This is a genomic window from Planococcus citreus (assembly GCF_003664125.1).
In the GTDB taxonomy this organism is placed as follows: Bacteria; Bacillota; Bacilli; order Bacillales_A; family Planococcaceae; genus Planococcus; species Planococcus citreus.
In genome coordinates this window covers 281,786-338,809 of sequence record NZ_RCCP01000004.1, presented here as the reverse complement: position 1 = coordinate 338,809, position 57,024 = coordinate 281,786, and the positions used below count along the sequence as shown (strand labels likewise).

General features: G+C 50.3%; 57 protein-coding genes and 1 other annotated feature (2 of these 58 only partly in view). Of the genes, 10 read left to right on the top strand and 47 right to left on the bottom strand.

The features are described 5' to 3' along the window. Together DFR62_RS13925 and DFR62_RS13920 are read right to left on the bottom strand one after the other, a co-directional pair. Positions 1–560: the 5' end (the start) of a heavy metal translocating P-type ATPase gene (locus DFR62_RS13925; protein WP_277751614.1), read on the bottom strand. It extends 1,531 nt beyond the left edge of the window; only the first 560 of its 2,091 coding nucleotides appear in the window; the start codon lies at positions 558–560; the stop codon falls past the left edge of the window. Then, on the bottom strand, positions 517–888 hold the full coding sequence (locus DFR62_RS13920) for an ArsR/SmtB family transcription factor (protein ID WP_121300938.1): 372 nt from the start codon (positions 886–888) through the stop codon (positions 517–519). Before DFR62_RS13920 ends, DFR62_RS13925 begins: the two co-directional genes overlap by 44 nt. Before the next feature lie 167 nt (positions 889–1,055). Here DFR62_RS13920 and DFR62_RS13915 point away from each other — a divergent pair, with 167 nt between their 5' ends. Beyond that, positions 1,056–1,475, top strand: coding sequence for a universal stress protein (locus DFR62_RS13915; RefSeq protein WP_121300937.1), 420 nt, complete (start codon positions 1,056–1,058; stop codon positions 1,473–1,475). A gap of 96 nt (positions 1,476–1,571) precedes the next feature. Continuing rightward, entirely contained in the window at positions 1,572–2,558 is a 987-nt protein-coding gene (locus DFR62_RS13910; protein ID WP_121300998.1) for a P1 family peptidase, read from the top strand. A gap of 45 nt (positions 2,559–2,603) precedes the next feature. Here the strand turns inward: DFR62_RS13910 and DFR62_RS13905 are convergent, their stop codons facing one another. From DFR62_RS13905 to murB, 5 genes are all read right to left on the bottom strand, one after another. Beyond that, on the bottom strand, positions 2,604–2,939 hold the full coding sequence (locus DFR62_RS13905) for a fluoride efflux transporter FluC (protein WP_121300936.1): 336 nt from the start codon (positions 2,937–2,939) through the stop codon (positions 2,604–2,606). After that, a complete protein-coding gene (locus DFR62_RS13900) occupies positions 2,936–3,289 on the bottom strand; it encodes a fluoride efflux transporter FluC (protein WP_121300935.1) in 354 nt (117 codons plus the stop codon). Before DFR62_RS13900 ends, DFR62_RS13905 begins: the two co-directional genes overlap by 4 nt. A 32-nt stretch (positions 3,290–3,321) precedes the next feature. Beyond that, positions 3,322–5,676: a penicillin acylase family protein gene (locus tag DFR62_RS13895; RefSeq protein WP_121300934.1), complete on the bottom strand. Its 2,355-nt coding sequence runs from the start codon at positions 5,674–5,676 to the stop codon at positions 3,322–3,324. Positions 5,677–5,762: 86 nt separating this feature from the next. After that, on the bottom strand, positions 5,763–7,238 hold the full coding sequence (locus DFR62_RS13890) for a potassium/proton antiporter (RefSeq protein ID WP_121300997.1): 1,476 nt from the start codon (positions 7,236–7,238) through the stop codon (positions 5,763–5,765). Positions 7,239–7,339: 101 nt separating this feature from the next. Then, positions 7,340–8,257, bottom strand: coding sequence for a UDP-N-acetylmuramate dehydrogenase (gene murB / locus DFR62_RS13885; RefSeq protein WP_121300933.1), 918 nt, complete (start codon positions 8,255–8,257; stop codon positions 7,340–7,342). 202 nt (positions 8,258–8,459) lie between these two features. Between murB and DFR62_RS13880 the strand changes: the two genes are divergently transcribed. Beyond that, positions 8,460–8,984 carry a YceI family protein gene (locus DFR62_RS13880; RefSeq protein WP_121300932.1) on the top strand — a complete coding sequence of 175 codons (525 nt, stop codon included), beginning with the start codon at positions 8,460–8,462 and terminating at the stop codon, positions 8,982–8,984. Between the two features lie 388 nt (positions 8,985–9,372). On the opposite strand, the gene DFR62_RS13875 is transcribed toward DFR62_RS13880, so the two are convergent. The 4 genes from DFR62_RS13875 to DFR62_RS13860 all read right to left on the bottom strand — a co-directional run bounded on the left by DFR62_RS13875 (position 9,373) and on the right by DFR62_RS13860 (position 13,638). Then, positions 9,373–10,926: an FAD-dependent oxidoreductase gene (locus DFR62_RS13875; RefSeq protein WP_121300931.1), complete on the bottom strand. Its 1,554-nt coding sequence runs from the start codon at positions 10,924–10,926 to the stop codon at positions 9,373–9,375. Between the two features lie 243 nt (positions 10,927–11,169). After that, positions 11,170–11,802 (bottom strand): FMN-dependent NADH-azoreductase, encoded by a 633-nt coding sequence (locus DFR62_RS13870; protein ID WP_121300930.1) that lies wholly within the window; start codon positions 11,800–11,802, stop codon positions 11,170–11,172. Positions 11,803–11,897: 95 nt separating this feature from the next. Beyond that, positions 11,898–12,608: a DsbA family oxidoreductase gene (locus DFR62_RS13865; RefSeq protein WP_121300929.1), complete on the bottom strand. Its 711-nt coding sequence runs from the start codon at positions 12,606–12,608 to the stop codon at positions 11,898–11,900. Positions 12,609–12,711: 103 nt separating this feature from the next. Next, complete coding sequence (locus DFR62_RS13860) at positions 12,712–13,638, bottom strand: manganese-dependent inorganic pyrophosphatase (protein ID WP_121300928.1); 927 nt, start codon at positions 13,636–13,638, stop codon at positions 12,712–12,714. A gap of 233 nt (positions 13,639–13,871) precedes the next feature. Here DFR62_RS13860 and DFR62_RS13855 point away from each other — a divergent pair, with 233 nt between their 5' ends. After that, positions 13,872–14,666 carry a GNAT family N-acetyltransferase gene (locus tag DFR62_RS13855; protein WP_241663046.1) on the top strand — a complete coding sequence of 265 codons (795 nt, stop codon included), beginning with the start codon at positions 13,872–13,874 and terminating at the stop codon, positions 14,664–14,666. Positions 14,667–14,727: 61 nt separating this feature from the next. On the opposite strand, the gene DFR62_RS13850 is transcribed toward DFR62_RS13855, so the two are convergent. The 20 genes from DFR62_RS13850 to DFR62_RS13755 all read right to left on the bottom strand — a co-directional run bounded on the left by DFR62_RS13850 (position 14,728) and on the right by DFR62_RS13755 (position 34,224). Further along, on the bottom strand, positions 14,728–16,023 hold the full coding sequence (locus DFR62_RS13850) for an arsenic transporter (RefSeq protein WP_121300926.1): 1,296 nt from the start codon (positions 16,021–16,023) through the stop codon (positions 14,728–14,730). A 15-nt stretch (positions 16,024–16,038) separates the two neighbouring features. Further along, positions 16,039–16,368, bottom strand: coding sequence for an ArsR/SmtB family transcription factor (locus DFR62_RS13845; protein WP_121300925.1), 330 nt, complete (start codon positions 16,366–16,368; stop codon positions 16,039–16,041). A 135-nt stretch (positions 16,369–16,503) separates the two neighbouring features. Further along, entirely contained in the window at positions 16,504–17,022 is a 519-nt protein-coding gene (locus DFR62_RS13840; protein WP_121300924.1) for a type 1 glutamine amidotransferase domain-containing protein, read from the bottom strand. A gap of 70 nt (positions 17,023–17,092) precedes the next feature. Continuing rightward, on the bottom strand, positions 17,093–17,686 hold the full coding sequence (locus DFR62_RS13835; RefSeq protein ID WP_121300923.1) for a DNA-3-methyladenine glycosylase: 594 nt from the start codon (positions 17,684–17,686) through the stop codon (positions 17,093–17,095). 20 nt (positions 17,687–17,706) lie between these two features. Further along, entirely contained in the window at positions 17,707–18,477 is a 771-nt protein-coding gene (gene trpA / locus DFR62_RS13830; protein ID WP_121300922.1) for a tryptophan synthase subunit alpha, read from the bottom strand. Continuing rightward, complete coding sequence (gene trpB, locus DFR62_RS13825; RefSeq protein WP_121300921.1) at positions 18,474–20,282, bottom strand: tryptophan synthase subunit beta; 1,809 nt, start codon at positions 20,280–20,282, stop codon at positions 18,474–18,476. Before trpB ends, trpA begins: the two co-directional genes overlap by 4 nt. Beyond that, positions 20,279–21,052 (bottom strand): indole-3-glycerol phosphate synthase TrpC, encoded by a 774-nt coding sequence (gene trpC / locus DFR62_RS13820; RefSeq protein ID WP_121300920.1) that lies wholly within the window; start codon positions 21,050–21,052, stop codon positions 20,279–20,281. The genes trpB and trpC overlap by 4 nt, the downstream gene beginning before the upstream one ends. Further along, a complete protein-coding gene (trpD, locus tag DFR62_RS13815) occupies positions 21,049–22,041 on the bottom strand; it encodes an anthranilate phosphoribosyltransferase (protein ID WP_121300919.1) in 993 nt (330 codons plus the stop codon). Before trpD ends, trpC begins: the two co-directional genes overlap by 4 nt. Before the next feature lie 62 nt (positions 22,042–22,103). Beyond that, positions 22,104–22,333, bottom strand: a binding site (T-box leader). A 144-nt stretch (positions 22,334–22,477) separates the two neighbouring features. After that, positions 22,478–23,461: a CaiB/BaiF CoA transferase family protein gene (locus DFR62_RS13810; protein WP_121300918.1), complete on the bottom strand. Its 984-nt coding sequence runs from the start codon at positions 23,459–23,461 to the stop codon at positions 22,478–22,480. After that, entirely contained in the window at positions 23,462–24,610 is a 1,149-nt protein-coding gene (locus DFR62_RS13805; RefSeq protein ID WP_121300917.1) for an acyl-CoA dehydrogenase family protein, read from the bottom strand. A 21-nt stretch (positions 24,611–24,631) separates the two neighbouring features. Next, the gene (locus tag DFR62_RS13800; RefSeq protein WP_121300916.1) at positions 24,632–25,402 is read right to left on the bottom strand and encodes an SDR family NAD(P)-dependent oxidoreductase; all 771 of its coding nucleotides are present in this window, start codon (positions 25,400–25,402) and stop codon (positions 24,632–24,634) included. 33 nt (positions 25,403–25,435) lie between these two features. Continuing rightward, positions 25,436–26,587, bottom strand: a complete 1,152-nt coding sequence (locus DFR62_RS13795) for a thiolase family protein (protein ID WP_121300915.1) — start codon at positions 26,585–26,587, stop codon at positions 25,436–25,438. A 175-nt stretch (positions 26,588–26,762) separates the two neighbouring features. After that, positions 26,763–27,656 carry a glycine betaine ABC transporter substrate-binding protein gene (locus DFR62_RS13790; RefSeq protein WP_121300914.1) on the bottom strand — a complete coding sequence of 298 codons (894 nt, stop codon included), beginning with the start codon at positions 27,654–27,656 and terminating at the stop codon, positions 26,763–26,765. 82 nt (positions 27,657–27,738) lie between these two features. After that, positions 27,739–28,377, bottom strand: a complete 639-nt coding sequence (locus DFR62_RS13785; RefSeq protein ID WP_068871960.1) for an ABC transporter permease — start codon at positions 28,375–28,377, stop codon at positions 27,739–27,741. Continuing rightward, on the bottom strand, positions 28,374–29,342 hold the full coding sequence (locus DFR62_RS13780) for an ABC transporter ATP-binding protein (RefSeq protein WP_121300913.1): 969 nt from the start codon (positions 29,340–29,342) through the stop codon (positions 28,374–28,376). The genes DFR62_RS13785 and DFR62_RS13780 overlap by 4 nt, the downstream gene beginning before the upstream one ends. A 53-nt stretch (positions 29,343–29,395) precedes the next feature. After that, complete coding sequence (locus DFR62_RS13775) at positions 29,396–30,238, bottom strand: GNAT family N-acetyltransferase (protein ID WP_121300912.1); 843 nt, start codon at positions 30,236–30,238, stop codon at positions 29,396–29,398. A 119-nt stretch (positions 30,239–30,357) separates the two neighbouring features. After that, entirely contained in the window at positions 30,358–31,575 is a 1,218-nt protein-coding gene (locus DFR62_RS13770; RefSeq protein ID WP_121300911.1) for an MFS transporter, read from the bottom strand. 98 nt (positions 31,576–31,673) lie between these two features. Continuing rightward, a complete protein-coding gene (locus DFR62_RS13765) occupies positions 31,674–32,618 on the bottom strand; it encodes a DUF4003 family protein (RefSeq protein WP_121300910.1) in 945 nt (314 codons plus the stop codon). A gap of 53 nt (positions 32,619–32,671) precedes the next feature. Then, complete coding sequence (zupT, locus tag DFR62_RS13760; protein ID WP_121300909.1) at positions 32,672–33,481, bottom strand: zinc transporter ZupT; 810 nt, start codon at positions 33,479–33,481, stop codon at positions 32,672–32,674. A gap of 92 nt (positions 33,482–33,573) precedes the next feature. Then, complete coding sequence (locus tag DFR62_RS13755) at positions 33,574–34,224, bottom strand: uracil-DNA glycosylase (RefSeq protein ID WP_121300908.1); 651 nt, start codon at positions 34,222–34,224, stop codon at positions 33,574–33,576. Positions 34,225–34,418: 194 nt separating this feature from the next. Between DFR62_RS13755 and DFR62_RS13750 the strand changes: the two genes are divergently transcribed. Both DFR62_RS13750 and DFR62_RS13745 read left to right on the top strand, forming a co-directional pair. Then, positions 34,419–34,760: a P-II family nitrogen regulator gene (locus tag DFR62_RS13750; protein WP_101189453.1), complete on the top strand. Its 342-nt coding sequence runs from the start codon at positions 34,419–34,421 to the stop codon at positions 34,758–34,760. A 12-nt stretch (positions 34,761–34,772) separates the two neighbouring features. Next, the gene (locus tag DFR62_RS13745; RefSeq protein ID WP_121300907.1) at positions 34,773–36,056 is read left to right on the top strand and encodes an ammonium transporter; all 1,284 of its coding nucleotides are present in this window, start codon (positions 34,773–34,775) and stop codon (positions 36,054–36,056) included. Positions 36,057–36,147: 91 nt separating this feature from the next. Here the strand turns inward: DFR62_RS13745 and DFR62_RS13740 are convergent, their stop codons facing one another. From DFR62_RS13740 to DFR62_RS13705, 7 genes are all read right to left on the bottom strand, one after another. After that, a complete protein-coding gene (locus DFR62_RS13740; protein WP_158290778.1) occupies positions 36,148–36,795 on the bottom strand; it encodes a phosphatase PAP2 family protein in 648 nt (215 codons plus the stop codon). Positions 36,796–36,928: 133 nt separating this feature from the next. Beyond that, positions 36,929–37,690, bottom strand: a complete 762-nt coding sequence (locus tag DFR62_RS13735; protein WP_058381852.1) for an iron ABC transporter ATP-binding protein — start codon at positions 37,688–37,690, stop codon at positions 36,929–36,931. Next, positions 37,687–38,637: an iron chelate uptake ABC transporter family permease subunit gene (locus DFR62_RS13730; protein ID WP_121300905.1), complete on the bottom strand. Its 951-nt coding sequence runs from the start codon at positions 38,635–38,637 to the stop codon at positions 37,687–37,689. The genes DFR62_RS13735 and DFR62_RS13730 overlap by 4 nt, the downstream gene beginning before the upstream one ends. Continuing rightward, complete coding sequence (locus DFR62_RS13725) at positions 38,630–39,580, bottom strand: ABC transporter permease (protein ID WP_058381854.1); 951 nt, start codon at positions 39,578–39,580, stop codon at positions 38,630–38,632. Before DFR62_RS13725 ends, DFR62_RS13730 begins: the two co-directional genes overlap by 8 nt. Before the next feature lie 701 nt (positions 39,581–40,281). After that, positions 40,282–41,157: a DUF6612 family protein gene (locus DFR62_RS13715; RefSeq protein WP_121300903.1), complete on the bottom strand. Its 876-nt coding sequence runs from the start codon at positions 41,155–41,157 to the stop codon at positions 40,282–40,284. A gap of 180 nt (positions 41,158–41,337) precedes the next feature. Further along, positions 41,338–42,609, bottom strand: a complete 1,272-nt coding sequence (hflX, locus tag DFR62_RS13710) for a GTPase HflX (RefSeq protein WP_121300902.1) — start codon at positions 42,607–42,609, stop codon at positions 41,338–41,340. Positions 42,610–42,708: 99 nt separating this feature from the next. Then, positions 42,709–43,422 carry a VOC family protein gene (locus tag DFR62_RS13705; RefSeq protein ID WP_121300901.1) on the bottom strand — a complete coding sequence of 238 codons (714 nt, stop codon included), beginning with the start codon at positions 43,420–43,422 and terminating at the stop codon, positions 42,709–42,711. Between the two features lie 203 nt (positions 43,423–43,625). Between DFR62_RS13705 and DFR62_RS13700 the strand changes: the two genes are divergently transcribed. After that, positions 43,626–45,176, top strand: coding sequence for a BCCT family transporter (locus DFR62_RS13700; RefSeq protein ID WP_121300900.1), 1,551 nt, complete (start codon positions 43,626–43,628; stop codon positions 45,174–45,176). A gap of 213 nt (positions 45,177–45,389) precedes the next feature. Continuing rightward, positions 45,390–45,812: a VOC family protein gene (locus tag DFR62_RS13695; protein WP_121300899.1), complete on the top strand. Its 423-nt coding sequence runs from the start codon at positions 45,390–45,392 to the stop codon at positions 45,810–45,812. 86 nt (positions 45,813–45,898) lie between these two features. Here the strand turns inward: DFR62_RS13695 and putP are convergent, their stop codons facing one another. Beyond that, positions 45,899–47,422, bottom strand: a complete 1,524-nt coding sequence (putP, locus tag DFR62_RS13690) for a sodium/proline symporter PutP (protein ID WP_121300898.1) — start codon at positions 47,420–47,422, stop codon at positions 45,899–45,901. A gap of 109 nt (positions 47,423–47,531) precedes the next feature. Between putP and DFR62_RS13685 the strand changes: the two genes are divergently transcribed. Next, the gene (locus DFR62_RS13685; protein ID WP_121300897.1) at positions 47,532–47,894 is read left to right on the top strand and encodes a DUF2188 domain-containing protein; all 363 of its coding nucleotides are present in this window, start codon (positions 47,532–47,534) and stop codon (positions 47,892–47,894) included. Positions 47,895–47,950: 56 nt separating this feature from the next. On the opposite strand, the gene DFR62_RS13680 is transcribed toward DFR62_RS13685, so the two are convergent. The 3 genes from DFR62_RS13680 to desA form a co-directional block, all read right to left on the bottom strand. Further along, on the bottom strand, positions 47,951–48,541 hold the full coding sequence (locus tag DFR62_RS13680) for a response regulator transcription factor (RefSeq protein WP_058381863.1): 591 nt from the start codon (positions 48,539–48,541) through the stop codon (positions 47,951–47,953). Continuing rightward, positions 48,538–49,677, bottom strand: a complete 1,140-nt coding sequence (locus tag DFR62_RS13675) for a sensor histidine kinase (protein ID WP_121300896.1) — start codon at positions 49,675–49,677, stop codon at positions 48,538–48,540. Before DFR62_RS13675 ends, DFR62_RS13680 begins: the two co-directional genes overlap by 4 nt. A 143-nt stretch (positions 49,678–49,820) precedes the next feature. Next, positions 49,821–50,840 carry a Delta(5) desaturase DesA gene (gene desA / locus DFR62_RS13670; protein ID WP_121300895.1) on the bottom strand — a complete coding sequence of 340 codons (1,020 nt, stop codon included), beginning with the start codon at positions 50,838–50,840 and terminating at the stop codon, positions 49,821–49,823. A 209-nt stretch (positions 50,841–51,049) separates the two neighbouring features. Here desA and DFR62_RS13665 point away from each other — a divergent pair, with 209 nt between their 5' ends. Further along, positions 51,050–51,301 (top strand): hypothetical protein, encoded by a 252-nt coding sequence (locus tag DFR62_RS13665; RefSeq protein WP_101189439.1) that lies wholly within the window; start codon positions 51,050–51,052, stop codon positions 51,299–51,301. 34 nt (positions 51,302–51,335) lie between these two features. On the opposite strand, the gene cydC is transcribed toward DFR62_RS13665, so the two are convergent. The 5 genes from cydC to DFR62_RS13640 form a co-directional block, all read right to left on the bottom strand. Then, positions 51,336–53,039: a thiol reductant ABC exporter subunit CydC gene (gene cydC, locus DFR62_RS13660; protein ID WP_121300894.1), complete on the bottom strand. Its 1,704-nt coding sequence runs from the start codon at positions 53,037–53,039 to the stop codon at positions 51,336–51,338. After that, positions 53,027–54,757 carry a thiol reductant ABC exporter subunit CydD gene (gene cydD / locus DFR62_RS13655; RefSeq protein WP_121300893.1) on the bottom strand — a complete coding sequence of 577 codons (1,731 nt, stop codon included), beginning with the start codon at positions 54,755–54,757 and terminating at the stop codon, positions 53,027–53,029. Before cydD ends, cydC begins: the two co-directional genes overlap by 13 nt. 453 nt (positions 54,758–55,210) lie before the next feature. After that, positions 55,211–55,933 carry a ZIP family transporter gene (locus DFR62_RS13650; protein ID WP_121300892.1) on the bottom strand — a complete coding sequence of 241 codons (723 nt, stop codon included), beginning with the start codon at positions 55,931–55,933 and terminating at the stop codon, positions 55,211–55,213. Between the two features lie 81 nt (positions 55,934–56,014). Further along, positions 56,015–56,629 (bottom strand): NAD(P)H:quinone oxidoreductase, encoded by a 615-nt coding sequence (gene wrbA / locus DFR62_RS13645; protein ID WP_121300891.1) that lies wholly within the window; start codon positions 56,627–56,629, stop codon positions 56,015–56,017. 203 nt (positions 56,630–56,832) lie between these two features. After that, positions 56,833–57,024, bottom strand: partial view of an AMP-binding protein gene (locus tag DFR62_RS13640; RefSeq protein WP_121300890.1) — the 3' portion only. The gene runs 1,449 nt beyond the window's last position; the window shows 192 of its 1,641 coding nt (coding positions 1,450–1,641); its start codon lies off the right edge, out of view; it ends in the stop codon at positions 56,833–56,835.

Sequence of the window (57,024 nt, the reverse complement as noted above, 5' to 3'; positions counted from 1 at the left end):
CGCGCTTTGTTCATCGAGAACGATTCCAGCGCTTCGCTGATGGCGAACAGGAACACGACAACTGCGCCTTCCCGCCACTCGCCGATGATAACCGCGCCGATGATCGCGATGGTCATCAATGTTTTCATATCGAACTCCAGGCGGCTGAGGTTTTTCACTCCCGTGGAAAACATTCGATAGCCGCCGATCAACATCGATGCGCCGAACAAGCCGATCGACCATGGATGTGTCTCCCCAAGCTGGAATGAAGCGATGATGCCGGCGATGAGAAAGACGAACGAAATGGCCGTTTCGACCGTCTGGCGCCGTTTATAAAACGGTATATGCGGAACGCGTTGTTTTTCCGGATAGACGCGGATATGGTCGAATGCCCCCGCTTTTTCCAATTCTTCGATCGACACATTGCCATCGACACGTAGTTTGGAAGCCCCGAAGTTCAGCTCTACATGTTTCGCTTCCGGCAGATTACGGATGTTCTGTTCAAATTTCGCCGCACAACTTGTACACGATAGGTTTTCAAGACGATAAGTTTTGCTCAACTGAAACACCTTCTTTCGCATGCTCATTCGCGATGGTCACAAGCTGGCGCACATGGTCATCCGATAAGGAATAATAAATCTGCTTGCCTTTGCGTTCAGATTTCGCCAAATCCCGCTCGCGCAAATACCGCAGATGATGAGAGGCTGTCGCTGTCGATGAACCGATCACTGCAGCAATGTCGCAGACGCACATTTCAGGCTCGATCGTCAGCGCATAAGCGATCTTCAAGCGCGTTTCATCCGCCAGCGCTTTGAATAAAGCCGAAACGCCATCGAGCTCAACCATATGTTGCTGCACCCGATCGACCGCTTCGGGATGGACTTTTGTAATATCGCAAACTTCTTTCATCCTGTTCACACCCTTCATTCAAACCTTCATTTGATTGATTTCAGTATACGTCTATCCGTCGTAACAGTCAAATGCCCATTTGAATGAAAAACGCTACTACCCGCTCGCAATTCGGTAAATGCTATACTATTGAAAACACCGACACCACAGAACAGGAGAGACGAATTATGTACCAACACGTATTGGTCGCCATCGATGGATCTGATCACTCAAAACGCGCCGCACAACATGCAATTCAACTCGTTGAAGACACGCCTGAAGCACAAGTGACCATTATTTGTGCCGTCGATTACGGAAAATCCGAAAAGGAAAGCAATCGTGGGCTCACAAGTGAGCAAATAGCCGAAGCCGCTCGCGATTATCTTGAGCCCTTCGAAGATATCTTCCACCAGGCAGGCGTCCGTGTGAAAAGCGTTATTGTCCACGGTGCACCTGGGCCAGCTATCGTCTCCCATGCGAACGAACATCCATACGATATCGTCATCATCGGCAGCCGTGGCTTGAATCCTGTTCAGGAATTTGTGCTCGGCAGCGTCAGCCATAAAGTGGCCAAGCGTGTCAAAGTGCCGGTCCTGGTCATCAAGTAAAGAAAACTACATTCTGTGGAGCTGTTCGATTCCACATTGTTGAACAACATCGGAATCCGTAGCCTATCATGTAGGAAAACAGAAATGGGGATCATGATGCATAAAGGAAAACGCAATTCCATTACCGATGTGCCGGGCGTCACCGTCGGCCATGTCACACTCGACGAAAAAATTAATGAAGAAGAATCGGTCTGCACCGGCGTCACCGCGATCTTGCCTCACGGCGGCAATTGGTTCGAACAAAAAACGCCTGCTGCATCGTTCGTGTTAAATGGCTTCGGCAAAACCGCGGGGCTCATCCAGGTCGATGAACTTGGCGTGCTCGAATCCCCGATCATGCTGACCAATACTTTCAGCGTGGCAGCGGTGCTGCAAGGGACGATGGACTATATGCTTGCTGAAAATCCAGCGATCGGCGATTCGACCAGCTCATTGAATTTGCTTGTCGGCGAATGCAATGACAGCTATTTAAATTCGATGCGGCGGATGGCGGTCGAACCTCTTCATGCCGCCGAGGCGATTCGCACAGCTTCCGCTGACTTTGCACAAGGGGCTGTCGGAGCTGGCAAAGGGATGATTTGCTATGGCGTCAAAGGGGGCATCGGCTCTTCTTCACGCACTGTGGATTACGGGGATGAACAGTTCACGGCCGGCGCATTCGTTTTGACCAATTTCGGGCGCAAAGAAGAAATTGCCATCGCCAATTGGCTGCCGGAAAATACTCCGGAACAGCGGCCAGACGGATCCGTCATCATCGTCATCGCCACCGATGCACCGCTTGATAGCCGCCAGCTGAAGCGGCTCGCCAAACGTGCGGCGATCGGGCTTGGCCGCACCGGCACGCATGTACATAACGGCTCAGGGGACATCATCATCGCCTTCTCCACCGCCTATACAATTCCCCACCAGCAGCAATCGCCTTTTACCGATTTACGGCTATTGCGCGACGACCACGAAGTGATGGCGTCGCTGTTCCAAGGCGTGATCGAATCAACGGAAGAAGCAGTCTATCAATCACTATTCCATGCCGAAACCACCGTTGGGCGCATGGGACGCGTCGTTGAAAAAGGCCTGTTCGAATAAAACGCAATACAAAAAACCGTTCCGCTAATTCAGCGGAACGGTTTTTTACATGGAAGCAACGGAATAGCCGACCGCAAACAGCACTAAACCAGAAACAAGCGTCGCGGAAATATAAAAGATGCCTTGCTTCCAACGACCGTCTTCAAAATCCTTGACGCTATCGAGCGCCATTGTCGAAAAGGTCGTGAAGGCTCCGAGAAACGCGAAGATTCCGGAAGCTGCCGGCACACCTGCCCCGAGACATGCGCCGATGATGAGCGACCCGAGACTGTTGACGAACCAAGTCGCAAGTTTCGGCTGGCGCGCACGATTCTCCACCGCCATATAGCAGAGATAACGGGCCACGGCACCAAGAAAGCCGAATATCGCGATGCTGATCATTCGACCGCCCCCTTGCGCCCCGCCAACAGCCCCAAAGCCGCTGCAACAATTGATGCAGCCGTCATGCCAAGCGCATACATGATGCCTGTTAATAAGGACGATTCAAGCAAGCGGAACCAATCCGCCGAAAAAGCTGAAAAACTCGTGAACGAACCAATCAGCCCGGTCGAGACGAACAGCCGCGTCCCCGCCGAACGATTCACCAATCGGGCAGCCGCGATGCCGATGATGAAGCTTCCGAGAATGTTCACAAGCCACAAACCCAGACCCGCTCCGGCGAATTGAAACACAGCCGTGCGGAGAAGCGATCCGGCCATGCCGCCAAACCCTACAGCCAATATGTTTTTCATAAAATCCCCCGAACGTTTTTCTCCAGTATACCTTATTCAGGAATGAGCGTTAATTCAGCTCCTTCCACATCGCCTTCGATGCGGGTTTCATGAAACTCGCCTTGCGCCCATTTGTCGACTTGGTTATGGAAAAAGTCGGATTTTACATGGCCGCTCAGCCCTGGCCCGACAATGTGATAGGCTTTCGACAAATCGGCAAGGTCGGCCACAAAACGCCAAGAGGCCCCGTGGTCGACATCGCCATCATCATTGAAGGCCGCTGCCTGCACGGTAATATTCGAGCCGCCTACTGGCACCTTGTCCGGATTCAAGAACTGTTCGAGAATCGGTGAAGCCCCCGCAACAGGATGCGGGAAGGTCAACTGATGGTATTCGCCCCATTCCCAATCTTGTGGATCGCTGCCTTGCGCTGTTTCGATATCATCGAGAGCAAGATCGAGCGAATCAGCGAGCCACTTGCCCGTTCCGCCGTATTCACGCACCCATGCGCCCTCGTTTCCTTCAAAAGCCTGGCGCAACATAGCGTCAGTGATATGGTTTTTGCCTGACAGCATATCGTAGACATCCTCAGGAAATTGTTCTTCGAATAAGGTATCCGGCAATTGGCGCATCCACGTATGGAAGACGAAAGGTGCTGCCTGGCCTGCACTGTCGACCTGGTCCCATTCCCGCAGCATATCGAATAATTCTTCGTGTTCATCCGTCAGTTTTTCGACTTCCGCCATCATCCCTTCGAGAAATTCTGCAGCGTACAGATTTTTCTGGTCCATCTGCAAGACCATCATGTCTTCCGCAGTCAGTTTATCGTTCCCTTCGAGCACTTCTGCAATGCGCTCATAGCGATAAGGCTGCGCCCAGAAATCCGTAATATGGTACGGGTAGCTATCATCTATGACTTGGTTATTGGCGGTCGCGATAAAGCCGGATTCCGGATTGACCGAACGCGGCAATTCATCGAACGGCACATAGCCGTCCCAACCATATTCAGCAGAATCACCCGGCACCGGCAATTGCCCGTCGCCTTGCTTGCGGATTGGAATACGCCCGTTCGCTTTGTATGCAATGGTGCCGTCAGTCGATGCGAATACAAAATTCTGTGCAGGCGCCTGGAAATCTTCCAAAGCTGTTTCGAATTGTTCCCAGTTCTCCGCTTTATTGAAATTCAGCACGGCCTGCAACTCAAGCGTCGGCTCAAGCGCGGTCCACTGCATGGAAAAGACGGCGGATGGCTCTTCTTCTTCATATAAGACCGGCGATACGACCGGGCCATGGCGGGTGACGAGCACTTCGAAATCGACTGTCTCCCCGTCTTTTACTTGGATCGGTTCTGCCAGCACTTCCGCCTGCTCCCACTGGCCTTCATAACGGAACTGTGTCGGATCGTCAGGGTTTGGCGTTTCGATATACAGATCCTGCACATCCGGCCCGACATTCGTCACGCCCCACGCGATCTGTTCGTTATGCCCGAGAATGATTCCCGGAATGCCAGCGAAGATGACGCCGCTGACATTTTGTTCAGGCGACTCCAAATGCATCTGGTACCAAATGGATGGCGTGCTGAGCCCGAGATGCGGATCGTCTGCCAGTAGCGGCAGCCCGCTTTCTGTCTTATCGCCTGAAACGACCCAGTTATTGCTGCCGTTGAACTCTGGCGGAATGACCGACGGATCGAACGCACCTGCGACCGACACTGGCTGCTTTTTATTGGCCGCCAAAATGGCAGGCGCTTCTTCCGGATAGCGGATGAACAGTTCACGCGCTTTATCTTCTGGGAATTCATTCAATGCCCAATGCCGGACAGCGAGCGAATTCCAATGGCCGCCGAGATCATAAGCCATGAATTTGCCGATCGCCAAGGAGTCGACAGGCGTCCACGGTTCAGGCTCATAGCCGAGCAGCGCGAATTCATAGCTAAGGCGCCCGTCTTCTTTCGCTTCTTCGATATACGCATTGACACCTTCCGCATACCATTCGAGCACTTGTTTCGCTTCTGCCCCGTAGCCGGACCAAGACGCTTCCCCGGCACGGCGCAAACTGAAGGTGCGGAAATATTTATCGGTATCGACCGCTGCCTCCCCGATCACTTCAGCCAAGCGGCCGCTTGCTTGCCGCCTCGATAAATCCATTTGGAACAAACGGTCCTGCGCCTGCACATAGCCTTGCGCCCGGTACAGGTCCGCATCGCTTTGTGCTTGGATATGCGGCACGCCGATATCATCTCGCACGACGGTCACTTGCTGTTCCAGCACTCCTACAGCCACTTCCCCTTCAATGACCGGTTTCGACTTCGATATGTAAGCGTTTGCAAAAATTCCTGCAACTGCTGCCAATGCGATCAGCGACCCGAATGCGATCAATAGCCATTTTACCCATTTCTTCCCCTTCATGAAAAATCCCCCTTTTTGATTCTCATTCGACCGGCGTCGTGGAAAATCCTTCCTCAGCATTAAAAAAGCCTGCCGCAGCGGCAAGCTCAGTTGACGAAATCTTCTTCTCCAAGCACCAATTTCACTTTCGGCACTTGTTTCTTTTCAGTGAGGACATACAGCACATCCCCTTTTCTGAGGCGCGTCGTTCCGGTCGGCATGACGAGCTTGCCCGAACGGATGATGGCGCTGATCAAGGTCTGATTCGGCAGGCCGATCGTCTGCACCAACTGGCCGGCAAAAGGCGATTTCTCCGACAGTTCGACTTCAAGCATTTCTGCATTGGCACGATCCATCGACACCAGTTCCAAGGAGTGGATGCGCTTTGGAACCGGGCGCCCGTTCAACCCGAGTTTCTCGGCAAAAAACGGGATGGTCGAGCCTTGCAGCAACGCTGACGTCAGCACGATGAACGAAACGATATTGAAAAACAGGATGCTGTTTTCCATGCCCGCGAGCATCGGGAACGTTGCCAGGACGATCGGAACCGCTCCACGCAGTCCCGCCCAGGACATGAACAGCTTTTCTTTTAGATCATAATCGAAGAACGCCGTGCTGATGAAAACAGCAATTGGGCGTGCTACGAAAATCAGCACGAACGATAGCACAAGCCCTTTCCAGATGAGTTCCCAATCAGCCAATTGGCTTGGAAAGACGAGAAGGCCGAGAATGACGAACATCACAATCTGCATAAGCCAAGCGAAACCTTCATGGAAGGAGACGATCGAATAGCTATGTGTCAAATCGCGCGTACCGATCACAAGCGCTGCCAAGTAAACCGCTAGCAGGCCGCTGCCTCCGAGGACGGCTGTAAAGCTATAGATGAAAATCGCAAAACCTGCGGCAAGCACTGCATAAAGCCCGGAGGCATCAAGCCGGATCCGGTTGATGGTCCATGACGCGAACAATCCAAGCGCCAAGCCCAGAACCAAGCCGAGTCCCATTTGAAGAAGGAAACTGCCGAGCATTGTCCAGACCGATGAATCGGGGATCATAATCAATTGAACAAACGCGATGGTCAAAAACATTGCCATCGGGTCGTTCGTTCCTGACTCCGCTTCGAGCGTTGAGGAAATTTTGGATTTGATGTTTTGGCCTGCGAGAACCGAGAATACCGCTGCGGCATCCGTCGAACCGACGATAGAACCAAGCAGCAAGGCCTGCAGCCAAGTCAAATCAAAAACATAATACGCTGCGACAGCTACAATGCCTGTCGTGATCAAAACCCCAAGCGTCGCCAGGACGATTGAACCGCCAAGAACCGGACGGATATGCTTCCATTGGGTTTGCAAACCACCTTCGAAGAGGATAATAATGAGGGCGACAATTCCGACCATCTGGGCAATTTCTGCGTTGGAGAAATAGATGAGGCCTGAAACATCACTGCCTAGCACCATGCCGAGGAACATAAACAAAACGAGCGAGGGAACGCCGGCGCGAGCTGATACTTTCGTCATCAAAACGCCAGCCAGCAGGAAGATCCCGCCGATCAAGATTATACCGTCTACACTAAAGCTCTGTATATTGACCACCTACTCCGTAAATTACTTTGAATTCATTATACCATAATAATGGCACCAATTAAAAAAGCGGCACTCCGTATAAGGAGTGCCGCCCGTTGAAATCAAGCCATATCTTCGCCGACGATTTTCACTTCAAGCTCCAAATCGATGCCGAATTTCTCGAACACCGCTTTCTTCACCATTTCAATGGTTTGGATGTAATCGTTGGCCGTTGCGTTGTTTTTATTGACGATAAATCCGGCATGCTTTGTCGAAACTTCCGCACCGCCGAAACCTCTTCCCTGCAATCCGCTTTCCTGGATCAGTTTGCCGGCGAAATTGCCCGGCGGCCGCTTGAAGACACTTCCTGCAGAAGGAAATTCAAGCGGCTGCTTGCTTTCCCGCTGGAACGTCAAATCAGACATTTTGGCGTCAATGACCCGCTGCTCCCCGATTTCGAGGCCGAACTCGGAAGACAGGACGTAAAAGCCTTTTTTCGTGATGATGCTTTTGCGGTAGCCGAGTTCGAGTTCGTCTTTCGTCAAGACTAGCTTTTCCCCTTCTTTCGTCAAGACGGTCGCCTGGACGATGACGTCTTGGATCTCGCCGCCGTATGCGCCGGCATTCATTGCCATCGCTCCGCCGATCGAACCGGGGATGCCGCAAGCGAATTCCAAACCTGTCAGCTGGCGGTCTGCTGCTGCGCGGGATACTTTCTTAATGTCTGCGCCGCCTTGGGCAATTACAGTTGTTCCGTTGATCATGATACCGTCCAATTTCTTGAACGTCAGAACGATTCCACGGACGCCGCCATCGCGGACGACCATATTAGAGCCGTTCCCAAGCATCAAAAGCGGAATATCATTGTCATATGCGTATTTTACTGTATAAGCTACTTCATCTTCAGTTGTCGGTGCTACAAATATATCGGCCGGCCCGCCCATTTTCGTCAATGTATGCAAATGCAGAGGCTCGTCCATTTTGACGTGATCTTCTGCCACAAAACGGCGCAGATCCGCCAACCAAGTTTCTTTCATCATTCCAAGCAAATCCCTTCTAAACTTTTCGCTCTTAATAGTATCCATTTTTCATCATGTTTTGACAAGCGATATTGCCTTGTTAAGGACTAAAGTCCAGATAAATTTTATCTCTAATTAAAACTATTTTAATTAAAACCTATTGACTTCGAGATATTAATTGTTTATAGTAAGGCTAACACATACGAAATTGGAGGAATTACTCATGAAAAAATGGACAGTAGACCAAGCGCATTCAGAAATCGGATTTTCCGTGAAACACATGATGATCTCAAAAGTGAAAGGCTCTTTCGCTTCATATGAAGCACAGGTGGAAGCAGATGAAAGCAACTTGGAAAACGCTTTGATCGATTTCAAAATTGACGTAACAAGCATCGATACCAATAACGAAGACCGCGACAATCACTTGCGTTCAGCAGACTTCTTCGATGCTGAACAGCATCCCTATATCACTTTTAATGCAACAGACATCCGCAAAAAAGACGAGGACGAATACGAACTCGCAGGCGATTTAACGATCAAAGGCGTTACGCGCCCAGCGAAATTCGAAGCGGAATATGGCGGCAAAGCCACTAACCCTTGGGGCGTTGAAGTCGTCGCTTACAACGTCAACGGCAAAATCAATCGCAAAGATTTCGGTTTGACATGGAACCAGGCGCTTGAAACAGGCGGAGTGCTTGTCGGCGAAGACATCAAATTGAACTTGGAAATCCAAGCGAACCCAGCATAAGTAAGCATAAAAAAGAAGCAGCCGTCGCTGCTTCTTTTTTTATGTTGTAGAGAAAGTTAAGTAGTCGTATTTTCCGAAGCTTATTGCTCGCTTTCCGTGGGGCGGGAATCGAGCCTCCTCGTCACTAAAAACGTTGCTCAACTCTCACTACATTCGAGCATCGCAAATGAATGTGCTTAGCGAAGCTTCGCTCATTCATTGCCTGCGGGGTCTCTCAAACCCGCTAGTCCCACAGGAGTCGAGCAAACACTTCTCCAAATACTTAAATAGGTCATTGATTTTTGAATGTCAAAAAGATGGTCAGCTTTTAATTTAATAACTGTCTAACAGACTTCTTCGACACTCTGAAATAAGAAGCAGCCTACGCTGCTTCTTATTTTTCTACGTTTTATATGCCGCCTTCTAATTTCTTCAGCGGTTTCACGGCAGGTCCTTCCAATACTTCCCCGGTATGCGAGAAGCGGGAACCGTGACACGGGCAATCCCATGATGTTTCTGCATCGTTCCACGCCACATCACAGCCCATATGCGTACAGGTCGGTTTGACAAGATGCACTTGGCCATATTCATCTCGGTAACCGCCCGCTTTTTTGCCGTCCACTTTGACAAGCCCGCCCTGCCCTTTCTCAAGGTCGTCGATAGTCTTGGAGGCTTTTTTCAGTTTGCCGCTGACCAGTTCTTTTGCCACCGAGGCATTGTCTTTCAAGAAGCTCGCCGCATCGGCTGTTTTCACTTTCGGCCGCGTCGGATCGAATAACGCAGCGTATGGGTTTTCACGCCCGACGATTTGGTCGGTCAGAATCCGGCCGGCAATGGCGCCGTTCGCCATGCCCCATTTATGGAATCCGGTGGCGACGAGAATATTTTCATAGCCGGCCGTGATCGTGCCGACGTACGGGATTTTATCCAAAGTCGTCATATCCTGCGACGACCAGCGATACGGAATGTCTTCTGCAGCAAAATAATCCTCGCCGAACTTCGCCAGATTCTCGTAATGTTCCATCGTGTCGACGGAGCTTTGGCCCGTTGCATGGCCGTCTCCGCCGAGCAGCAAGAGTTTCTCCCCGTCCTCTCCCGGCGTAAACCGGATGGAGCGTGATGGGCTGTCGGCGCTGATGTACATGCTTTCTGGAATCTTGCCATTGGTCCGGACGGCAATGGCATAGGAGCGGTTGACTGACAGCCTGGAGAAATACATGCCGTCGAAATCGTTGAACGGATAATGCGTCGCAACGACTACTTTATCGCACGATAAATGCGATAGGTTTTCCGTCTGGATGACCGGGTCTTTTTTGCTCAGGATTTTCATGGCGCGGCTTTGTTCGTGGATTTCTACACCCATTTTCTCCATTTCTTTTACGAGACCGGTCAAGAATTTCACCGGATGGAATTGAGCCTGGTTACGCATGACGAGCGCTTCTGTCACAGGGAACGGCAGCTCTGACTCTTCGCGCGCCAGCCCCCCGTCAATACCCAGCTGCTGGTACGCTTCCGCTTCTTTCTCCAATAACTTCACCGTGGAATCTTTCGTCGAATAGATGAACGCATCGCGATGCGAGAAATCGCAATCGATATTCAGTTCTTTTGCCGTTCCTTCGATAAACTTCAAGCCTTCCATATTGGCTTCGTAATAAAGCTGCGCTTGTTTTTCCCCAACGAGCTTGATCAGCGGCGCGTAATACAGGCCGTGCTGAGCTGAAATCTTCGCGGTGGTATAGCCTGTGACGCCATCGATCAATTTGCCGGCATCAAGCAATGTCACTTTCTTACCTTCTTTTGCCAACAAATATGCTGTGATGACACCGGCAATGCCAGCCCCTACTACTGCAACTTCCGTAGACTTGTTGCCGGTAAATGCCGGGTAATCCGGCAATTCCTTGTACGCTCTCCAAAAAGACTCGTTCGATTCGGGAATACGGCTTTGTTGATCATTTTGAGACATGCTGCCCCTCCTTTATTGAATGTTTTGCTTATTGACTGTCTACCCCTATGTGGAAATCATTAATCAACGAATGCGCGAGGCACGCCTCGGACATTCGTTTGCGAGGCTTGAGCACAGCGAAAGTCGAGCAAATAAATTGATAAAAGAAAAGCTGAATTGATCCATTTGATTGAAAAGCTTCGCGTGAACAAATTTAAACAAAAAAAGACGGAAACGCCGAAGCGTTCCCGTCTTTTTCATACATTATGCATTTACTTTAGAAAGTGATCCTGCTGTTTCTTTCACGCGTTCCATGCCGTCTGCGATGATTTGCTCAGCGCGGTCAGGGTACATATTGTGGCCTTCGATAATGACTTCTTCGATATCCGTGATGCCGAAGAAGTTCATGATGGCACGGATGTAGTTGACGCTCATTTCGCTAGGCGCCATTTCTGGTGTCGAGTAGACGCCGCCGCGTGCGTTCAAGATGATGACTTTTTTCTCTGGAACTAGGCCGACTGGGCCTTCTTCTGTGTACTTGAAGGTCATGCCTGCACGGTAGACATAGTCGATGAATGTTTGCAAAGCCGCAGGAATTGTTTTATTCCACAACGGGAATGCGAACACGACTACATCAGCATCCATGAATGCGTCCATCGCCTTGTTGGCTGCTGTCAAGATGCGCTGCTCCAAGTCAGTCAATTCTTCCGCTTGAGCTGATTTTTGCATAGCGTCGAAGAAATCCTGGCCGAAATACGGCATGTCTTCTGCGAATACGTCAAACGTGTTGACCTCTGCATCAGTCTTCAAGTTCTCCATGAATACTTCGTGCATTTTACTTGAAACGCCCTCAGAAGCCGGACGGTTATTGGCTTTTACGACTAAAATATTTTCCACTTGTAAAACTCCTTTGTACTATTAATATTATTCTTTAATTCGAGACTTTTTAATTATAAGTAATTTGAGATACAAAGTCAATTCGCTTGCTCAGCTCATTCGCCGTCGCAGGAATCTCCTGTGCAAAAGCTTGTTTTCGCTTTTCCGATAGGCTTTAATGCCGGGCGCAGGCCTTCCTCTTCACCGATTTGTTCCAATGCCTCAATGAACGCTTCCAGCGGCTGTGCGCCGGAAATCGCATACTTTCGGTTAACGACGAAAAACGGAACACCTTGTACACCGATCTGTCCGGCTTCTTGGATGTCTTGTTCGACTTCGCCCTGAAATTGATCCGAATCGAGAACTTCCGCTGCCTGTTCGCGGTTAAGGCCTGCTTTTTCAGCAATCGACAGTAAGGTCTCGGAATTACTGATATTATGCGCTTTTTCGAAGTAATGGTGCATCAACAGTTCGGTCAATTGATGTTCTTCGCCTTGTGTGGCGGCCCATTTGACGAGTCGGTGTGCAGAAAATGTATTGGCGTGGGGCATGTTCTCCACGTCGTAATGCAGATCGAACGCTTTTGCTTGTTGTGCCACGCCCGCTGTCATTTCCTTTGCCCGTTCGAGGCTTTGCCCCATCTTTTCAGCCAAGTGTTCATAAGCAAATCTATTGGAATCCACTGGAGCTTGCGGGTCCAATTCGTATGCTTTAAAGGTAATCTCCGCTTGGCTATCGTAGCCTGAGCGTACGAGTGCTTGTTCCAATGTGCGCTTTCCTATATAACAGAATGGGCAAACGTAATCTGACCAAACTTCAATTTTCATAACTACTCACCTCGCCCCTTACTATAGCAATGACATAGATACGCCACAATTTTTTTGCTTGAAAATAATTCCCAGCACAAAAAAACTGACTCCCCATAAGGAATCAGCTTAAAGCTTCGGTAATGACCGGAACGATTTGTTTCTTTCTTGAGACGACGCCCGGCAATATCACACGGTTGTTGACGACACTTGACTCGAAGGCAGATTCGATGATGTCTGAGCGGCGTCCAAGGACGATTGCTTCCGAGTTATTGTTCAGGATATCCGTGACGGCGAAGACAAAAAGATCCAAGCCTTTGGCCGCGACTGTATTGCTGATCAGCACTTCCAATTCCGCCTGGCGCTCCAGCACTTCCGCTACATCGATGGCGTTGACTTGCGCCACTTCAAAGCGGTGGTCGCCTGCTTCGAATTCCTTGGAGTCGAGTGAAATTAAATCTTCCAGCGTTTTATTGCTTAGATCCGCGCCAGCTTTCAACAAGGCAAGGCCGTACTCTTGCGAATCGACACCGGCGATCTCCGCCAATTCCTTCGCCGCTTGAATGTCCTGGTCGGTGCAGGTCGGGGATTTGAACAGCAAGGAATCCGAAATGATGGCCGATAGCATCAACCCGGCGATGTCAGCCGGGACTTCGACAGCATGCTCTTTATAGAGCTTCAAAAGAATCGTCGCTGTGCATCCCACAGGCTCAGCACGGAAATAAAGCGGATCGGTTGTTTCGAAATTAGCGATTCGGTGGTGGTCGATCACTTCAATCACTCGCACTTCATCGATATCGTCGATGCTTTGCTGACGCTCGTTATGGTCGACCAGGATGACTTGCTTCACTTCATCTGAAGCACGCTTCACCAGACGGGGATTTTGTGCTTTGAAATGTTCGAGTGCAAAGAGCGTCTCGTTGTTTGCTTCACCGAGACGAATGGCTTCAGCATCCATCCCAAGCTCTTTCTTCAGATGGGTATATGCAATTGCCGAACAGATTGAGTCAGTGTCCGGATTTTTGTGACCTAATACAAAAACTTTTGACATGAATAATGGCCTCCTGGCTTGTGTAGTTTCTGAGATTATTCTATCACAAATCTCCTCTCCAGAAAAAATCTGCTACCGAAAACCTAGTGTTATCCAGTATTACACCAACTAAATACGGAAATGATTTTAGAATTATCAGTATTTTTAAAGTTTAGTGTGTACTTTAGCATACCTGAATGGTATTATATGACTAACTAATCCTATGTTTTTGGAAGGAAGAGGTGCCAGTGACTATGTTATTGGAAAAGAAATACATTCCCCTGTCTCATTATTTTCAGGCTGCAACAAATTCCAGCATCCGTTTGACCTTTTCGGAAATCGAGCAGATCATGGGCCAGAATTTGCCGAATGCCGCTTACTTAAACAAAAGTTGGTGGAAAAAGTCGAAGCCCCCTGCAAAACATTTTCACGCTTGGATGGACGCTGGCTACCGCGTGACGGAAGTTGAGCCCGACCGCTATGTCGTCTTCGAAAAGGCGGATGCCAAGAACACAGTAGCTGACACGGATGCCGAAGACAAAGATATTTTGTTGATCCGCACCGCTGAACACGGGGATGCCCGGTCGTTGGCATTGCTCCAAAAAGCCGTGGAGGCCGAATCCGACTTCATGCTTTACGGCAAGGATGAGCGTTCCCTCTCCACGCAGCGCGTCCGCAAGCAAATCATCGAATGGAAGCAAAGCGGCCATTCCACCATCATCATCGCCATCTTGAACGGCCAACACGTCGGCTATTTAATGGTCATTGGCAATGAAGCGAAGCGGGCATCACACCGCGCCTCACTGGTCCTCGGCCTCCTAAAAGAAGCCCAAGGCAAGGGCATTGCCAAATCACTCCTCGAAAAAGCTGAAGAGTGGGCCAAACAAAAAGGCATCAGCCGCTTGGAATTGACGGTTCTTGGAGCCAACGAACGCGCCCGTAAACTATATGAAAAAACTGGGTTCGAAGCGGAAGGCACACGCCGCCGTTCGCTCATCATCGACGGCAAGGAACAAGACGAAATCTACTTGGCCAAGTTTTTGGACTAAGCCAAAATTTAAAAATGCCCGCCATTCAAAAGTGAATGGCGGGCATTTTTCGTTGTGTTGATCAATTCAATACCGTTAACCATAGATACAGCCCGGTCAAGGTAATGAACAAAGTCGGGACGGTGAGAATGATTCCGACTTTGAAATAATAGCCCCAGCTGATTTCGACGCCTTTCGTCTTCAATACATGAAGCCATAAAAGTGTCGCAAGCGAACCGATCGGCGTGATTTTCGGACCGAGGTCGGACCCGATGACATTGGCATAAATCAAAGCGTCGCGCATGACGCCGTTCGTGTTCGTTTCGGCAATGGCAAGCGCATTAATCATGACAGTCGGCATATTGTTCATGCCGGACGATAGGATCGCTGCGATAAAGCCCATGCCGATCGTCGCCGCATACAGGCCGTGCCCCGCTGTCCATTCAATCGCCTGGGCGAGAACCGAAGTCAAGCCGACATTGCGTAACCCGTAGACAACGACGTACATGCCGATTGAGAAGAAAACAATCGCCCATGGTGCGCCTTTTAGCACCGTCATCGTTTCGACGTGCTTGCTGTTGCGCGCAATCGCCAAGAAGATGATCGCGATGGATCCGGCGATCAATGAAACCGGGATCTCAAGCGATTCGCTCATGAAGTAGCCGATTAGCAAGATCGCGAGAACGACCCAAGACAGGCGGAAAATGCGGATATCTTTGATTGCAGTATCCGGTTTTTTCAACACGCCAGGGTCAAAACGGCCCGGAATGTCTTTTTTAAAGAATAAGTACAGCACAAGCATGCTCGCCAGTATGCTGAATAAGTTCGGAACCACCATATGCAGTGCGTATTCCGTAAAGCCGATGCCGAAGAAATCAGCCGAGACGATATTGACCAAGTTACTGATGACAAACGGCAATGACGCCGTATCGGCGATAAAGCCGGATGCCATGATAAATGGCAAAATCATCGTATCGCGGAATTTCAAGGCCCTTACCATCGCCAAAACGATCGGTGTCAGAATTAGCGCCGCGCCGTCATTGGCGAAAAGCGCCGCTACGACCGCACCAAGAAGCGTGACGAGGAAAAACATGCGCAAGCCGCTGCCTTTGGCAAAGCGCGCCATATGTAATGCAGCCCATTCGAAAAATCCGATCTCATCCAAAATCAAGGAAATGATGATCAAGGCGACGAAAGTCAATGTCGCATTCCATACAATCCCTGTAACGTCCCACACGTCGCCGAAATCAACGACGCCGAATATCAAGGCGACAACTGCCCCGGCAATCGCCGACCAGCCGATCGACAGGCCGCGCGGCTGCCAGATGACAAACAGCAATGTCACCAGAAAAATAATAATCGCTAACCAAACATCCATTTCAATTCCAACTCCTTAATTGCAATTCACTTTCTTGCCTTCCGCAATGAGCGATTCCACTGTGCGTTCGGGTTCCGGCAGCATCGCCAGAAGCGATGACAGCACCTCGAAAAGCTCATGTTTTTCATTGAGCGACCAGATCGTCCAGCGCCCGCGCTTTTCTTCACAGATCCATCCCGCCTGCTTGAGTTTACGCATATGCTGGCTGATGGCCGGTTGCGACATATCGAGCAGCTCCGTGAATTCACAGATGCACAATGCCTCTTTCGATAAGTATTTCAAAATCAGCATGCGGGTTTCGTCGCTTGCCGCTTTCAAGCTCTGTTCCATTTGTTTATAGTCCATTTCAGTCACCTCTTTTTGGCAATGGGTTTATTATATAAGCAATCACTTATGTATGCAAGAGGGCATTTCGATTTCCGAACAACTTCTGACACGAAAAAACCGCTCCCCGGTAAAGGGAGCGGTTTGGATAGTTCCTTATTTGTTTTCAAGCAATTTCAGTGACTCGCGGTTGAACGCCGGGATATCGTCCGGCTGGCGGCTTGTGACCAATTGATCTTGGCAGACAGCCACTTCTTCGTCCACTACAGTTGCGCCAGCATATTCCATATCGACTTGGATCGATTTGAATCCTGTCGCTTTGCGGCCTTCCAATGCTTTCGCCGTAATCAATAGCTGTGGCCCGTGACAGATCGCAAAGACCGGTTTTTTGGCATCCATGAATGCTTTCGTAAAGGTCACGAAACGATCATCCCCGCGCAATTGGTCCGGCGAAAATCCGCCAGGCAATAGCAATGCATCGAATTCGTCCGGGTTCACGTCGTCAATGCCTTTATCGATCGTGACAACGGCTTCGCCTTGTTTGCCGGTTACTTTCTTGCCAGCTTCCTTTTCGATATTGATCAGTTCATGGCCAGCTTCGTTAAACGCTTTTGCCGGTTCTGTATACTCCACATCTTCGAACATATCTGTAATTAACGTCGCAATTTTTGCCACTTTCCTTCACTCCTTCTGTTTATGTGCTCCCTCTCAGTATTCCACGAATTGGAAAGCTTAAACATCCGGATTACGGGCGGAACTTCGAGACAAATGGATTTTCCGATTCCCAGAAACGGTACGGATAATGGACCGCTTCCTGCGAATTCCCAATGCCGACACGCGGTCCCGTAGATACCGCATGCACTGCATCGCCCCCTGCAATATAAAGCGGGCGGTCCGTAAAATGGTGGCCATTATAATCCATCGTGATGCCCATCGCCTTCGTCAGTTTGCCTGGGCCGCTTGTCCACTGCTTCATCGGCATATGCTGCCCTCTGCGTTCCGCCATGAACTCGACGCCTTCGACCGGCTCGATGGCACGGATGAGGATGGCGCGCGGCGTTTCTTCCGGCCCGCTGACAACATTCACCAGCGTGTGCGTATGCATCTGGTATGTATACACAAGACCAGGCCTACCGAACATCACTTCTGTACGTTTGGTGCGGCGGTTGCCGAAGCTATGCGCAGCCCGGTCTTCCGCCCCCATATATGCTTCGGTCTCGACGATCCTGCCGGCGACAATTCCATCCGGCAGTTCATGGACCAGTATCTTCCCTAATAAATCGCGCGACAAATCGAGTGTCGGCGCTTCAAAAAAATTCGTATCCAGCGGTTCGAACATAACGATCCCTCCTGACGGTATTATACCGAATGAGGGGCCGTCACTGCATCAATCAAGGGTTCGAGATCTTCAATACGGTCTTCGTGGAATGCTTGAACAATTGCGCTGCCGACAATAAAGCCATCGACATCGTCACGCAGCATATCGACGTGGCTTTCTTTCGAGATGCCGAATCCTGCATAAACCGGCACAGGACTCAATTCCCGCACTTTGCGCGTAAAGGCGCCGACTTCTTCAGCCAACTCATCACGGCTTCCCGTAATGCCGGTCACCGTCACTGCGTAGACAAATCCTTCCGCCTGCTTGAGGATTTCTTCCAGGCGGCTGTCGATGGTCGTCAAGGTGACGAGCTGGATGAGCACAAGTTCCTGCTGTTTCGCGAACGGTTCGATCAATTGGCGATGCTCAAACGGCAAGTCCGGAATGATGATGCCCGATGCCCCCGCCTTTTTCGCTTCTTGGGTAAAACGTTCCGCTCCGAAGCGAATGACCGGATTCAAATACGTCATGATGACAAGTGGCACTTTCACTTCGAAGTCAAAGCGCTGCATCTCATCGAGCACTTTTTCCAGTGTGATGCCTTCAGCAAGCGCACGGTTCCCCGCCGCTTCAATCGTCGGGCCGTCAGCAACCGGATCCGAGAACGGAATGCCGACTTCAATCGCCGTCACCCCGCGCTCTTGCAGATACTGGATCTGCTCACCGAGTTTTTCAATTCCGCCATCACCTGCCATGATGTAAGCGACAAAGGCTTTATGTCCTGCTTGTTTCAGTTCTGCTAATCGTTTCATGACAGCCCCTCCAATTTTTCGGCGTATGTCGCCATATCCTTATCGCCTCTGCCGGACACGCAAATGACGAGCAACTCATCCGCCGTCATCGACTGCGCTTGTTTTTTCGCTTCCGCTATTGCATGGGCAGATTCCAAAGCCGGAATGATGCCTTCTAAGCGCGACATTTCAATGACCGATGCAAGCGCTTCGTCGTCTGTGATCGCTTCATACGTCACCCGCCCATTATCCGCTAGATGCGCATGTTCCGGGCCGATGCCTGGGTAATCGAGGCCTGCGGAAATCGAATGCGCTTCCTGCACTTGCCCTGCATCGTCTTGCAAAATTTTCATCATCGCCCCGTGGAGCACGCCTTCCGATCCTTTTGTCAAAGTAGCCGCATGGCGTTCAGTATCCACGCCGTCTCCAGCCGCTTCTGCGCCGATCAAGCGGACCGATGCATCTTCGATAAACGGATGGAACATGCCGATAGCATTGGATCCGCCCCCGACACATGCCACAATCGCATCCGGCAAACGCCCTTCTTTCTCAAGGATCTGGCGCTTCGTTTCCTTGCCGATGACGCTTTGGAAATCGCGCACCATCGTTGGGAATGGATGCGGCCCAAGTGCCGATCCGATCAAATAATGAGTGTCTTCAACATTGGTGACCCAGTAGCGCAGCGCTTCATTCACCGCATCCTTAAGCGTCCCGCTGCCTTTTGTGACACTTTCGACGCGCGCACCCAATAATTTCATGCGGAACACATTGAGCTGCTGCCGTTTGATGTCTTCTTCCCCCATGAATACGACGCAATCCAAATCGAACAACGCACAGATCGTAGCCGTCGCCACGCCATGTTGGCCGGCTCCCGTTTCCGCGACGATTTTGCGTTTGCCCATGCGCTGTGCGAGCAGCGCTTGGCCAATCGCATTGTTCACCTTATGCGCCCCCGTATGGTTCAAATCTTCGCGCTTCAAATAAATTTTCGGCCCGCCCCACGCTTCGGTCATGCGTGCCGCAAAAGTCAGCGGCTGTTCGCGCCCGACGTATTCCTTTAAATAATGATGGTATTCCTTTTGGAACTCCGCGTCATTCTTGGCGTCTTCATAAGCCGCCTCCAGCTCTTTGACTGCTTTCATCAAAGTTTCCGGAACAAACTGGCCGCCGTAGCGACCGAAAAATCCTACCGGGTCTATTGTCTTTTCTTGTGTTCTCTCCATCGAATCACCCTTTGCCTGTAGTATGAATTGCTGGATTTTCACTTCATCTTTTCGGCCATCCGTTTCTACGCCACTCGACACATCGACCATGAACGGAGCAGTTTGGCTGATGGCCGCTTGCACGTTGTCTCTATTCAATCCGCCCGCTAAAATAAGACGGCTATGGTCCAAAGCTACATTTTCCAGCAGGCTCCAATCAAACACATGCCCGCTGCCTCCTCGGTAGTCGGTGCCTGGTGCATCGACCAATATATAATCCGCAATCGAGTTGTTCAGCTTTTCTACATCGTCCGGTGTACGGATCGAGAACGCTTGAATGACCGGCACTTCGATGCGCTGTATTAATTCATCCGGTTCATCGCCATGCAATTGCACCATCGTTAACGGCACCGCCTTAACGGCATTTTCGATTTCTTCGTATGAGGCGTTGACGAATACGCCAATCCGCTGCATATCATTATTCGCGAGACGCGATAACTCTTGCGCCCGTTCGATCGATACGCGCCGCTTGCTTGGGGCAAAGACAAATCCGATTGCATCCGCTTGTGATGCGGCTTTAACGTGTTGCTCTTCCATCAATCCACAGATTTTAACACGTGTCATTGCGCTGCCTCCTGTCCTGTTGCCTGGCGAATCCAGGCTGCCGGATTTTCTGAACGCATCAACGCTTCCCCGACCAATACCCCTTGTGCGCCGAGTTCGTAAGCTTTGTGCGCATCCGCCGCATCGTTCATGCCACTCTCGCTGATCAGCACCGAGCCGCTGTCGAACGCAAATTTCTCAGCCAATTCCGCCGTCCGCTCCAATGACACTTCAAAAGTCTTTAAATTGCGGTTATTGACGCCGATCAATTGCGCACCGAGCGCGACGGCTTTTTCCAACTCTCCTGCATCATGCACTTCCACGAGGATTTCCAAGCCGAGTGAATCCGCATAGTGGAATAATCGCTCGAGCTCCGTATCTTTAAGCGCTGCGACGATCAATAGAATGATCGTTGCTCCAGCCGCTTGCGCCCGTTCGATCTGGATTTCGCTGACCATGAAATCTTTGCACAACACCGGAACCGAAACCGCGCGCGCCACTTTCTTCAAATCTTCAATGGATCCTTTAAAATATTGCTCATCCGTCAATACGGAAATGGCGGCTGCACCGGCCCCCTCATATTGGCGGGCCTGTTCCACGACATCCACTTCCATGCGGATGGCGCCTTTTGACGGAGATGCGCGCTTGATTTCCGAAATGACTCCGCGGCTTTTCCGCAAGCTGTCGATGAGTTTTGGTTTGTCCGGATATCGCTCGGTTTTGGGATAACTGTTTTCATAAGCAGTGATTTCCTGCCGCTTGGTTTCCATGATTTTGTCCAATATGGTCATACGAGCACCCCCGATGCTAGGCGGTGCAATTCATACACACGCGCCGTTTCGCCTGAAATGATTGATTTTCTCGCCTGATGTACGCCTTCTGAAATGCTTGCTGCACGGCCGCTCACATAAAGCACCGTTCCCGCATTCAATGCTACCGTATCCAAATAAGCACTAGGATTCCCTTCGATAACTTCTTTGAAGATTTCAGCATTGCGCTTCGAATCGCCTCCACGAATCGCCTCGATCGGCGCCGTTTCCAGCCCGACTTCATGAGGATGGACCGTCATGCTGCGTTTGCCTTGTTCGTCAAAGACGATCAATTGGTTGGTCCCCGCAAGAGACAATTCATCCAGCCCGCCTGCCCCGTGGACAATCGCCCCGCGCTTTCTGCCAAGGCGCATCAAGGCATCTGCCATCGGTTCCATCATGTCCGGGCGGTAGACGCCGCTCATTTGGATGGCGATCGGCAAAGGATTCGCCAGCGGGCCGACCAAGTTGAAGATGGTCGGCGTGCCGATTTCCTTGCGCACTTCGCGCAAGCCACCAAGTGCCGGATGGATCGCCGGCGCGAACAAAAAGGCGATGCCTGTCTGTTCGACGAGTGCCGGCAGTTCCTCTACAGCCAATTGAGTGGAAATTCCGATCTCCTCCAATAAATCAGAACTGCCCGTTTTGCTGGAGACGCTTCGGTTGCCGTGCTTTGCGACGCTCATGCCGCAGCCCGCCAACACGAAAGCCGTCAATGTGCTGATATTGAAGCTAAAGGATTTGTCGCCGCCGGTTCCGCAAACATCCACCAGCTCGCCTGCCATTTCAGGAAGCTTCACTGCTTTCTCTCGCATCGCCAGGACCATGCCGACCAATTCATCAGCCGTCTCGCCTTTTTCGTGCAATTCCTTCAAAAATTTTTTCATCTGCTGGCGATCTATGCGCCCTTCCAATAATTCCAATGCTCGCTGTTTCATTGTATGTTCATTCATATTCTCTGCTCTGCTCATCTCAATCTCTCCTCGTCTCGTTTTTAAATACAAAAATCCCCGCAACCGGGGTCTATTCCGGTTGCGGGGACGGTTTTAACCGCGGTACCACCACGCATTAATGCATTTTGCACTCACTCAAACAGGCTTCTTAAGCCTTTCCCTTTAACGCAGGGATACGTCCGCCATACTCGCTTCCGCTTTCCGGCTGGCTCTCATAAGTCCATTCGCACAGCGCTTCTAATCAGCTTCCACCACCCGCTGACTCTCTAAATAGACGCCACTGCCTACTCGTCTCATTCCTCGATTTACAACTCTTCTGTTCTCGTCTCTGCTAACTCTTCTCTCGAATAGACTTGCCGCTACCAACAAGTTGTCCTTCATACTAAAAGGTTTTGTATATTCTGTCAAGTGACAAACTCCAACTTCTCTACACGCACCAGTCAATCGTCTCGGTTCAGCGCACTTTGCTGGTTTTCACGCCAGGCGCCCGGCCAAGGAAAAAAGGATGGCGATGGCGCTCATCCGCCGTCAAGACCGGTGCCAGGCAGCAGTCTTGAACGAGCGACAACCCATACCACTCTTCCCAGTTCTTCGATTTGAAAAACGCCTCGACTTGCCCGTGCTCCGACGTGCCCGGGGCGCACTCTCCCCAAGACAGCCAGTCGGGACGTCCCGCCAGTTCACAGAAATTGCGCCAGAACTTTTCTTCCAAAGCACCGAGCGTCACGAAGCGTCCGTCCTTCGTTTCGTAAATCGCATAGCTGATGCGCCCGCCGCCGATTTCCGGAACGCCGTGATCCGACAAGCCCGCTTTCGTGTACGCATCGTGATTTGGCAGAAACTCCGCCATCACTTCTGCAAGCGCAATATCCAGATAAGCTCCCTCGCCCGTCCGGAACTTCCGGATCAACGCGGCAAGGATCTGTTCAGATGCAAGCAAGCCCCCGGTATAATCGGCGAGCGTATTGGTCGGATGCACTGGCCGCCCGACTTTATCGCGGAGTTGGTCCAAGGCACCCGAAAGCGCAAGGTAATTGAGGTCATGGCTGCCAAGATGCGCAAGCTTGCCTACTTGCCCATACCCCGATAGCGAACAATAGACGATATCGCTTTTATGCTCTTGGACGCTTTCATAATCCAGCCCCAGCTTTTTCATGACTCCCGGACGGAAAGTTTCGATGAGAGCGTCAGCAGAACGCACGAGCTCGAGCATCTCTTGTTTGCCGCTTTCGGATTTCAAGTCCAGATGGACAATTTGTTTACCGGCGTTATGCGCGCTATGCACAAGGCCGCCGCCCATCCTGCGCGACGGATCACCTGTGGGAGGCTCGATTTTGATGACGTCTGCACCGAGTTCAGCGAGCCGCATGCCGGCAAATGGTCCAGGAACGTAATACGTCACATCCAAGATACGGACGCCTGTCAGCGCCTTTTCCATTTAGAGCCCCATCCGTTTGGCGATGATGGTTTTCATGATTTCATTCGAACCGGCATAAATCGCAGCAACTGGAATGTCACGGTAGCGCCGGGCGATCTTGTATTCTTCCATATAGCCGTAGCCGCCATGCAATTGCATGCATTCACCCGATATTTTCTTCGCCGTATCCGTCAGCCAGTATTTTGCCATCGACACTTTCGAGACGACGTCTTTTCCGGCCATATGCTCTTCAATTAAGGATTCAAGAAACGCTTTGCCAAGTTCGATTTCAGTCGCCATTTCCACCAGTTTGAATTGAGTGTTCTGGAATGCGCTGATCGGCTTGCCGAATGCTTTGCGGGATTTCACATAATCCATCGTCATCTCCAGCATATCTTCCGATGCGATTTGAGCGGCCAATGCCACGACGAGCCGCTCCTGCTGCAATTTTTCCATCAAGTATGTAAAGCCTTTGTTTTCTTCGCCGACCAGGTTGGCGGCCGGGACTTTGCAATCCTCGAAATACAGCTCGGACGTATCCTGCGCATGAAGCCCGACTTTATCGAGCTTGCGCCCTTTCGTAAACCCTGGCGTCCCTTCTTCGACCATCAAGAGCGAAATGCCTTTATGCTTCGGTTCCGCTTTCAAGTCGGTCTTGACGACCACCAATACATGCGTCGAATTGATGCCGTTGGTAATAAAGGTTTTCTGGCCGTTGACGATATAATGATCGCCGTCTTTAACAGCTGTGGCCGAAATATTGGCGAGGTCGGACCCAGCGCCTGGTTCCGTCATCGCAATTGCGGTAATATACTCACCGCTGATGCAGCCCGGCAGCCAATCCTGTTTCTGCTGTTCTGTTCCATATGCTTCAATATAAGGCACTGTAATATCATTATGCAGCCCGACTCCCGTCAAGCTCGCCCCCACTCGCTCCATTTCTTCACCGATAATGACGCCGTAGCGGAAATCAAGACCCAGCCCGCCGTACTGCTCTTCGACTTGAGGGCATAAAAAGCCCATATCGCCGAGCTGTCTCCAGAACGACTTCGGGATCAGGCGGTCTTTTTCCCATTGTTCATAATGCGGCACCGCTTCTTTTTCCAAAAACTTGCGCAAAGATTTGCGGAACATCGTATGCTCTTCTTCTTCAAAACGGTATCTTGCCATTTCTCCCATCCCCTTTTCACTTTATTTCGGCTGCATGCGGATCGCGCCGTCCAAGCGGATCACTTCGCCATTCAATAGCGGATTTTCAACAATGCTTGCGACCAATTTCGCGTATTCAGCAGGGTGTCCGAGACGTGCCGGAAATGGCACTGTCGCAGAAAGCGAAGCGATGGCGGATTCCGGTAAACCGTCGAACATCGGCGTTTTCATGAGACCTGGCGCAATGGCCATGACGCGGATGCCATCACGCGCGAATTCACGCGCAATCGGCAAGGTCATCGAGACGATGCCGCCTTTTGATGCGCTATAGGCCGCTTGCCCGATCTGTCCTTCAAATGCCGCGACGGATGCGGTCGAAATGATGACACCGCGTTCGCCATTTTCATTCGGCTCGTTATTTTGCATAGCTGCTGCAACGGCGCGCAATACGTTGAAACTGCCGATCAAATTGACTTGGATGACTTGTTCGAAACGCTCAAGCGCAAGCGGCTGTCCTTTCGATACGACTTTTCCGGGTGTGCCGATGCCTGCGCAATTGACCAGGAGATTGACATGGCCAAGCTGACCGACCGCCATTCTTACATTTTCTTCTACTTGCAGTGCGTTTGTTACATCCGTCCCGAAATAACTGACTTGCCCTTCACCAAAATCAGCCATCACCTGTTGCGCACGCTCTTCGTTCAAATCAAAGATCACCGCGCGTCCACCGTTTTCTGCGATATGGCGTACGGTCGCTTCACCAAGACCCGATGCACCGCCCGTGACGATGGCTTTCACTTTAGAAAAATCCATTCCATTCTCCCCTTTGGCTGTGTCTTTATCTAGTTAATTGATCCGTTCAATAATTGTTGCATTGGCCATCCCCATGCCTTCGCAAATCGCCAGCAAGCCGTAGCGACTGCCAGAACGTTCCAGTTCATGCACAAGCGATACCAATAATTTCGTGCCGGTCGCACCTAGAGGATGTCCCAGTGCAATAGCGCCGCCATTGACGTTAAGCTTATCCGGATCTCCCCCGATATCCGATAGCCACGCGAGCGGAACAGGCGCAAATGCTTCATTCACTTCATAGCGGTCCATATCCTCAATTGATAGTCCCGCTTTCTCCAGTACTTTTTTCGTCGCGGCGATCGGCCCCGTCAGCATCAAAGTCGGATCCGATCCAACAACCGTGCGGGCAAGTATACGCGCTTTCGGTTTTAAGCCAAGTTCCTGCGCTTTTTCTTTTGACATCAATAAAACAGCGGATGCCCCGTCGCTCATTTGACTGGCGTTGCCTGCTGTGATGACGCCTTGTTCATCGAATGCTGGCTTTAAGCCGGCGAGCACGCCTTCGGTCGTTCCAGGCCTTGGCCCTTCATCTGTCGTGACTTTCTGGAAATCACCTTGTTCATCCGATACATCTATTGAGACGATTTCCTTGTCGTAAAGCCCTGCATCGATCGCGTGCTGCGCACGTTCGTGGCTCTTTACTGCGTAAGCATCCAATTGTTGCCGGCTGAACCCCCATTTTTCAGCAATGCGTTCTGCTGAAAGCCCTTGATTAATGATTTCGTATTGATCCGTCAGTTTTTTACTCGGCTTCGCCCCTTGCATATTGGAGAACATGGGGACGCGCGTCATGCTTTCCACACCGCCCGCAATAACAATGTCCATATCGCCGGAAAGAATCGCCTGCGCACCGAAATGAACAGCTTGCTGACTCGATCCGCATTGGCGGTCGATGGTAACCCCCGGCACAAAGTCCGGGAATCCGGCAATCAATGCCGCCGTTCTGGCGATATTGCCGCCTTGCTCACCCGATTGAGAGACACAGCCGAGAATGACGTCTTCCACCATGCCTTTATCGACGCCGGCGCGGTTCACCAATTCTTCTATCACGACAGCTGCCAGTTCGTCCGGTCGCATCTCCCGGAATTGGCCTTTGCGCCGGCCGACTGGCGACCGGACACCTTCAACGATGACTACTTCTTTCATTCCTGATCACTCCCATTTTGAAATCGCTTCCATATAATTAAACTGAATTGAATGACTATTCACTCACCTTCATTTATTGTACAAGAATCCTCCAGGGATTACTACACGAAAAACCGCGAAGGGAAATTCCGCGCAAACAAAAAACCTCTGCAGCATGTAGCTGCAGAGGTTTTCATCATTCTTCGATCAAGCCTTTTTCAACGAGGAAGTCACGCGCTACTTCGCTCGGAATCTCCTGGTCCACATCTACACGCGAATTCATCGCGAGCATTTCTTCTTCCGTGATTTGTCCGGCCAGCTCATTTAACAAGTCCTCAAGTTCTGGATATTCTTCGAGCGTTTCCATCCGGACGACCGGTACAGCATCGTATTTCGGGAAGAACGACTGGTCGTCTTCCGTCGTCTTCAGGTCGAACAAGTCAATGCGGCTGTCGGTGGTGAACGCCGGGATGACATCGACGTCACCATTCTGCACCGCTTCATACATAATGGCCGGGTCGAAACTTTCAGTTGCTGAAAACTCGAATGGATAAGTGGCTACCATATCATCATAGCCGTCTCCTTGGCGCTCATAAAACGGGTGGGGTGCCCCGAAGCTCATGTCTTCGGATTGGGAGATTTCCGCAAGGTCTGAATAGGTTTCCGCATCGTAATCTTTGGCGTACGCCAAGGTATAGCCATTTTCAAACCCGAGTGGTTCGAGCCATGTAGCGTCGAGTTCTTCTTCATATCCTGCACGCACTTCTTCCAATACTTCCTCCGAAGACTGGCCTGGTGTCGACTCGCGTTTCAATACATCTTTCAGGCCGGTTCCGGTGTATTCAACGTACAGGTCGATATCGCCTTGCTCGAGTGCCGGCGTCAAGATCGACACTTCCCCTAGCCCTTCTTCGTACTCCACGCTATAGTCCGAGTTCGCTTCGATATACTGCCCGAGAATATGCGGCAGGATGTATTGTTCTGTCCACGGCTTGCCCCCGATGACGATTGGTTCCGACTCTGCGCCGCCGCTGCAGGCAGCAAGAATCGCAGATGTGCCAAGCAATACGCCAAATGCTGTTTTTTTCATTGTTGTTTCCCCCTTTTCGGCCCGTTTCGAGCCTGTTTGCTCATTCAGTTTGCTGCCGCGCCTCAACTCACAGGCAAAAAACTTAGGTTTTCAGTCCTTTTGGCGTGGCGCGTTTTTCAATCCATTTCAAAATTAAATCAAACCCGATCGCCAATAAGGCAACCGGCAATGCACCGGCAAGCACCAGCGAATTATTATACGATTGCAGCCCCCGGTAGATGATGTCGCCAAGGCCGCCTGCTCCGACAAAAGTCGCGAGCGTCGCGATGCCGACTGTCAATACCGTTGCGGTACGGATACCGGCCATGATAAACGGCAGCGCCAACGGCAATTCAATCTGGCGCAGGATTTGTGTTCTTGTCATGCCCATTCCGCGCCCTGCTTCAATCGTGGATCCATCGACCCCGACAATACCGGCGTAAGTATTGCGCAAAATCGGCAATAGCGCATAAATAATCAGCGCAATTAATGCGGTCGGTGAACCGATGCCAAGAATCGGCACAAGAAATCCAAATAAAGCTAGACTTGGTATCGTTTGGAACACCGCGGTAACTCCGATAATCGGTTCGGCAAAGCGCCGGTAACGGGCGATCATAACACCCGTAGGCAAAGCGATTGCAATGCCGATCGCCACAGCGACGAAAGATAAATAAATATGTTCGATAAAGGCATCTTGGATCATGTCCTGACGACTTACCAGTGTATCGAAAAATGCATTCATGCAGTCGCCTCCTTCTCATCATAGAGGGCAGCCCTCAGCAATTCACGCTCTCCGGCAAAGCCGACTAATGTTCCTTCATCGATTATAGCCAAGCGCGGTTTGCCGCTTTGTTCCAATAGCTGATGCGCATCGCTAACCGACAATTTGGCTTCCACCTCTTCAGCTTCTCCTGCCCAGTCCTTATCGAAGAGGAACACGAATTCCTTCAAACGCCGGTCTCCAAATGAACGTTTCTGGTTAATGCGTTCAGTACCGATAAAGTTCCGCACAAATTCATTGGCGGGTTCATCGATCAATTGTTGCGGCGTCCCGATCTGTTCGACTTGCCCATCCTTCATCACGACAATCGTATCGGCGATTTTCAAGGCCTCGTCCATGTCGTGGGTGACGAAAATGATCGTTTTATGAATTTCCTGCTGCAAATGACGCAGCTCATCCTGTAATTGTTCACGGCTGATCGGGTCGAGCGCCGAAAACGGCTCATCCATCAGCACGATATTCGGATCACCCGCTAATGCACGGACGACGCCGACACGTTGCTGCTGGCCACCGCTCAATTCCAATGGATAGCGATCCATGAAAACGGCAGGGTCCAATCCGACTAATTGCAGCAGTTCTTTCGAGCGTTCGTCGGTTTTATCGGCTGGCCAGTTCAGTAATTTCGGAACTAACGAGACATTGTCAGCGATGGTCATATGAGGAAACAAGCCGATGCGCTGAATGACGTAACCGATCGACCGCCTTAACTTCACCTCGTCCATGCCGGTGATTGGCTCATCGTCTATGTATATGGCGCCCGCTGTCGGATTTTCGAGCTTATTCACCATTTTCATCAAGGTCGTTTTTCCGCATCCACTGGGGCCGATGATGGCGGTCAGCTGGCGTGCGGGCAAATCGAGCGTAACGTCCTTCAACGCTTCCGTACCGTCCGGAAATCGTTTTGTGACCTTGTCAAAGCGGATCATTCGCTTCGCCCCCTTTCAATTGGTCGTTTTTCTATACCCTTATACACAGGGCTTTACTCCCGTTGTGGCTGCCCAAATTTCAAGTGCACCGGATTGGCGATTTGTTCATAGCCGATTTCCTGGTAAATCTTGTTGGAAGTGCCATTCGCCAAGTCTGTATAAAGCATAGCAAAATCATACTCATTGAGCAGCTCTTCCGTAACTTCCGCAACGAGCGTACGCGCATAGCCTTTTTTTCGCAACTCTTTGGGCGTAAAAACAAATGATACGGTGATGCCATGCTTGGAAGGCCGCGCTTTTTTCATACAGGACACCGCACGCCCCCCGTCTTCCCAGAGAAACACTTCCTTACGTGAAATGAAGTCAGCTATTTTTTCTTCCGCCTCCTCTTGCGACGGATTGCCGATGCCGGTATCTTCACCGAATAATTGATACCAATCGACGAGCAAGGGTGCATCAAGCCGGTTCGCCACACGCCAGCTGCCCGGGCTTTTCGCAAGTTTCTTCCGCACGGCGTCGATCCGGTATAACCCTTGGTCCATCGCAATTTCCGAAAGCCCTCCCCATGCATCCGCAAATCTTTCAGCGGTTCCTTTATCCCCAATGACGCCAAAAATTTCGATTTTCGCATTGCGGAATTCATTCGCTACCAACGCTTCCACATTCGCGTCTTCTCGACAGACGATCAATTGCAACGGATGGGGAGGCGTCATCAAAGCCAGTGCCGCAACGCCTTGCCGGTCTTCCGCGAGCCCTAAATAGAAGGTTTCATAACGCCCTTGTTCAATTTGGCCAAGCACGCCGAGAAATAAACTGTATAGGTCTTCCCTTTTTTCAAGTAGCGGCCTTGCTTTTTCCATATATTCGCCAATCTCCTGGTACCATTTCCATTCCATATCTCCACACTCGTTTCCATTAAATTCATTTCTTCATTACTTATTAGCTATTTTTGGCTCATTCCCTCTTTTCACTTTGGAGAAAACGAAAACGCGGACCTCATTCGGCCCGCGTTTCATCATTCCAATTCCATCTGTTTCGTTTCGGTCCCAAGGAAAGCGACCGCCAATGCGCCGATTAAGATCGAAACGCAGAAAATCGCAAAAATGACATTGATGCCGAATCCCGCCGTCAGCATCGAACCAACCAGAATCGGGCCGAGAATACCGCCGATCCGGCCGAACGACGCCGCCATGCCTGTGCCTGTCGCACGGATGACCGTCGGATACTGCTCAGGAGAGTATGCGTAGAGCGCACCCCAAGCCCCGAGGTTGAAGAACGACAGGAAGGCACCCGATATCAAGAGTGTCGTGACGGTATCTGCGTTGCCGAAAGCCAAAGCGGAAGCAGCCGTCCCGATCAAATACGTCACTAGCACAAACTTGCGGCCGGCACGTTCAATGAGCCAAGCCGCCGAGAAATACCCCGGCAATTGCGCGAGCGTCATGATCAATACGTATTGGAAACTTTGGATGAGCGGGAATCCTTTCATTACCATGACACTCGGCAGCCATAGGAACATCCCGTAATACGAGAAGACGACCGTAAACCAGACGATCCATAGCATCATCGTCGGGCGCCGATACGTTTTTGACCATACGTCACGAATATTGGTCGAAACAGAGCGCAGCACATCTTTTTTCGCCGTGAATTGCGGCGAATCCGGCAAATTGAGGCGCAAGTATAAGGCATAAAACGCAGGCAATGCCGTCAGCAACAGCGCGACCCGCCAGCCGTATGCGGGAATGATGAAGTACGAAATGATCGCAGCCACCAGCCAGCCCGCAGCCCAGAAACTCTCCAGTAGCACCACTACCCGCCCGCGGTCTTTTGCCGGGACGCTTTCCGATACCAAAGTCGAGGCGACCGGCAATTCTCCGCCAAGCCCCATTCCGACGAAGAAACGCAGAATCAGGAAAGCGGCGAGCGTTGTGGTGAATGCCGAGATGCCGCTCGCCAGCGAGAACAGCAATAAGGTGATGATGAAGATTTTCTTGCGGCCGACCCGGTCGGCGTAAATGCCGAAAACGAACGCCCCGACGGCCATGCCGATGGAATTGACGCCACCAATCCAGCCCATCTGCTGGGAAGTGAGGCCCCAATCTTCATGAAGTGCAGCAATAATGAACGCCAGGATCCCGACGTCCATCGCATCGAATAGCCAGCCGAGCCCCGCTACGCCTAATAGTTTGCGTTGTGATATGGATTTTGTGTTTTTTTCTGTGGCAGTTGTCATGTTCTTTCCCCTTGTCTTGACACTTGTCTGTTATTGTTTACACCCTAACTATACCGTTACAGGCTTCAAGTGACAAGGGATGTCTGAGAGCTTCGCAATCAGCTCCCCGAATTATTGGAAGAAGCGATTACCGCGCTCATGCCGAGCATCATCGCTGCCTGCTGCGCTTGCATAAGCATTTCCACGGAAGACGAAAATACCGCTGCTTCGCTTTCACGCAGCTCTACCGATTCTGCCATCGTCAATTGGACCGCAGATGGCAAAACCCATCCGCCATACCAGCGGAACAATTTCGACGCATCCAGCGCGCGGGCCATTTCCACGGCAGCAGCCAGCGCCTGCCCGTCCGCATTCGCGATAGCTAAAAAACCAAGCATCGGGTAATGCTCTCCGCGCACTTTGATGTTTTCCGCTTTCAAAAAATCACGAATCGCAACGACGCGCCCCGCCACTTCGGGCTGAAACGCTGGCGAATCGAAGGTCATGACCTGGCTCAGCCATTGCAGATGATTGCCGGCTGAAAATCCTTGCGTCCGCAATTCTTTATAATAGCGGTTCATCGTTTCCGCACGTTCCCGGACGTCGCCTTCCCGTTTCGAAAGCAAAGCGACGTACGGAACGTCTTCGCTTGAAGTGAGGAATGGGTGGTAGGTTTTCATCTCATTATACAATTCCCTCGTACGCCCCGCTTGTTCAGGCGAATCCATCATTAAGCCCGCAAGATAAGTATAGGAGCTCTTCCAGAACTTGCTGTTGTTCAGCGCCTGCTGATTGGCATTAAGCTCGGCCAATCCATCTTCCGCTGGCTCATCACCGAGCACCAAATATGCCGTCGCAATGTGGTGAAGATGCGCACGCAGCGGCGAAGTGAATCCTTCTTTCTTTTTGATGAGCTGGGACACTTCGAGATGTGCATCCGCATCGAATTCACTCCCTCGGCTCAAATACATCATCGTGACGGCGAGCGACACTTGTTTGTCTGTCGCCCACCCGAGCGCTTTCGAGACTTGGCCGTAAGTTTCTTCTATCTTTTTGACTTCCATTGAAAAACGCCTCCTTGACCATTTATACGGTCAAGAAAGCGTGAAGTTTCAAGTTACGCAAGAAGGACGAGGCTGAGTGCCATGACCGCCATCCCCGCAACCAATCCATAAATCGATAAATGGGCTTCGTCATAACGCTTCGCTGCCGGCAATAATTCATCCAATGAGATGAACACCATGATTCCGGCAACGCCGGCGAAGATAATGCCAAACAAAGTATCACTCAAAAAAGGCATTAGGAACAACCAAGCGGCAATTGCGCCAACCGGTTCAGATACCCCCGAGAGAAAACTGTATTGAAATGCTTTCTTGCGGCTGCCTGTCGCGTAATAGATCGGTACCGATACCGCAATGCCCTCCGGGATGTTGTGGATCGCCACCGCGATTGCAATGGCGATGCCCAGCGCAGGATCCTGGATCGCTGACATAAACGTCGCGATGCCTTCCGGGAAATTATGGATGGCGATGGCCAACGCCGTGAATATCCCCATTTTGCGGAGGCGAGCGTATTCATCATTGGTCGGGCCCTCGTCCATATCTTCTACAGTTCGCACTTCATGGGGATTTCCCATTTGCGGCAGTATCCGGTCAAGCACTGCCATGAAGACCATGCCGCCGAAAAATCCAACGAGCGTCAGCCAGTATCCCGCGGTTTCTCCTTGGGCAGCCGTTAGCGAATCTTTCGCTTTAAAGAAAATCTCGATCATGGAGACATAAATCATGACCCCAGCCGAGAAACCGAGTGACACTGACAAGAACTTCGTATTGGTGCGCGAAGCAAAAAACGCGATCAAACTGCCGATCCCGGTTGCCAGCCCCGCGAACAGCGTCAAGCCAAGCGCGAATAAAACCGTACTGTCCATAAAGCCAACTTCCTTCCAGTAGTAGTGAATAAAGCTATTCTACTCCAGAAGTTTCCTTTGCGCAACTTTTTTCAACGAAGAAAGATTTCCCATTATTCATTCACTTCATTACGCAGCAATCGCCCAAGTTTTTCCCAATCGGCATCCTTGTGTTCGCGGACTGCCGGATTATAGAACACGCTCGCCGGATGGAAGGTCGGAAAAATGTGATAGCTCTCCTGCGTTTCCAAAAACGCGCCGCTATCTTCATCCCAATACAGGATCGGCGTTTCCATCAAAATCCCATGCAATTGCATAATCTTTGCTTCACGCCCAACGAGCCGCTGCAGGCCGATATTGCCGAGCGTCACAATCAACGGAGGCTTTACCGCACGAATTTCTTCATCAAGGATCGGGGCGTGAGCGATAATTTCTTTTTTATTCGGGGCCCGGTTGTATTTACGCTTCACCACTTCACCGCTCCGGGTGCGTTTTTCTCCCCATTTATACGGGCGGCTTCTGACAGCGCTGGTGATATAGACATCTTCCCTCTCAAGTCCGATCCCTTCCAATGAAGCCATCAATTCTTTTCCAGCGCGCCCCGTAAACGGAATACCCGTCTCCACTTCGTTCTCGCCTGGCGCTTCTCCGACCAGCATCAACGCCGGAGACTCCGGGCCGCTTCCCCAAACAAAGCCTTCTACCGGAAAATCCGCAATGCGCTCTTTCCCCAATTCAGCCAGCTCTTGTGAAATTCTATACATATTTATCACCTTTTCTTTTAAATAAATTAAAAATATAAAATTCTCTTTATTACCGCCATTTGAAATCGTTTCCACGTTATAAAACCTAACATAAACTAAAAATAAAACTTGCATTGTCAGAAAATATTGATTAATATGTTAACAAACCTAACACGAGTCACATGTTAGAAAACCTAACACGAGGAGGAAGAAGCATGAAAAAGATTGAGACTATCATTCGCCCTTCTGTTTTCGCTGATGTCCGGCAAGCATTGGCTCTTGAAGGAATCGATGGGCTGACCGTCACTGAAATCGCGGGAATCGGCAAACAGGAAGGGCGTGTCGGCTTGTTCCGCGGGAATGCCTACCGAATGGAATTTTCCCCGAAACTAAAATTGGAAATGGTCGTCTCGGACGAAAAAGTCGAGGACATCATCCAAGCTCTGCTTGACTATGCCTCCACCGGTGAAGTCGGAGACGGGAAAATCTTCATCCTTCCTGTAGAAGAAGCCATCCGCATCAGAACAAAAGAACGCGGCACTGTCGCGATTGGATAAGGGGAGATCATTATGGAAGCTGTACAAAGTTCAGTCGATATGCTGTGGGTCATGCTCGGTGCCATGCTCGTCTTTTTCATGCACGCCGGATTCGCCATGGTTGAAACAGGATTCACTCGCTCTAAAAATACCCTTAATATTTTGATGAAAAACATGATCACCATTTCACTTGGATCCATCCTTTATTTCATTGTCGGCTATGCATTGATGTTCGGGCCGTCATCTTTCGGCTTGATCGGTACGGAAGGATTCGCTTTATCGGGTGTCACGGATATCGGATTCTTCGTGTTCCAGGCAGTCTTCGCCGCCACATGTGCCACAATCATCTCGGGTGCTGTCGCAGAACGCATGCACTTGACCGCTTATATCTTGCTTACCGTTGCCATGACAGCCATCATCTACCCGATTGTCGGCCACTGGGTATGGGGAGGCGGCTGGTTATCTGAAATCGGCTTTATCGACTTCGCCGGTTCCACAGTCGTCCACTTGACGGGTGCCGTCGCTGCCTTTATCGCGGCTTGGAAAATCGGGCCGCGCCTTGGGAAGTATTCCGGTAAAACCGTCAATACGATTCCTGGCCACAGCTTGCCGCTCGGCGCGCTCGGTGTATTCATCCTATGGCTTGGCTGGTTTGGCTTTAACGGGGGAAGCACGCTCGCAGCAGATCCTGCGCTCGTCCCGCCCGTCATTGCCAACACCTTGCTCGCAGCATCCGCCGGTGTTTTAGCTACGGCGCTTTACACCCGCTTCCGCTACGGCCGCATTGACGGTACATTGACGATGAACGGTGCACTTGCAGGGCTTGTCGGCATCACTGCCGGCGCTGCCAACGTCTCGTTCCTCGGCGCCATCTTGATCGGTTTGATCGCCGGCATCATCATGACAGAGGCTGTTCATCTCTTGGATACGAAAATTCGCGTAGACGATCCAGTGGGGGCTGTATCGGTTCACGGGATTGCAGGGGTTTGGGGAACTCTCGCGATTGGATTCTTCGATGTTAACGGCGGATTGCTTTACGGAGGAGGAGCTGAAATTCTCGGCATCCAAGCAGTCGGCGTACTGGCCGTCATCGCTTGGGCTTCCTTATCTACCGGTGCCGTCCTTCTATTGATCAGCATTGTGACGCCGCTGCGTGTAACGGCCGAAGAGGAAGAAACCGGCTTGGACTTCGCAGAACACGGATCACAAGCCTATTCGATGCAGGACGTGCTGCGCGGTTCATCCGGGAGAGCGGATAATTTCGCAGACCGCCTGAACCAGCTCGGCGAAGAACGGCCAGCTTCAGGCAAAGTATAAAACAAAGAGAGATAGAACGAAAAACTTGGGGGTTCTTAAATAGAAAAACGAACGGAGAAAATTTCTCCGTTCGTTTTTTTATTGCACTAATTTAACGCTCCTCAATATCTTCCCGCTCAACAAGTCGCATATCCTTGCGCTTGCGGAAATGCCGCTCCCTCATTTCATACCAGATGGCTATCAGGACGAACAAGGTATAACCGAGAAACAGCCCCGCCACAACATCCGACAGATAATGCGTGCCGCTTGCTACCTGCGATAAAGCCGTGAGCACCGTCAGCAATGCTGCGGCCAGCCAGATCAGCAGGCGAACAGACCTTGCGGCGGCCCTTTCGCCCAGGAAATAGGCCAACGTGAATAAATACAATAAGCCGACCATCGCATGATCGGATGGGAAGCTATAGGACGCCACCTCTTCGGGAAATTCCGGCATCGGGCGCCCGAACCATTGCTGCAGCAATTGATTCAATGCATTCCCTGCGCCGACCGCCAACAAAACGAAAAACATGCCCCGGTAGTTATGGCGAAATGCCCACAGAAAGACCAGAAGCAGAAAGCTTACAGTAAAGATCATCCACTGCTCCCCGATGAATGACATGGCCTCAAGCCACCCCATTCCCCCGAACAACGCAGCGGCCCGTTCATCCAGTTCGCGGACCGGTTCTTGCTGATAATAGTAAAGGATACCGAAAAACCCGAGCAGTGTCGCCATCGCCAACGGATAAAAGATTCGCTTCATACTTGCACCTTCTTCCTTGCCGCATCCATAGGGCATTTTGGAAAACCATCCGCAACCAATAAAAAACCCGCATGGAGTACACTTCCACACGGGTTCTGGATTTCCTTGTTTTCGCAGCCACTAACTTCCACTATCAGGAATTGAAATACACGCAAATCCGGCAATTATTCATTTGTTGAATCGGAATGTCCATATCGTAGATCTCCTTTAACGCATCCGATTGGATGATCTCTTCTGTTGGCCCATCTTTGACGACACGGCCATTTTTCAATGCGACGATGCGGTCGGAATAGACTGAAGCAAAGTTGATGTCATGAAGGACGATGATGACCGTTTTGCCGAGCTCATCGACCAAGCGGCGCAAAATCTTCATGATCTGTACGGAATGCTTCATGTCCAAATTATTGAGCGGTTCATCAAGCAGCACGTAATCCGTGTCTTGCGCGATAACCATGGCGATAAACGCACGCTGCCGCTGCCCGCCTGAAAGTTCATCCAAATACGAATCCTCCATATCCCCAAGGTCCATGTACTCAATCGCCTGGTCGACCATCTGCTCATCTTCCGCGTTCAAACGGCCCCTGGAATAAGGAAAGCGGCCGAACGACACCAATTCACGGATCGTCAAGCGCACGTTCATGAAATTCGATTGCTTCAAGATGGAGACACGTTTCGAGAATTCGTTGGACTTCATCTGCTTCGTGTTGGTCTTATCGATTAACACTTCTCCAGTGTCTGCGTCCAACAGCCGGCTGACCATCGACAAGAGCGTCGATTTCCCCGCTCCGTTTGGCCCGATAAAGGAAGTAATCTGCCCTCGCCGAATATCGACGGAGACATTTTCCACGACTTGTTTCTTTCCATATAATTTCGTCAGTTCACGGACTTGGATCATTTAGACCGACTCTCCTTTAATAGCAAATAGATGAAATAGACGCCGCCGACAAAATTGATGATGACGCTGAGCGTCGTATTGAACGTGAAGACATGTTCGACGACCCATTGACCCCCGACCAGCGCCACGATACTAATAATGCTCGCACCGGCAATGACAACTGAATGTTTATAGGATCTGAAAAATTGATAGGACAGATTGGCGACGATCAAGCCGAAGAACGTGATCGGCCCGACCAGTGCCGTCGCAATGGCGATCAATACGGCAGAAAGCACGAGCATCTTCTTGACGAGCGCGTCATAGCCAACGCCCAGATTCACCGCTGTATCACGCCCCAAAGACAGGACGTCAAGCGATGCATTATGGCGCCAAGCGAAACCGATCAAGACGACAATGAACAATAGCGAGAGCCAGACCAGATCGGCATTGACGTTATTGAAACTCGCGAACATCCGGTCCTGGACAATCTGGAATTCATTCGGGTCGATCAGCACCTGCAGGAACGTCGAGACGCTGCCGAAAAATGTCCCGAGAATGATGCCGATCAATAATAAGAAGTAAATCGGCTGGTTGTCTTTCTTGAACAGCAATTTATAGAACAATAAAGCGAAGATGACCATGACAGCAATCGACAATAAGAAATTCACTTGCTTGTTGATGATCGTGATATGTCCCGAGCCCAAGAAGAAAATCAAGACCGTCTGCAAGAGCATATACAGCGAATCCAAGCCCATGATGCTTGGGGTCAAAATGCGGTTATGCGTGATCGTCTGGAACACCACCGTCGCATAAGCGATTGCCACGCCGGTCAGTACCATCGCGAAGACTTTCACGCCTCTTCTTGGCAGCGCGTAATCGAAGCTGCCATTTAAATTATCGAATAAATACAAACCACATGCCGCCGCGGCAAGCGCAATCAAAATCCATAGTTTATGTACATCACGCATACGCCTTCCTCCTAAACAACATGATCAGGAAGATAAAGCTTCCGATAACGCCCACCATCAGGCTGATCGTGATCTCGTACGGATAAATCAAGACGCGCCCGAGAATGTCACAAACCAATAGGAAGATGGCGCCAAGCATCGCGGTATGCGGCAAGGTTTTCTGGAGATGGTCCCCTTTGAAGATGGAGACGATATTCGGGATGATCAAGCCGAGAAACGGAATCATGCCGACGGTCAAAACCACGGTCGCCGTAATAAGCGCCACCAAGGTCAAACCAATGTTGACAACGCTGCGGTATTTCAGCCCCAAGTTTTTCGAGAAATCCTCACCCATCCCGGCGACCGTAAAGCGGTTGGCGTACATATAGGCGATGATGAAGACCGGTACACTTATGTAAAGAAGTTCATAGCTGCCTTTCATGACCATTGAAAAATCGCCCTGCAGCCAAGCCGACATGTTCTGGATGACGTCTGCCCGGTAGGCAAAAAACGTGGTGATCGATGACAAGATATTGCCGAACATCAAGCCAATGAGCGGAATGAAGATGGCGTCCTTGAATTTGATGCGGTTGAGAATTTGCATGAATAAGAAAGTGCCGGCGAGTGCGAACAAGAACGCCACAGCCATTTTCTCGATCATCGAAGCGTTCGCAAACAATAGCATCGAAACAAGAATCCCGAGGCGCGTTGCATCGAGCGTTCCGGCAGTTGTTGGCGAGACGAATTTATTGCGGCTCAATTGCTGCATGATGAGCCCTGCCATGCTCATGCCGGCCCCTGCAAGTAAAATCGCGACCAAACGCGGAAAACGGCTGACGAGGAAAATCTGTGTTTCTTCCGATTGAAAATCAAGGAGGTCAAGCGGGCTGATGCTGCTGACTCCGACAAACAGGGAGATGAACGACAGAAGGATCAATATGGGTATTAGAATACGTTTTTTCATGTAATGCCGCTCCCTATCTAGTGCTATTGCCAATTGAGAATGATAATGATTATCAATGACTAACTGTTTTTTAGTATAGCAGTATAAAAAATAGCGTCAAGGGATAATTGAGAACTATTGTCATTAAGAATGTCGGCACTTTGAAATGTTCACTTGTTTTTCAAATTTGGTGACCGACTTTTTGCTTCACTTACGGAGTCGCCGGTCTGCTTTGGGTTGGCCTCTTGCAACAAGCCAGGAAGAACGCCTGTCTTGGTGCTTCGGCTCACCCTTGACGCAGATCGGCTGAGACATTTCATTGTTTGTAGGTTGTTTAGCTAGATCTGCTTCTTTAAGCAGTTCCCGGCTAGCGGGGAAATCGCTTCTTGGGTTGGGAATTTGGATGTTTCGAGGGGATTTGTCGTCGCTTTTGGAGTCGCCATTCTGCTTTGGGTTGGCCTCTTGCATCAAGCCAGGAAGAGCGCCTGTCTTGATGCATCGGCTCACTCTTGACGCAGATCGGCTGAGGCACTTCATTGATCGAAGTGTGTTTAGCCGGATCTGCTTCTTTAGGGGGTTTCCGGCTAGTTGGGGAATCGCTTCTTGGGTTGGGGATCAGGATGTGTACGGGCATCGGACGACGTTTCTGGATTCTCTGCTATGCACGCCTTTCAGCGCACAAAAAAGCAGAGGGAACTTCCCTCTGCTTTCAGTTTCGTGTATTAAAATTCAATTTCCTGTGCTTGTTCCAATACTTCCGGTGGAATTTCAATCGGCTCGATGGCATTGTAGTCGCTGTAGTCCACTTGCATCTGCGACTCGATTGCCATCATTTCGCCCCGCACGTCGACATCAAGTTCCATATCGACTTCCATGCGGTCCGCTAAATAGGTTTCTTTATCCAGCGTGATGACGTAATTCACGGAATGCACTTCCAGGTCTTCTGGAGATAGAGGGGCTTCTATTTCCATCTGGCCCAGCGTTTTCTCCAATTGTTCGTCCGTCAGTTCCTGGAACTCTTCTCCCGAGGCATCGAGCGTCAGGATATAGGCTTCATCCGTTTCTTCCAGCACGAAATCCTCTTCGAAATCACCGAGTTCGTCTAATTGGCGCGCAGGGTCAGCTGATTGCTGTCCGGCAATCGACTGCATGTTTTCGTGCATTTCTTCCGGCATCTTCAGCCACATATCGACGGATGTCTCGTGCATGTATAAGCCCTTTTCTGTCATATACATTTCCGTCAGCATCGGGTTGGTATTGTCGATATCATCCGATACAATGCTGGTCTCACCTGTTTGATGAAATGCTAAAGGCTCGTAGGTCATTTCCATTTCAGAATCCACCGTCATGTTGATTTCCATGCCCTCCGGCTGCATCTTCATCTGTTGTTCGGTGTTCGACTGCGCACGCAAGCTTTCTACTTGCTGCGAAGCTTCTACCGCTTCTGCGTAAACTTCCGAAGCGCTCTTCGTTTCTTTCGGAGCTTCTTGCGCAGGATTCTCGCTCTCTTCTTCAGTCGTCGGTGCTTGCGCATTACTGCATGCGCCAAGACCGATGACAGCGGCGCCCGTTCCTATGACTGCCACCCATTTCCTCATGGCGTTCACTCTCCTTATAAAGACTTGTCGTCCATTATACAGCATTCTGCCTTTACTCACAGTTTACCCAATTTACAACCGATTAATTGCCGAACCTTTCGAATATGGAATTTCCACAGGAAAAAGCCGGAGAATCCCCCCGGCTTTTTCCTGTTTTCGTCTATTTACAATATAGCTTGATTATTTACCGACAACGAATTGTTCGTAGCGGTCATAATCCGCACGGCTCAATTCAACGGTGATCAACGTGCCTTCTTCGCCATATTCGGTTTCTTTGATGCTCGCATGGTCGTTCAAATACGCGACGACATCCCCGCGCCCGAACGGAATTTCCATCCGGCACATGACATGGTTCGCAAAGAGCCGGTCGCGGATGCTTTCGACCAGTTCATCGAGTCCCACCCCTTCTTTGGCGGATATCCACACAGCATCTGCGCTCTTTCTTGGATACACGACACCGGCAAGGTCCGATTTATTATAGACATATAAAGTCGGGACGTTCTCCACGCCCACATCCTGCAGCGTCGCATCGGTCACTTCCATCATATAATCATGCTCATCGTTCGAGACATCTACAACGTGAAGCAGTAGGTCCGCATTGCGCGCTTCTTCCAGTGTCGAGCGGAATGCTTTGACTAGATGGTGCGGCAAGCGGCTGACAAAACCGACGGTATCGGATAGCAAAAAGGTCTTATTGTCTTCTAGCCGGATTTGGCGGATGGACGTGTCCAAAGTCGCGAACAGCATGTCTTTTTCAAATACCTGCTTGTCTACATCCTGCCCCGTCTTCGACAGTAAACTGTTCATGATCGTCGACTTGCCGGCGTTGGTATATCCGACCAGCGAGACGACCGGCATGCCTTTTTTCAGCCGATGCTTACGCTGTGTCGTGCGCTGTTCTTTTACTTGGTCGAGTTCCCGTCTAAGCTTGGTGATTTGGTCTTCGATTTTCCGGCGGTCAAGCTCCAGCTTGGTTTCCCCGGCGCCGCGGTTGGCGAGCCCGCCACTGCTGGCACCGCCTTGGCGGCCGAGCGACGCGCGCAAGCCGACGAGACGTGGCAACATATACTGCAATTGCGCTAATTCCACTTGCACTTGTGCTTCGCGTGTACGGGCGCGCCTCGAGAAGATGTCCAGGATAAGCATCGTCCGGTCGATCACTTTGCATTCCAGCTCTTCCTCAAGGTTGCGGATCTGGGACGGCGAGAGCTCGTCATTGAAGATAATCAGATTGGCGCCTGCTTCTTCGTATAACACTTTCGCTTCATCGACTTTCCCCGTGCCGATATAGTGGGCAGGATTTACGCGGTCCAAGTTCTGGTGCAGTTCGCCCACGACTTCGACGCCGAGCGCTTCCGCCAAATTCCGCAATTCTTCCATGCTGTATTCAAAATGGGTATCTTTTTGCAATTGGACACCCACGATAATCGCTTTTTCAATCAATTGTTCCATCTACGGTTGCCTCCTTCGGCAGAACCTCGATTCCACCCGGTCCCTTGTCTTTATCAATTTGAAGTTTCCTTCTATCCTACCACAGTACCACGCCCGCCCCTATCCGAAACGCGGCGCCTGATAGCGGCCATCTTCAAAAACGATTTCCTGCTCGGCCGATTCGAAACGCACTTCACGCAGCCGCTCTTTTCCTTTGCCTGCCTCAAACACGAGATGGCAGTTTTCCAAGTCTATGCCTCCCCCGAGCAAACTGCTCCATCGCGCTTCACTTTGCGCTGGATTTTCCACTGAGAAAACAAGCGCCTCCAAGCGCAGGCCTTCATTAAGCTCCGTGATGGCGCCTTTTTGTTTCAAGCCAGCAAAACGCGCCTCGTCCGGTTCTTCCCATTCAATAAAGAACGGCAGCGGCAAATCGGACGAAATTGGCTCATCGATAAAGAGCAAACGCCAGCGGATGGTTTCGCCTGTTTCAGTCAGCCGCTCAGCATCCATTGGGCCAATCGTCCGGAACCCCCGCCCTTCGATTTGTTTTGCCAAAAGGTCCAGGTTATCAGAACGCAGGCAAACCGTGCCAAAACCTCTCTGGTCATGGCGCAAATGCTCGACAAGCGGATGCCCGGAACGTTCTGCAACGCTTTCATCTTCAATTGTCAGCCACTCAACATAATAATCCGGCCCGTACATGAGGGCGTTTTGCGTTCCCCAGTTTTTATGGCTACCTCCTGTAATTGCATGGAAACCTTTTTCGTTCCAAAACTTGCTGCTGGCTTCTGGATTGGTGTGGGTAAAATGGACGATGTGATCCAATTTCATTTGCTATCACTCCTTTTCTTTGCCTATTAATCGTTTTCTTCTATATAAATATAATACCCTCTAGCGTTGTCAATTTGCTGTGTATATGGTCACTTTTTCCCTGTCAATTCTGATTTTTCCGCGAAATGGGTGGTTTTTAGGCATCATTTTCGATAGGGTAGGGTATAGGAAAAGATAATTACCATATTTCAAAGGAGGTCATCATGGATAAAAAATTATTGAAAAACCCCGTGTTTATCATATCGACAGCCGTGATCCTGCTGTTGGTCATTGCCGGGGCATTCATGCCGATTCGTTTCGGCGAAGTTGCCGGCACTTTATTTAACTTCACCACTCTTAACTTCGGTTGGTTCTACTTACTAGCTGTCTTCATCATCACCCTTTTCCTAATCATCATTGCCATTAGCAAATATGGCAGCATTCGGCTCGGAGCCGACTCCGACCGCCCGGAATTCCCGTTCTTCACTTGGATCGGCATGCTGTTCTCAGCCGGCTTCGGTGCAGGGCTCGTCTTCTGGGGCGTCGCGGAACCGATGAGCCATTTCTTTACGACACCGTTCGGTACGGAAGGGCAGACGGAAGAAGCAGCACGCATTGCGATGGGCTATTCGTTCTTCCACTGGGGCATCAGCCAATGGTCTGTCTTTGCCATCGTCGGTTTGGTCATCGGCTTCTTGCAGTTCAGACGCAAAAAGCCTGGCCTTGTCTCGACCGCACTCGAGCCGGTCTTAGGTTCAAAACCAGTAGTCAAGCACACGATTGATTCACTCGCAGTCATTGCAACTGTCATGGGAATCGCGACTTCACTTGGTCTCGGCGTCTTGCAAATGAACGGCGGCTTGAACGCTGTATTCGGTATCGACAACGCCTTTCCGATCCAATTGGCGATTATCGGCGTCATGTTCGCTGCCTATACCCTATCTTCTTCTACAGGGCTTCACAAAGGGATCGCCTATTTGAGTAATTTAAACTTAGGCTTGGCACTTGTCTTAATGGTGTTCGTCTTCTTTGCCGGCCCGACAGTCTTTATCATGGATACATTTACACTCGCAATCGGCGATTATATCACTAATTTCGTTCAGTATAGCCTGCGCATGGAGCCTTATACAGGTGGAGAATGGGTTCTTGGATGGACCATCTTCTACTGGGCTTGGGCAACTGCCTGGTCACCATTTGTCGGGGCGTTCGTTGCACGGGTTTCACGCGGGCGTACTATCCGCGAATTCGTCTTCGGCGTTTTGGTCATTCCACCAGCCATCGCTTGTGTATGGATCGCCGTCTTTGGCGGTACAGCTTTATGGTACGACCTGAACGAACAATCGGGCATCGCGGAAGCAGTCAATGTCGATTTGACTTCTGCCTTGTTCCAAACCTTTGACGTACTTCCGCTATCGACTATCATGTCCGTATTGGCGATTCTGCTGATCTTCACTTTCCTGGTGACATCAGCCGACTCCGCTACATACATCTTAGCGACCATGACCAGTTTCGGCAGCTTGAACCCGCCGACTTTATTCAAAGTCATCTGGGGCGTTTTGATGTCAGCGATCGCAGCTGTTCTGCTTTACGCTGGCGGGCTTAGCGCCTTGCAGACCGCTTCACTCATATCGGCCTTGCCGTTTACGGTGCTCTTGCTTCTGATGCTTTGGTCATTCACCAAAATCATCCGTGGGGAGTCGCCGCCGATCCGCAAATCCGAATTGCGCCGCTTCCGACGCTTGGAACGCGAAGCGAGAAAACAACAGAATAAGTAAGCTCAAAACCATCACTGCCTTAAAAGCTCAAGATCCAGAGCTTTTAAGGCAGTTTTTCATTGGATAAGCTGATGATGCTCACGTTCAGCGAGCTAGCTAAAAAAACCGATTATTGAGTTAATATAACTTTACATTCTTCATCAAGGGTCTATAATAAAATCAAAGGGAATGTTTGTTCGTATTTTACATATTTTATAGAAAGGAGTTTTCATAATGACCGTCAATGTCTATATGATTTTCAATGGCAATTGCGAAGAAGCCGTAGCCTATTATGCAAAAGTATTCGCTACAGAACCCGCGGAGCTCTCTCGCTTCGGGGATATGCCTTCAGAACCTGGGCAGGAAATGCCCGAAGTGATGAAAAACCGGATCATGCATGCAAGCTTGGACATCCATGGAAGCGCCGTCATGTTTTCAGATGCCATGTCAGAAGCACCGGTCTCAATCGGAAAAAACATCAATGTAACCGTGCTATCCGATGATTTGGGGAAAATGACGGAGGAATTCAACCAACTTGGACAAGACGGGACAGTTCAAATGGAACTGCAGGAAACATTCTGGAGCCTTGGATACGGCATAGTAGAAGATAAATACGGTGTTGTCTGGATGTTCAACCATGACGACGGCCGGCAATGAACGGGCAGATTCCCCCTTAGTCGCTGACCATGCGCAGGCATTAAAAATAGGCTATCCTCTCAATGAGGATAGCCTATTTCCATAGATTATTTCTTGTCTTCTTGAATCAAGCGAACTGTTTCATCGAACTCTGCATCAATTTCAGCATTTGGCTTGTAAGTCACCAAGCTGACAATCCAAGTTGCCAACCAGCTGAGGATGAAGCCTGGAATGATTTCATAGACGCTGCCAATGAAGTTCGTTAGGTCAGTAGCCCCCGCTTCATCAGGAGCTGTACCAACCAAGTCCCAGATGATGACAGTGATAGCACCGACAATCATACCGGCGAGCGCACCTTTAGAAGTAAGTTTACGCCAGAATAGGGACAGCAAGATGATCGGTCCGAAAGCGGCACCAAATCCAGCCCATGCATAAGCGACCAATCCAAGGATGGTATTGTTCTGCTCCCATGCCAGTGCTGCGGCGATGACCGCGATGGCAGCTACGGCGATACGGCCAAGCGTGACATAGCCTTTAGCGCTTGATTCTTTCTTAAAGGCAATTTTATACAAATCTTCGATCAATGCCGACGAGCTGACGAGCAATTGAGACGAAAACGTACTCATGATCGCTGCCAAAACTGCAGCCAAAACGAAACCTGCCACTAGCGGGTGGAAGAGCACTTGGCTCATGTCCAAGAAGACCGCTTCCGGATCCACAAGAGTGGATTCAGGGTTTTGCTGGAAATAAGCAATCCCGACCAAAGCCGTACCCGTGGCACCGATAAGGCTCAAGATCATCCAGCCCATGCCGATACGGCGGGCAGTCCGAACTTCCCCTAAAGTTTTGATAGCCATAAAACGGACGATGATATGCGGCTGGCCGAAGTAACCAAGGCCCCACGCTGCGGCAGAAATGACGCCAATGGTGGAAGCGCCGGATACAAGGCTCAACATGTTCGGGTCGACTTCCCGAATGCTTGCTGCCGTTTCACCAAATCCGCCGGTAACGAAAATCCCGACGACCGGTACTGCAATAAGCGACAGGAACATCATGATCCCTTGCACAAAGTCCGTGTAGCTGACGGCGAGGAACCCGCCGAATAAAGTATAAGCGACGACTACCACCGAACCGATTATGAGGCCCAGATGGTAATCCATTCCGAATGAGCTCTGGAAGAATAAGCCAGAAGCTACCATTCCGGATGAAACGTAGAATGTGAAGAAAATCAAAATGATAATACCAGCGACAATCCGCAATAGGCGCGAACGGTCTTTTAAACGATTTTCTAAGAAGCTAGGAATGGTGATGGAATCACTGGTGACAAATGAGTAGATCCGCAGACGAGGCGCAACAAAGAACCAGTTCAGAAACGCACCGATCGTTAAACCGATGGCAATCCATACTTCCACGAGACCGCCGACGTAAATCGCCCCCGGCAATCCGAGCAAGAGCCATCCGGACATATCCGATGCACCGGCGCTGAGAGCCGCAACGGATGGACCGAGTCCCCTTCCTCCGAGCATGTAATCGGATAAGTCGGCTGTCTTCTTATACGCATACCAGCCAATGAATAGCATAGCCGCGAGGTACACGAGTAAGGCTATGATTTGATAAGTTGTATCTGTCATGACATCTCCTCCTTATTAAACACTTTAACATAATGAGTTTATATGAAAAGGGGGCTTTGCGTTTTATTTCCTATTTAAATGGGGATAGAGAGGCAAGGAGGCGATAAATATGCCGTGGAATAAGAATGATTACCCGGATTCCTTCAAAAATTTGGATGAAGATGTCCGCAATAAAGCGATTGAAATCGCCAATGCTCTTTTACGGGATGGCTACGAGGAAGGGCGCGCCATTCCAATTGCTTTGGACCAGGCACGTGACACCGTACAAGGAGACAGCGGAGGCCCGATTTATGAAATCCGCAAGCATTCAGAAGGCTGGCAACTGAAGAAGAAAGACAGCAAAAAAGCCATCCTCATTGAAGAAACGAAGGATGACTTGATGGGCGAAGCGAAGCGCTACGTTAACCGCAATAATGGGGAGCTCCACGTCTACGGAGAAGATGACTCGCTGCAGGAAAAACTATACGATTAAAACCAAACAGCAGGACAGGGAAAGCAGATGTTTTCCCCTGTCCTGCTGTTTTTCGTTCAGCTTTTCTCACGATAACGCGCAATGGCTTCAATCCGATTGCTCGCTTCGAGTTTATCAAGAATCGTGGAAATGTAATTGCGCACTGTCCCTGTTGTGATGAACAGCTCTTTGGCGATTTCTTTCGTGCTGCGCCCTTCCGTGATCAACTCCATCACTTGCCGCTCGCGTTCAGTGAGTGGATTGCTGCCCGCATACGCGAGGTCGACGAGTTCCGGTGCATAAATCCGCCGGCCGTCCATAATGGTGCGAATCGATGTCCCCAGTTCTTCGCTCGGGCTGTCTTTCAAGAGATAGCCACTGACACCCGCTTTTCGTGCCCGTTCGAAATAACCTGAACGCGCGAAAGTCGTCAGGATAATGGTTTTACACGGGTGGTCTTTCAGGGCTTCTGCCGCGTCCAAACCACTCTTGACCGGCATTTCAATATCCATGATGCAAACGTCGGGGTTCAGCTCCTCGACTAAGCGGATTGCCTCTTCCCCATTCGACGCCATGCCGACCACTTCCAAATCGTCTTCCAGATCCAGTAACGACCCGAGCGCGCCAAGCATCATGCGCTGGTCTTCTGCCAGTACAATTCGAATCATGAATTTCTCGCCTCCATATCTTGATAAAGAATGACATTCGGCACCCGGATATTCAAAGTTGTGCCGTCCATTACTTCAATATCGACTTGCCCATTGACAAAGTCCAGGCGCTCACGCATTCCCGCAAGCCCATTCCCTTGAACAAGTGGATTGCCTTCTGGAAAGCCGACGCCGTCGTCTTGCACTTGCACGAGGATTTCATTCGGCGTCTGCTTAATCAACACCGTACAGCGGGACGCTGCACTATGTTTCACGACGTTGGTGACCGCTTCCTTCAAGCACATGCTCAGCACATGCTCCATTAACAGCGGTGTGTTGTTGAGTTTGGCATTGCCGTAAAAGACGAAATCGATGTCCGCGGCCCGGAGAATCTGTTGGATGCGCAATAATTCGTCTTCAAGTTTCGTACCGCGCATATCCGTCACCAGTTCCCTCACTTCCTTCAAAGCGGTGCGTGCGGTCTGGCGGACATCCTGGATTTCAGCTGCGGCACGTTCCGGGTCTTTACTCAATAGTTTCCCCGCCAAGTCACTTTTCAAGCCAATTAATGACAATTTCTGGCCGAGTGTATCGTGGAGATCGCGCGCTATCCGTTCGCGCTCCTCGATCAGCACGAGCTGCGATATTCGCTTATTGGCATCTTCGAGCGCTCCTTCAAGCTTTTCGCGTTTGTGCCGGTTATACGTATTGAATGGCAATAAGATAACACCGAGAACGCTTAAAATGATGAACGGCAATTGTGTGATGTACAGATTGAAATCGGCCAATAAGCCGTAGATGATCGCGGCGAGCGTTGTTCCAATATGCAAGCCGTAAATGATGAAAAAGCCGACTTTGCTGCGGATATTGCCGATAAAGAACGCCAAAAAAATCGCCAGGTAGACATAGCCGAATAGAAAGATCATCGCGACATTGATGATCATCTCGACACTTACCCATAAATACACGAGAAACGAATGTGAACTGAACGACAAGCGGTAAGCGATAAAAAACGCCACCAGCAGAATGATGCCTGCTGCGATTTCAGTTGGGGAAGATGAACGGAAAATGAAAAAGAACGGCAAAATGCAAAAGATTGTCCATGCATAAATGCTCAACCACGTATTGCGGGGGAAAATTTGATACCAGTTTTGCATAACTGCCTCCTAAAGTTTCTTTGCTCCCATCATACCAAAGCTCGAAGACAAAGAGAAAACCTGCGCGGTTCCCTATTGCAAACAAGTATTTTTTCAAAGAAAAACTGCCCTTTCCTCTCTGTTGAGGCAAGGGCAGTTCCACTTTATTGCTGTGCTGTCCGGGATTCGCCAAGCAAATGCTTGATGGCACCGAATGTAACAAATCTCTTGTTTTCTTCATCGTACACTTTGTACTTCAAGGATTGAAAGCTTGTCTTCAAGTTGACCGTCGTCGCTTTTTGCAATGGCGGCGTGGAAACATGCGCTTTCTCCAAGTTGTAGTTCGGGACGCGCGGGCTCAAGTGATGGACATGGTGGAAACCGATGTTGCCAGTCACCCATTGCAGTACTTTCGGCAATTCATAATACGAGCTGCCTTCGATTGCTGCTTTCACGTAATCCCATTCGCTTTCGTCTTCGAAATAAGAATCTTCGAACGTGTGCTGAATGTAGAACAACCAAATACCCAGTGCCCCAGCTGTAAACATGATTGTGCCTTGGATCAGCACGAATGCCTGCCAGCCGATCGCCAAGATCATGATCGTGTAAAGGACCACTAGTGAAGCATTAATCAAGTACGTGTTGTTGCGTTCTTTCTTCCGTGCATCCTTACGGTTGAAACGGCTTGAAATCAAGACCAGGAATAACGGCCCTAACCCAAACATTACGAGAGGGTTACGGTACATACGGTACTTGAAGCGTTCCCACTTGGAAGCTTCTACATACTCGTCGATTGTCATGACCCAGATATCGCCGACTCCGCGCTTGTCGAGGTTGCCGCTCGATGCGTGGTGGATAGCGTGCTCGCGTTTCCATTTTTCATAAGCGAAAAGTGTCAATATGCCGGTAATCGTTCCGACGATCGCGTTCGCTTTTTTATTTTTGAAGAACGATCCGTGTGTACAGTCATGGAAAATGATGAACATACGGACGACAAATCCAGCTGCGATAACGGAAATCCCTACTGTCAGCCAAACGGAAACATCCAGTGCGAGATAAGCTAAAAACCAAAGAATGAAAAATGGGGGTATTGTGTTAATCATTTGTTGAACACTTGCTTTAACATCTGCTTTTTCGAAAGGGGCGACAAACTTACGTAATTGCGCTGTCTTTTCTTTGCTCATATCTTGTCTTCCTCCTAGAATGGGCGTCGTGCCCATCGATGTACTTGTTAACCATCATATTACGCTCCTGCCCCCTTCTTCATAAGACATAAACGTCTGTTTCTGAGTATGACACCTGTCATGGTTTTTGCTTTTCCATAACTTTCTAAAATCAAGAAAAACGTGTATACTGAATTATATGCAGAATAATCTGAATAGAGGTGAACACTATGACAGGACTGGTAGCTGTCATCATGATCTTTTCCATTCCCCTCGTCGCTATCTGGACGGACTATTTGACCAAAAAGAAGAAAATGCACCAGCGTGCGCTGGAGACGGAAGTGGAACTCGAAAAGCTCAAGCATGACAATTACGTCATCGAAACGCAGAAGCTGCGGCTGGAACTTGAACAAATGAAACTCGACGACGCCTTGAAGCATCAACCACTCATAGCCGAACGGCAAAAAGACGCGTCTGCATAGACGCGTCTTTTTGTTTGCTGTGTTTTCGGCCAACCTAGACGAAAACTTGCTCTTCTATTTTCTTTAAGCCGAAGAAATAGCCGCGGCGTTCCATTAATTCCTGGTAATTGCCTTGTTCGATCAAGCGTCCGTTTTCCAACACCAGGATGCGGTCCATGTTTTCAAGCCCCGATAAATCGTGGCTGATGATGACAAACGTATCCTGTGGGTGACGGGTGAACAGCTCGCTGTAGATGGATTGGGCCGTTACGCCGTCGACCGATGAAAACGGTTCGTCCAGCAGCCATAGCCGTTCGCCTTTCAGAAACGCACGAGCCATCGCAAGGCGCTGCTTTTCACCGCCCGACAAGTTGCGGCCCTTTTCGTAAACCGGCGCCGACAGCTCCAAATGTCCCAAGCGTACGAGTTCGAGTGCTTCGTGCAATTGTTCTGTGTCCGCCTGCTCATTCGCAATGCGCAAATTGCTCTCGATTGTCCCTGAAAAGAAATGATTCTCCTGAAGCACAATGTTCATGCGCTCCCATACATTTTCTGGGCACATGCCACTAAGCGCTTCATTTCCGAAACGGATTTCGCCATTCTCGGGTACAGCCACTTTCAGCAATAGCTGCAATAAAGTCGACTTACCTGAACCACTCGGGCCGACAATCGCCGTTTTAGATCCTTGCGGCAACTGGAAACTGACTTCATCGAGCGATAAGCGGCTGTCATTCGGATAGCGATAGGAGATGCGATTCGCCTGAATATCCACCGGCCCCTCTGGCATCGTACCGGTGCTGTTGTCCGGTTCTTCGTCCACCACTTCGTCAAGCCTGCGCGCAGCGATCCGGCTTTCTTCATAATACGCCGGAAGTGCAGCGAGTGGACCGACATTTTCAAATGCCCCAAGCGATACCATGACAAGCATCGCCAAATACAGACCGGACAATTCCCCGATGGACACGAAATACGCCCCAGTTGCCAAAACGAAAAACGAAGCCAGAAAAGCCACAAGCGCATTCACGGACTGAACCCGGTTTTCTTCAAGCCCTTCGTTTTGCTGGGCCTGTTCGTAACGGTGTGCGCTTTCCTGTAATTCTGCGCTTTTTTGATCGAGCGCCAAATGGATTTTCAAATCCTTGAATCCGTAAAGAAATTCCGCCGATGCGGCCGCAAACTCTCCACGGGTTTCTCCTGTCGCATGTGTTTTCTTCCGTCTCCGGAGAGCGAAGAACGCGGGCAGGATGACGACCACAAAAATTGCGCCTACCAAGACGATCAAGGCCATGGGCAGTGAATAAAACGAAGTGAAGAACACTGTGGCCACCAAGATCATGCCCACGACAATCGGTGGGTACAATACGCGCAGCAGGAAATTTTGCAAACTTTCCACGTCGCCAACGATGCGCGATAACAGATCACCGCTCTGGTGGCGCTGAAAAATGCCCGGTGCGAGTGGTGCCAGCCGCTCAAAGAAACTGCCGCGCAAATGGCCGAGCATCGTAAATGTTGCGCGGTGTGAAAACAGCCGTTCCGCATAACGGGTAATGGCGGCTGCAAAGCCGAATAATTTAAGCGATGCTGCCATCACGACCAAGGTCGTCATTTGGGCAGTCAAAGCCGCTTTGGAAATCAAATAGCCACTTGCCCCAAGAAGCGCAACACCGGCAAGCCCCGCCAGGAAGCCGAACATTATGGCAAGGGCGACGTCGCGTTTTTCTTTTAGCGTCAGCCAAAAAACCGTTTTTAATTCACCCATGCCTGTTTGCCTCCTTGCTGCGCCTCAATCATGGAACGGTACGGGCTGAAGCTATCCATTAGCTCTTCGTGCGTGCCGATGGCTTCCACCTTCCCTGCGTCCAAGACGATAATGCGTGATGCGTTCCGGATCGTGTGCAGACGGTGTGCAATCGTGATAACGGTAGCTTCTTTCGACAACTCTTCGATGGCCCTTTGCAGCACTTGCTCTGTATGAAGGTCGAGCCCTGCTGTCGGTTCATCAAAAAACAATAACGACGGCTTCTTGAGAAATGCACGCGCTAACACGAGCCGCTGCTTTTCGCCGCCGGACAATCCACGCCCCGCTTCGCCGATCACCGTGTCGAATCCTTCAGGAAGCGATTCGACCAATTCCAGGATGCCCGCTTTCTGAGCCGCCGCAATCAATTCTTGTTTCGCCACGGCTTGATTCGACCCGAGTTCGATATTTTCTTTAATTGTCCCTGCAAATAAATAAGGATCTTGCGTAATATAGCTCAATTGCCCGAACCATTCATCTTCGCTCACTTGTTTTTGCGGGAGGCCGTTGATCAGCAATCGCCCGCTGGTGGCCGGCAATAATCCAGCCATGACATTCATCAAGGTGCTTTTTCCGGAGCCACTTGCCCCGACCAGCGCGGTAGATGTTCCCGCGTCGAGCTTGAAACTTGCCGGTTCGAGTTGGAACCCTTCTCCGTACTGAAAGCCGACTTGCTCTACTGCTAACTCAATCGGTGCATTGACTGGGAATTCACCCCACTCAACCGGTTGATGGTTTTTCGCCAATTCTTCTGTCAACAGCTCAGCAGATGCTGCACTGCCTCTCGCCGTATGAAAAGCGCTGCCAAACTCTTTCAATAAATTGAAGAAATCCGGCACGAGCAGCATGACGAGGAAAGCCGGGAAAAACGTGATGCTATCGAAGACGACAAGGCGCAAACCGATTTCGAGCGCCACGATCCCGATGCTCAGCATGGAAATGTATTCAAGCGTCAAAGAAGACAGGAAAGCCGATTTCAAGACGTCCATCGTCGAATCGCGAAACTTCAAGCTATTGTCCCGAATGGTGTCGCTTTGCCGCTTCGCCTGGCCGAACAAGCGCAAAGTTGTCAAACCTTGCAGCACATCGAGAAAAGCGCCTGAAAATCCAGCCAATTGTTCAACTTTCTCATCCGCTTTTTGTTTCGTTCTTTTGCCGACAATCGCCATGAACAAAGGGATGAACGGCGCTGTAATCAAGATAATCAGCCCGGTCGTCCAGTTCAAATAAAAAATCACCCCGAGGAGCATCAGCGGAATTGTATAACTTTGGATCATCTGGGGAATATATTTGCTGAAATAACCATCCGTGTCATCGACGGCTTCGAGCAGCAAGCCGACTTTCCGCCCCGACTGTCCGGCAATCGACCCCTGCAATGGATTTTCCTTATACGAAGCAATCAATTCCCGGCGCAGACGGCGTCTTGCTTCCACAGACAGCGTGATGCCGAGCCGGCCGATCGCATAACTTGCGCCAGCCCGCAGCAAAATGACCGCCAGCAACGCAGCCAATAACGGCAGCACGTCTTCAAAAGAGGCGGATTTCAGAAATACTGAATCAGCTACCCATACAAAAAACAAAGCCTGCCCGATCATCGCAAGCCCTTTTGCCAATGAGGCTAGAAACAACAACCGTATGCGATTGTTCTGGCTGTAGGCCATTTGCTTCAAACTTCCCATTCCCATCGCCCTTTCTTTCACTTATCCCTATTATAAAGGAGCAACAGGGAGATTCCTTTGGGGACGCATGACCTGAGCGTCATTTCCCGGGAAATTGTTACAAAACGGTTCACATTTCACAAAGAAAAGCCACGCAGCGAGGCTGCGTGGCTGGAATATCGGAAATTCGCTCACTTCACGGCTTTCTTCCGGAGCTTGGGAAAACGATGGCCTGTAACCACAAGGCATCATCTTGGATCTTTCTCTTCAAAGAAGTATCCAGGCATTCTTGGCACTCTGTCGTCAATTTTTGAAGTTCATATTCAAAGACTGCCTCTTCCTCTTTCGTGATCATGGCATAAACATCACCTTTCGACACTAACGCGAGGATTGCGCACGTGATTCATTACCTAATACTCTACCCGATATTCTAAAGATTATTCCCCTTTTTTATAAATGGCATCATTTTTTTAGTTAAATGAACAATAGTAACATAGAGTATACGGCCAGTCCTATTACAAAAGCACCTAGACTACTTTCCCGCTCTTCGGGCAATTCTTCTTTCAGCACGTTTAGAATAACGCCGCCCGCAATCAAGGCCATGAGAAATGCAATGATCAATTCATGCACTTCCGTCATCCACCCGATGACCCAACCGGCCACGATTGCTGCAGCGAGAAGCCATCTGCCGTACCGGTCATATTCGCCTTTATGTGCTTCCCGGAGGCCCTTGTCATTGGTGATGAAATGGACGCCGAGCGCAATGAAAAACAAGGCCATCCCAACCACGCCTTCATATTCCTCGCGCATCATCAAATAGCCAATGACCCCGTTGTACATAGCAAAGGAACCGATATGAATCCAGAATACGCCTGAAGAAGACTTGCCTTCTGCAGTCCGGCGCTTCGTGTTTTTGACCATTTGCTCCAAGCCGTAAAAAATGACCAGCCCGGCCATCGCAGCTAAGTAAATATGGTTGCTCAGAAAACCTTCCCCCGGGCCGCCGAATTCCTCGTGGACCTCTTCTTGGAATTCGCCTAACTCAGGCAATAAGTGCAAAAATACATAGGCGACAGAAATGCCGCCGGCAATCGATAAGAACCGGCTGCGCGGTACGGCTTTCAGGAAATTCATGTTTTTCGAAAATAGATGGATGACGACAAATCCCATTACAAACAGCAAGCTAAGCCATACCAAACTACCCCTCCTCGACTGAAAAAGCAGACGGGCGCATTCGCCCGTCTGCCAGCATTCGCCTTTTTGGCGTGTAGTTTTTAGTTACCCGTTCAAGCCGTTTTTAACCCATCCAGCCACTTGTACTGTGCGTTTTGCCTGGTGCGCCACAGCATCTTTTACGTCTTCCACCATATTGCCGTCCTGGTCGACGCTGACGCTCGTTCCATAAGGGTTGCCCCCTGCTTTGAACAAGGATTGGTCCGTATAACCCGGAGCCGCAATGATTGCGCCCCAATGATGCATCGTTGTATAGACAGCGAGAACTGTAGCTTCTTGTCCGCCATGAGGATTTTGCGCAGAAGACATGGCGCTAACGACCTTGTTCGCAAGCTTCCCTTGCGCCCATAAGCCGCCGGTTGTATCGAAGAATTGTTGCACTTGTGAAGATACATGGCCAAAGCGCGTCGGCACGCTGAAGATGATCGCGTCTGCCCATTCAAGCAAATCGTTGTCGGCTTCCGGCACATTCTGCGTCGCTTCGTAATGCTCTTTCCAGGCTGGGTTCGATTCAATCGCCCCCATCGGCGCATTCTCTTTCACTTTTGCCACTTTTACTTCTGCACCCGCTTCTTTCGCAGCCGCTTCTGCCCATTGCGCCATTTGATAATTGGTTCCTGTTGAACTGTAGTAAATGATTGCCAAGTTTACGTTGCTCATTCCATAACCTCTCCTTTATCAATTTGGTCCGTGGCTTGCACGAATTATCCTATATTCAAGATAACTTCTGTTATTAGTGTGCCCTATTTAGAAAGACATTAAACTTTCTTTTCTGAATATCTCGATTCAAGTGAAGAAGAACTAGCTAACTATACGCAACAGAAAACCAGATGAAAAATTTCCATCTGGTTGCTTCTTCTTGTTTATTGGACCTTCTCAGCGATTTCCTCAGACATTTCACGCAACTTGAACTTCTGGATCTTTCCGGAAGCGGTCATCGGATATTCTTCGATGAATTCAATATAGCGCGGAATTTTATGATGGGCGATTTTCCCTTTGCAATAAGTGCGCAGTTCATCCGCACTAAGCGTCTCGTCCCCTTTCAGAATAACCCA

What these genes read in the sequence shown, in the direction of transcription:
- DFR62_RS13920 (WP_121300938.1), bottom strand. Translation starts at nt 888, where the DNA reads ATGAAAGAAGTTTGCGATATTACAAAAGTCCATCCCGAAGCGGTCGAT.
- DFR62_RS13915 (WP_121300937.1), top strand. Translation starts at nt 1,056, where the DNA reads ATGTACCAACACGTATTGGTCGCCATCGATGGATCTGATCACTCAAAA.
- DFR62_RS13910 (WP_121300998.1), top strand. Translation starts at nt 1,572, where the DNA reads ATGCATAAAGGAAAACGCAATTCCATTACCGATGTGCCGGGCGTCACC.
- DFR62_RS13905 (WP_121300936.1), bottom strand. Translation starts at nt 2,939, where the DNA reads ATGATCAGCATCGCGATATTCGGCTTTCTTGGTGCCGTGGCCCGTTAT.
- DFR62_RS13900 (WP_121300935.1), bottom strand. Translation starts at nt 3,289, where the DNA reads ATGAAAAACATATTGGCTGTAGGGTTTGGCGGCATGGCCGGATCGCTT.
- DFR62_RS13895 (WP_121300934.1), bottom strand. Translation starts at nt 5,676, where the DNA reads ATGAAGGGGAAGAAATGGGTAAAATGGCTATTGATCGCATTCGGGTCG.
- murB (WP_121300933.1), bottom strand. Translation starts at nt 8,257, where the DNA reads ATGATGAAAGAAACTTGGTTGGCGGATCTGCGCCGTTTTGTGGCAGAA.
- DFR62_RS13880 (WP_121300932.1), top strand. Translation starts at nt 8,460, where the DNA reads ATGAAAAAATGGACAGTAGACCAAGCGCATTCAGAAATCGGATTTTCC.
- DFR62_RS13875 (WP_121300931.1), bottom strand. Translation starts at nt 10,926, where the DNA reads ATGTCTCAAAATGATCAACAAAGCCGTATTCCCGAATCGAACGAGTCT.
- DFR62_RS13865 (WP_121300929.1), bottom strand. Translation starts at nt 12,608, where the DNA reads ATGAAAATTGAAGTTTGGTCAGATTACGTTTGCCCATTCTGTTATATA.
- DFR62_RS13860 (WP_121300928.1), bottom strand. Translation starts at nt 13,638, where the DNA reads ATGTCAAAAGTTTTTGTATTAGGTCACAAAAATCCGGACACTGACTCA.
- DFR62_RS13855 (WP_241663046.1), top strand. Translation starts at nt 13,872, where the DNA reads ATGTTATTGGAAAAGAAATACATTCCCCTGTCTCATTATTTTCAGGCT.
- DFR62_RS13850 (WP_121300926.1), bottom strand. Translation starts at nt 16,023, where the DNA reads ATGGATGTTTGGTTAGCGATTATTATTTTTCTGGTGACATTGCTGTTT.
- DFR62_RS13845 (WP_121300925.1), bottom strand. Translation starts at nt 16,368, where the DNA reads ATGGACTATAAACAAATGGAACAGAGCTTGAAAGCGGCAAGCGACGAA.
- DFR62_RS13835 (WP_121300923.1), bottom strand. Translation starts at nt 17,686, where the DNA reads ATGTTCGAACCGCTGGATACGAATTTTTTTGAAGCGCCGACACTCGAT.
- trpA (WP_121300922.1), bottom strand. Translation starts at nt 18,477, where the DNA reads ATGAAACGATTAGCAGAACTGAAACAAGCAGGACATAAAGCCTTTGTC.
- trpB (WP_121300921.1), bottom strand. Translation starts at nt 20,282, where the DNA reads ATGACACGTGTTAAAATCTGTGGATTGATGGAAGAGCAACACGTTAAA.
- trpC (WP_121300920.1), bottom strand. Translation starts at nt 21,052, where the DNA reads ATGACCATATTGGACAAAATCATGGAAACCAAGCGGCAGGAAATCACT.
- trpD (WP_121300919.1), bottom strand. Translation starts at nt 22,041, where the DNA reads ATGAGCAGAGCAGAGAATATGAATGAACATACAATGAAACAGCGAGCA.
- DFR62_RS13810 (WP_121300918.1), bottom strand. Translation starts at nt 23,461, where the DNA reads ATGGAAAAGGCGCTGACAGGCGTCCGTATCTTGGATGTGACGTATTAC.
- DFR62_RS13805 (WP_121300917.1), bottom strand. Translation starts at nt 24,610, where the DNA reads ATGGCAAGATACCGTTTTGAAGAAGAAGAGCATACGATGTTCCGCAAA.
- DFR62_RS13800 (WP_121300916.1), bottom strand. Translation starts at nt 25,402, where the DNA reads ATGGATTTTTCTAAAGTGAAAGCCATCGTCACGGGCGGTGCATCGGGT.
- DFR62_RS13795 (WP_121300915.1), bottom strand. Translation starts at nt 26,587, where the DNA reads ATGAAAGAAGTAGTCATCGTTGAAGGTGTCCGGTCGCCAGTCGGCCGG.
- DFR62_RS13790 (WP_121300914.1), bottom strand. Translation starts at nt 27,656, where the DNA reads ATGAAAAAAACAGCATTTGGCGTATTGCTTGGCACATCTGCGATTCTT.
- DFR62_RS13785 (WP_068871960.1), bottom strand. Translation starts at nt 28,377, where the DNA reads ATGAATGCATTTTTCGATACACTGGTAAGTCGTCAGGACATGATCCAA.
- DFR62_RS13780 (WP_121300913.1), bottom strand. Translation starts at nt 29,342, where the DNA reads ATGATCCGCTTTGACAAGGTCACAAAACGATTTCCGGACGGTACGGAA.
- DFR62_RS13775 (WP_121300912.1), bottom strand. Translation starts at nt 30,238, where the DNA reads ATGGAATGGAAATGGTACCAGGAGATTGGCGAATATATGGAAAAAGCA.
- DFR62_RS13770 (WP_121300911.1), bottom strand. Translation starts at nt 31,575, where the DNA reads ATGACAACTGCCACAGAAAAAAACACAAAATCCATATCACAACGCAAA.
- DFR62_RS13765 (WP_121300910.1), bottom strand. Translation starts at nt 32,618, where the DNA reads ATGGAAGTCAAAAAGATAGAAGAAACTTACGGCCAAGTCTCGAAAGCG.
- zupT (WP_121300909.1), bottom strand. Translation starts at nt 33,481, where the DNA reads ATGGACAGTACGGTTTTATTCGCGCTTGGCTTGACGCTGTTCGCGGGG.
- DFR62_RS13755 (WP_121300908.1), bottom strand. Translation starts at nt 34,224, where the DNA reads ATGTATAGAATTTCACAAGAGCTGGCTGAATTGGGGAAAGAGCGCATT.
- DFR62_RS13750 (WP_101189453.1), top strand. Translation starts at nt 34,419, where the DNA reads ATGAAAAAGATTGAGACTATCATTCGCCCTTCTGTTTTCGCTGATGTC.
- DFR62_RS13745 (WP_121300907.1), top strand. Translation starts at nt 34,773, where the DNA reads ATGGAAGCTGTACAAAGTTCAGTCGATATGCTGTGGGTCATGCTCGGT.
- DFR62_RS13740 (WP_158290778.1), bottom strand. Translation starts at nt 36,795, where the DNA reads ATGAAGCGAATCTTTTATCCGTTGGCGATGGCGACACTGCTCGGGTTT.
- DFR62_RS13735 (WP_058381852.1), bottom strand. Translation starts at nt 37,690, where the DNA reads ATGATCCAAGTCCGTGAACTGACGAAATTATATGGAAAGAAACAAGTC.
- DFR62_RS13730 (WP_121300905.1), bottom strand. Translation starts at nt 38,637, where the DNA reads ATGCGTGATGTACATAAACTATGGATTTTGATTGCGCTTGCCGCGGCG.
- DFR62_RS13725 (WP_058381854.1), bottom strand. Translation starts at nt 39,580, where the DNA reads ATGAAAAAACGTATTCTAATACCCATATTGATCCTTCTGTCGTTCATC.
- DFR62_RS13715 (WP_121300903.1), bottom strand. Translation starts at nt 41,157, where the DNA reads ATGAGGAAATGGGTGGCAGTCATAGGAACGGGCGCCGCTGTCATCGGT.
- hflX (WP_121300902.1), bottom strand. Translation starts at nt 42,609, where the DNA reads ATGGAACAATTGATTGAAAAAGCGATTATCGTGGGTGTCCAATTGCAA.
- DFR62_RS13705 (WP_121300901.1), bottom strand. Translation starts at nt 43,422, where the DNA reads ATGAAATTGGATCACATCGTCCATTTTACCCACACCAATCCAGAAGCC.
- DFR62_RS13700 (WP_121300900.1), top strand. Translation starts at nt 43,626, where the DNA reads ATGGATAAAAAATTATTGAAAAACCCCGTGTTTATCATATCGACAGCC.
- DFR62_RS13695 (WP_121300899.1), top strand. Translation starts at nt 45,390, where the DNA reads ATGACCGTCAATGTCTATATGATTTTCAATGGCAATTGCGAAGAAGCC.
- putP (WP_121300898.1), bottom strand. Translation starts at nt 47,422, where the DNA reads ATGACAGATACAACTTATCAAATCATAGCCTTACTCGTGTACCTCGCG.
- DFR62_RS13685 (WP_121300897.1), top strand. Translation starts at nt 47,532, where the DNA reads ATGCCGTGGAATAAGAATGATTACCCGGATTCCTTCAAAAATTTGGAT.
- DFR62_RS13680 (WP_058381863.1), bottom strand. Translation starts at nt 48,541, where the DNA reads ATGATTCGAATTGTACTGGCAGAAGACCAGCGCATGATGCTTGGCGCG.
- DFR62_RS13675 (WP_121300896.1), bottom strand. Translation starts at nt 49,677, where the DNA reads ATGCAAAACTGGTATCAAATTTTCCCCCGCAATACGTGGTTGAGCATT.
- desA (WP_121300895.1), bottom strand. Translation starts at nt 50,840, where the DNA reads ATGAGCAAAGAAAAGACAGCGCAATTACGTAAGTTTGTCGCCCCTTTC.
- DFR62_RS13665 (WP_101189439.1), top strand. Translation starts at nt 51,050, where the DNA reads ATGACAGGACTGGTAGCTGTCATCATGATCTTTTCCATTCCCCTCGTC.
- cydC (WP_121300894.1), bottom strand. Translation starts at nt 53,039, where the DNA reads ATGGGTGAATTAAAAACGGTTTTTTGGCTGACGCTAAAAGAAAAACGC.
- cydD (WP_121300893.1), bottom strand. Translation starts at nt 54,757, where the DNA reads ATGGGAAGTTTGAAGCAAATGGCCTACAGCCAGAACAATCGCATACGG.
- wrbA (WP_121300891.1), bottom strand. Translation starts at nt 56,629, where the DNA reads ATGAGCAACGTAAACTTGGCAATCATTTACTACAGTTCAACAGGAACC.